The organism is Hyphomonas sp., from assembly GCF_013823385.1.
In the GTDB taxonomy this organism is placed as follows: Bacteria; Pseudomonadota; Alphaproteobacteria; order Caulobacterales; family Hyphomonadaceae; genus Hyphomonas.
Window position 1 is genome coordinate 1 of the sequence record NZ_PNMA01000003.1, and the last position, 55,099, is coordinate 55,099.

The following is a 55,099-nucleotide window of genomic DNA, read 5'->3' on the forward strand; positions in this document are numbered from 1 at the left end:
CCGGGAGCAGGGCGCTTGATGCGGCAAAGAAACCGCCGGCAGCCGCCGTGCGGAGGAGATTGCGTCGTGTGAGCATGATGCGATTCCTAATGTTAGAATCGCCTGCCGCGGGCACTGGAGGCGCCACGCGTGGCAGGCGGCTCGGTCAGTGCTGACTGTGGTCCATCTTGCCGTGGTCCATGCCCTTCATGCCGGTGTGATCCATTCCCGGCATAGTACCATGATCCATGCTACCCGTGTCGCAGGATTTGCCGCTCGCTGCCGCGAGCGCCATCGCCGTCCCATGCATCTTGCCCATGCAGGCGTCGTGCAGGCCTTTCGGTGCGTCGAGCGAACACATCGCTTCAATCCTGTAAGACTTTGACTTTGTGTCCTCAGTCAGGAGGAAATGGACGCGCTCACCAGCTGCGAAAGCGGACAGGTCAACACCTTTGGCGGCCTTGAAGTCCATCGTCATGGCGTCCCAGTTCAGGGCGGCGATGGGCGTGTGATCGATCGTTGCTTTGGATGCCTTGACGTCGAGCCCGGCGACCGTGCCTTCGCCCATCGGCAAGCCGCAATGGTCTGAGTGCTGCATCGCGGCACTGGAAGTGTCGCCTTCAAGCGCAAAGGCTGGCGAGGCCGCAAGCACAGCGGCAGCCGCAAAAATGGAGTGGGAGAGTTTCATTTGGAAGTGTCCTTGAATTGATTGATTATTGAGCGGGTGCGGGTCGCACACGCTGAACGGATGAAACAGGCTGCGCGGCCGCGAGGCACGGGCAGTGTCATCGCAGGATCAATTCTGCAGGCGGACTTTCAGTTGTAGCGGCGTCAGGGGGGGCGGGGTGCTCCAGCCAAAATGCGCATAACGCCAGTCCAGAAGAACGGGCAGGGCGCGGATCGCGGCCTTCTGGATAATGAACGGCGGAAGTTCATCGGCACTTTGGGCCGCTTGCACTATCTGAGGAGAGGCAGACACCAGGGCGGCATGATCGCATGTGCAGCATTCCTCTTGAGGGGCCCCCGGATCATGGCTTGCCTGGTTGGACGGGGCGGGTTCATGCTCGTGGCAGTGGGCCTCGGCGCCGGTGTCACGCGCGATGGCTGGAGTGGCTGAAGAGAAAACGGTCGCGTGCGCACACAGCTGTCCGGCGCTGAAAACAAACAGTGTGAGAACCACTAAGAACTTGCGGGCAGTATTAAACATGCTCGAGTTGACCTTGGCGCAATCACTGTTAAATATACCCCAGAGAGGTATAAGTCAAATGCACCATGCTCCGTCTAAATCAGTTGTAACCCGCCTGAGGAGAATTGAGGGTCAGGTGCGCGGCGTGTCTGGAATGGTTGAAGAGGGCCGGTACTGCATCGACATCCTGACACAAATCCAGGCTATCAAGGCTGCACTTGCCAAGGTGGAAGACGAGCTTCTGAAAAACCATGCAGCCCACTGCGTTGAAGAGGCTATCCTGGACGGCGATGCGGAAAGCCAGAGGCAGAAATTTTCTGAACTCGTTGACCTTTTCGGAAAGTACCGGACATGAGCGGGACAGGGGGCTCCTGTCGATCAGCGCTGCAGAACGCAGCTCGACCACGCAGAATCAGATGACCCGCTTGAGCGCGCGATAATCTCCGCTGGTCTGCCAGATCAACGTAACGCTTAGATCGCTGTGGTTGCGCCATAAACAGCCATACGAGCCATTAAATGCGGCGGTCTGTTCGCCGCAGTCTGACGCCTCCGGCCGGCCACCCCATCGTCTTGCTGGTTTGAGTTCACGTGTCCCTAGTCTACGCGCCAATTGTAACGTGGACAGTGAGGCATTCTCCGAGGTCAATCAAATGCAGCAAAATGCATTCTTTGTCCGGTTGGAGGCTTTTGGCGGTGTTAGCAACCAGAAAGCTTCAAAACCGGGATACAAACCGGATACAAAATGAGATACATCTTGCAGTATGAAATCTGGTAAGTGATTGTATTTATTGGAGAAGTAGCATTGTTTTGACGCGCGTCACTCGCGCCATTTCTCACGAAATGACCTCCCTGTATTGATTTGATTTCAAACGGACTTTCGGGGTCCGTTTTCGCCTCGCTGCATCGGGCGGAAGTCCGCAAACCAGATTGGGCCCTGCGGCCGAGGTCCTGAACACGCCGAAGCCAATCCGTGGCCCCCCGCAAAAAAGGCTGACCCCCGGTTCACACAATCACATCGTCCACCGGGCGCCGCATCGACATGGGCATGGGCGCGGTTCTACCGAAACGGATCACGAGATTGGGGCGTCGTCCCGGCATGCCCAGCCAGTCTGCGAAAGCCGGGCGCAACTCAGCCACTTCGATCGGCATGTTCATATGCGCATGACGGATGCCCAGAACGGTTGCCTGAAGGGCAAAGCGCTCGAAACTCCTGCCAACCTGTATCCAGCCTTCGGGCCCGTCCGTTTCGGCGGCGAAGACCACAACCCCCGCCGATGACCGCATCTGCCGCGTATATTTCTTGTTTTCGGCCTCCTTGGTGAAGACCCGGTCGAACAGGAAACGGCCGGCCCATGTCGGCAATGCCGGGTTTCCGGAGCATTTTGCGAAAAGCCCATCCCCCGTTTCAATCGCGCTGCCGGCATTGAAGCGGATCCAGCTCTTCAGTTCCCGGACGAAAGCCGGGTCATCCATCTGGGCGCTGTTGCCCTGGACTATGAATTCCAGAACCGCCTCCAGCTTGGGGCGTTCGGTAAGAAAGATCGCCTGTACACCGGGCATCGATGCCGCGCGCCGGAGCTGCGTCAGGTCTTCTGCCCCAACGTCCTCGCCATCATAGTCCGAACGGGTGGACTGGCGGGCCGGGATTGCATTGCAAAGTTCCTGGTCACGCGCCGGGGCGTGGCCGAGTGAAACCTGGATGCGCGTTTCCGTCTCTTCTGTCTCGACCCTGATGTCTGCAGGCCGGCCGCTGGCATTGGCCGCGATCAGGAGGTTCTCTGCTGCGCAGCCAAGCGTGACGAAGATATGATGATCGTCCGGGTCAACGGCCGGTGTTCTGCGCGAAAAGTCCGGCAGAATGTCTATGGCATCTGCGCCAAGGCGAAACTTCCAGGGCTGGGTATTGTGGGAATTGGGCGCGAGGGTCGCAAACCGGACGAAGTCAAGAAGGCCCGGTTCAGAGGGAAGCGGGGCCCTTATCGCACTGGCTGCGCGTTCATAGCTGTTCATGCTGCTGCCTCCACATCCGCTGAGCGCGGCAATTGATGTGGCCGCGCCCCCTGCAATGAGAAATTCTCGTCTGGACCACATTTCAGCCTACTCCTCGCGCCCGCTTCCAAACAGGATCTGTGCCAGGCGGGCTTCCATATCGGGAAGTACGGGCTGGTCACTGTTGATGATGCCGATGTCGGTATTGATCTGGAATGCCACCGCCGTGTCATAGGCAGGATAATATTGGAGGCTCGACACGTAGCCCGGTATCCAGCCGTGATGGCCGTAAACCGGCCCGAAATCGCTCTCTGTACGGATAGAGATACCGAGACCGTAGGAGGATGCCGTATCGCTTTCCGGAACAGGAACGCCTTTGAGCGCCTCCCTGTAGGCCGCCTCTGACAGGATGCGCCCGGAGAGGAAGGCGCGTCCCCAGACTGCCAGATCCCTGGCATTGGCGTAGAGGCCGCCGCCCGTCCATTCGATCGCGGGATTCCAGAGCATGACCCCGGCGTCATCTGTTGTGTAGGACGGCAGTCCAAGCCCGGAACCGGTCTCCACATAACCCCGTGCGAGGCCCGGCAGCGATGTGGAGTTTGACGGCCCTGTCGAGGAAAGTCCCAGCGGAGCGATGAAACGTTCGCGTATCACATCTTCATAAGGCCGCCCGGTGGCGCGCTCGATGACAAGACCGAGCAGCAGGTAGCCGGTGTCTGTATACGCCCATCCCTCGCCAGGCGGAAAAAGGGGCTGCAAATCCAGAACAAGGCCAATCAGCGCCTCGGCTGTGGCGCCATCCACCCTGTCCGGCAATAGCTCGGCGAAGGCATCGAGGTGGACATGGTCCGGCAAGCCGGAGCGGTGCTGCAAGAGATGGCGGAGGGTGATGTCATTGGCGCTCGGCAGGCGATCGAACCAGTCGCGGTCACCGAGCCATTTGGAAATGGGGTCATCCAGGCTGAGCTGGCCCTCATCACTCAGTTGCAGGAGGGTGGCGGCCACGAAGGTTTTTCCGATACTGGCGGCGAGCATCGTGGTGCCCGTGGACATGCGGCGGTTGTTTTCCCGGTCGGCAAAGCCCAGCGCGATCGTCAGTACGCCGTCTGGTCCAGCGACTGCGACGGTCATGCCGGGTAGGTCATAGCCGGCAATGATCGCTGTGGTTTCGGTCGTCAGAGTGGCTTCCACATCTCTTGGGCGAGGACCGGTCACGCAGGCGGTGGCCAATCCGGCCAGACACATGATGGCTACTCGCAGGCGTGGATACGGTCTCTGCGGCGCCATCAGCGGGAAGCCTCGGCGGCCCGGCTTGCGGGAAGAATTTCTTTCACGGCCTGCTCACGAGAAAACAGTGAGCGGCGGTTGAGCCAGACGATGAGAACGCCGGCCAGCACATAAACATACATGTCGTGCGGCTGAGCATCCGGCCAGAGAGGGTTGTTCATCTGGAAGTGAAACAGCATGGCGAGCAGGAGGCTGCCGCGCGTATCATTGAACAATGCCGTGAGAATGAGACTGCACGCGAGGGATCCCAGGAAGAAGGGTAAAAAGCCCCACGCGGCCTGCGGCGTACCGCTCAGCATGAAGGCGGGCAGATGCCAGACCGCCCAGATAACCCCGAGGATGAGGCCGGCCCAGAACGGTGCAAGGTGGCGCTGAAGGATCGGCAGCGCAAAGCCGCGCCAACCGATCTCCTCCATGGGCCCGAGGATCAACATGAAACCGATTGCCGGGAGAAGTGCCGGCAGCGGTTCCGTGAACATCGGCGCAGACAGCGCGTTGCCCTTGATCAGGGCGCCGGCAAAGGAGATGGCCGGAAAGCCAAGGAGCAGGAATGCATACCACCAGGGCGAAGCGCGCCACAGAAACAGCCGTGACAGAAAACGTCCAAGCCCCGAGAAGCCTGATGTAATCGCGACCAGCAACAAGGCCGCAATTGCCGGCGCATAAACGGCAAGGATGAAGAGGGGATGATGCCCGCTCAGCGCGCCAAACCGGGCAACGACCCAATCCTCCGCGAAGATGAAGACTGCAAACAGCCCCCAGGCGAGCCCGAAGACGATCATCAGAAACGGCGCCAGATACACTGAGCCTATCTCGAACGGTGATGGTCTGCCTGTCTGGCGTTTCATGGCCTGTTCCCACCGATGTCTGACGGGGGGCATAGTCCACCCTATGAGCATGAATGTCTTTAGGGGGAGTCCCTGATATTTCCCAGCCCCGGAGAGGGCTCTGATGAGAACGGTACATCGCCTGGTGGGAAGCCTGAGTTATTTTCCGGGCAGTCTGACACGAACACGGAATGCAGGCACAGATAAACCATCACGACACGAACAATAATTTCGACCGAAAGTTCAGTGCTGGAGGTTTTATAGTATGGCGGTGATATGGCGCGCCGGTTGCGACTGCCTCTGCAGGATACCCACATTGCGGGATCGTAAGAAACATTGAAGGTAGAATATGCTAATATGCATCGCGTAACAGGTCAGTAGTTGCGGCCGGCAACAGAAGAAGTCCGGTAATGGCAAAATTCCGTTTACCTCATGAATACGTAATGCGGCTCAATGCAGAGCTGCGGTCTCGCCACGCGACCTGGATTGAGGGGGAGCGGCCGGAAAAGATATCCAAGGCCTTTGTCGCCGCTGCTTCCATGGCGGACCTCTTTGAGATGAGGGTTGCGGAGCTGGCGCTCTCACAGGGCGGAGAGAAAGTCAGAACGCTCGCGCAGACGCTTCTGCAGGAGCGTCGCCAGCAGGCTCAGCGTCTGCGGTCCACCTTGAAAATAGCGGCGCTGGGGGATGCTGAACACCTCGTCCCCTACCAGCTTGACGCCCGCCGGGAACATCTGGTCGATCGCCTGAGCGATACGGGCGATGAAGAAGATTTCGGCGCTTTGTTTATCCGCCAGCAGCGGGCTTCGCATGAAGAGGCGGTCGGTATCTTTTGTTTTTATGCGGTATATGGCGAGAACGAGGCGCTGAGAGCCTTCGCTCGCATTACATTGCCTTTTCTGGAGCGGCGGCTTGATCAGGTGGCGCAGTTGACCTGATGCAAGCTGCGTTTCTCTGAGGGAGAGGTGTGTACTGATGAAATCAGGATGGAAGATTGTCTCATGTCCCGGAATGCAACATCTGCATTTTGCATTCTTCGGGGGGCCGCGCAGGGGTTGACCTGCCGGGCAGATGAGCGCCTCATGCAAGCATGTTAGTCAGCTTTTTATCCGGCTCGCCGGCGCTTGCTGTCAGCGCTATCAACAGATCTCTTGCCGAGGCCGTAAAACTCCGGCGCGGTGCCGGTGTGTCTCCGGAAACTCCCATAGGGATTGATGACGATGCTCTCGTTATCTGCAGGGGAGAAGGGGGAACCGGGATGGAGTTCATGCGCTGGGGTTTTCCGCCGCGTAGCCTGACTAACCGGAATGGCTGGAACCCGCCTATCTCCCAGGTGCACGATCTGGAAGACCGGTGGTGGCAAGAGTTGAACCGGCCCTATCTGATGCAGGCGCGTCATCGCTGTCTGGTTCCGGTTTCGGCATTCGCGATCACGCAAGGCAGGCGCCGGAAGTGGCTCCAGCCGGAACGTGGTCTGGGATTTCTGGCCGGCTTCTGGCGTCCCTGGGAAGGCGACACGCGGCTTGTATCCTCTCCTGGCGAGACGGAGCGGCGCCGCATGCATAGCCGGTTGAGCCTGTTCGCCATTCTCGCCGTGCAGCCCGTGAAGGGAGGGCGTCTGCGCTCGGATGCTTTGCCCGCTGTTCTCACCGATCCTGTCGACATAGCCGAATGGATGGAGGGCGGCGAAGAGAGCCTGTTAAACATTCCGGATACTGAGAGAAACGTCGTTACAGGAGGTGACCTGGCCTAGGCCGGCTGCTGGCGCGATGATCTCAGGCTTCCATCGCCATATCCGTGGAAAATGCCAGGACCGGGATATGAGGGTTTATCCGGCTCGGTCACGTACCTGCTCAGCGCCCATTGCGGCGGCACAATGGGCGCAGCAATAGATGTTGCCGTTTTCTTCGACTCCATGACCGATGATCCGGCAGTCGCAGTGGGGGCACACGGGCGCGAGCTTCTGGATTGCACATTCGAAACTGTCGAAAACATACGCTTGACCCGCCAGCCTTACCTCGAATCTTTTGTCATACTGATTTCCGCATTGATCGCAGGGTTTCATGGGTTCACTCCTGTCTGCCTAAGGATTAATCGAGATATCATCCCGCAGTGGGAATTCCTTCCGCCATTCTGGATTGCTGGCGCAAAATCTTCAGTGCGCCCTCGGCCATGCCTTTGAACTTGGGATCGCCTGCAAGAGGCGCCACGAGTAGCATCGTGGGATCATGCGCCACTTTTAGGGCATGATAAAACCGTGAGCGGGTGAGGGTGGAGTAGAAGATGTAAAGCCCACTGCCGAGCGCGACGCACCGTTCTGTGCTCGCGGTTAGCGCCGGATCAGGGTCCAGGAAGACAAGATATTGCTGCGTACGGTGATCAGGCATTGTGACCGCTCACGATCCAGCCCGTGACAAGTGCCAGAGCCAGCAGAAATGCCAGCACAACGATCTTGGCCGATCTTTCTCCGAGGCTTTCCCGGATCCAGCTTCGTTGGTTGCGGGGTGTTCTGATGAGTTCTGCGTCGATCTCCCTTTCCGTCAGCGCAGGTGTTGTGCCGGCGGCTTCATCATCTGTTCCAAGCGGTGCTGCGGCCGGATCAGGATAATTGACCTTATCTCCAGTATTGCCTGAGTCGATGGCATGCCTCAGCCGCGCCGCTGCCGATGTGGGGCTCGGAGGGGACAACTTCTCTGGCATGGGGACGCTCCTGTTCATTGTGCCGACCTACGCCTGCGCCCCGCCAGGGTTGCATTACACATAAGCAATAGAGGTTGTTGCGAGGGCCATGGAGGGAACTCTCTGTCCGTCCGCGCGTCGATGGAAGACCCTTGCGCGGGAAGGTCCCGTTTCTCGCCCGGCAGGAGGAAGAAGCACGCATGATATCCCGGAAAAAGCGACGACTCTGGCCGATGTCCTGGCCAGCTCTGCTGGCACTGTCCGGCGCCGGACTGATCGGCTTGTCGGCTCTTGTGCCCGAGGCAGGAGCGCAGGCGGCCAGCGTTCATGGCTGGGCCGAATATGCCGGACGTGTGCTGATTGTGTGCGCAGCCGGATGGATGATCGCGCTGCTGACAGACTGGCGCCTCGCCGCTGCAATTGAGCGCGCCGATATCAGCGTGCCGGATAACCTCGCCGCCCGCAAGCTCCGGACACGGATGCTGGTGATCCGGCGGGTCGCAGGCGTTCTGCTTGGGGTCATCACGCTATCTGTTGCCCTGATGTCCATTCCAGTAGCCAGGGAAGTGGGCTTGTCCCTATTTGCCTCTGCCGGGGTAGCGGGAATTGTCGTCGGGATCGCGGCTCAGCCGGTTCTCGCCAATCTGATCGCCGGTCTTCAGATCGCCATTACCCAGCCTATCCGCATTGATGATGCTGTGGTTGTGGAGGGCGAGTGGGGCTGGATCGAGGAAATTGGATTGTTCCATGTCATCATCCGGCTCTGGGACGAACGCCGCCTGGTCACCCCTCTGGCCTATTTCAATCAGAACCCCTTTCAGAACTGGACCAAGCAAAACGCTTCCATCATCGGGTCGATCTTCTGGTCTCTCGATTACAGAGCCCCTCTGGAAGAGATGCGGGTGTATCTCAAACGATGTTGTGAAGACCATCCGCTCTGGGACGGCAGGGTTTGTGTGCTGCAGGTTACCGAAGCGCGGCAGGACCGGATCGAGCTGAGGGCTCTGGCGAGCGCCCGTTCGTCTCCCGAGGCTTGGGATCTGCGCTGTGACCTGCGGGAAAAGATGATTGTATGGCTGCGCGCCCAAGCCCCGTATGCGCTGCCGGTTCAGCGGCTGGAGGGTCATTTTTCCCGGGAACGGGGTGACGGCGCCCAACGGGGCGATCGAGACGAGTTGCGCAGGATGCCCGATACCATGGACACCGGCGATGACTGGAAACCATCCGGCGCTCCAGGCGTTGGGAGGGAAAGGAGAACTCCTGATGAAAAAGACATCCCTTGACCGGATGGCGATGCCCCGCACGTCTCTCAGTTTTGCGCTCCAGTCGCTTGCTTCGGCCGGGCGGCGTTGGCGGCAGATGATCCCTGGAGCTGAGCCGGTGGCGCCGCCTGGAGAAGAGGTCAGCCATTATAGTGGCTGCCGGGAGGATGTCGTTCTCGGTGGCGCCCCGGAGACTCCGGTCGGAAAGATCCCGGATGAAAGCCCTTCGGCAAATCGAGACGCGCCGGGAACGGATCAGAAAAGGAGGCGCTAGGGCGGCCACCAGATCGGCGTGGCCTGAAGGCATGGGCAGCATGGAACCGGGAAGAGGCTGAGGCATTGTGAGGGGCGTATAAAGGGAGTTTGAAGAGCGATCATGATCCTGCGATATTCACGGTCGGTTTCCCGATGAAGGAATTTCTCGGTTATGCCGCGATGCTGACAGGAACAGCTGCCGCAATCATGGTCTCTGCAAATATCGGGCGGCGGGTCACGGGTTATGGCTTCGTGATCTTCACGGCTTCTTCCCTTACCTGGATTGCCTATGCTCTTCAGGATGGCGAAACGCCATTGATGCTGCAGAATGCCGTTCTGACGGCCATCAACCTCGCTGGCATTTATCGGTGGCTGATTGCCAGGAAGGAGCCGTCTCAGTAACCGCCCGGCGGATCGCTTGCCGGAAAGGATTCGTCTGCCGCCTCATCGATGTGATCCCATTCGGTTGGCGGGTCTTTCATGGCTTCCGGGCCGGCATCCCGCACGGGAGGCTGGGCCTCCTCTGTTGTCCTCCTGCCGTGGTTTTGGTTCCAAAAGCCGGCCAAAGCAGCCTGTAAGCGTATGAACATGGCTCTGTTCTCCAATGTGGGGTCAATAATCCGTGTGCCCCGGAAGAATATACCGGCTAACGACGAATGCTATGATCAGGCCAAAACCTACCAGGAATGCCAGCAGTGTAAGCATGGGAGGTGGGCGTACCGGCTTGCGCTCGGTGTCCAGCTCGGCCGGGCGTACCTGGCGTTCCGGAGGAGAGGAGGGCGTACGGGGATCTTCCGGGGGAGGTATATGGGACATGTCATGCTCCTGCGCTGCGTGGGCCGAACGGCTGCGCCGCTTATTTGTTGCGTTAAATATTTGTAGGAAGGGTGCGTGGGATGATAATAATGAGTGTAATCCGTAGGCAGATTAAAATTTCCATTCTCACCAACTGTTCATTAGCGCCGAGGGAACCAGATGCGAACTCCATCGTTCGTTCCGGTGATTGCCTCTCCACAGGAACGGCCTTTATGATGGGGCGGATACTGAAATGGGATATGACCTGCGAATATCGTGCGTGGCCGGATCAGGATGATGCTCTGGCGGCAACAATCCGGCGCCACTTCCAGTCAAGGCACAGGGAAGACAGAACCGATGACTATCTCCTGCCGGTGAGCCGATGTTCTCTCAGCTTTCTCCCCAAGATCCGAGCCGGAAAGAAGTTCGAGATAAAGCAGAAGATCCGGACGGAGGGCGCGATTGAAATCTGGCGGCGCATCCTCAGCGAAAGTTTCCCGCTTCACCCTAATGCTCAGCGTGTCCTTGAGGCCGTTTATCCGGGTGCCCGGTTTTCCGGCGGCGCGCTGGATACGCCTGGGCGGTTGGTTGGTGCGCTTATGCCCAATGCCTTTATCTGCAGGGTCCGCAAAACACGGCTGACATTCCGGAAGGGTGCCTGCAAGGCGGAGATTACGCAAATTGAAGCGCTGGGAAAGGAAACACTGACGGTTGCCCTTGAGTGCAGCAAGCTTGCGCCCTTGGCGGATTATCTCCAGAAGCAAGGCAGTTCACTGCTTCCCAATATTGATTATGGGACCTGGCTTCGGGCGCAGCTCAAGCGCCATCATTCCTTGTGCACTATGCAGTAGCCGCTGGGAAGTTCCTGCATGACGAAAACTTCACGTCACCCCGCGCAACCCTCGCGGTCTGCACGCATTGGCTCCCTGATAGGTTTCAACACTGAAGGAGACCCCCATGACACTGCAGCATGAGAAGATGAAGGAAGGAAAGCTCCCCGGAAACGAGCATTCGCTTGATCCTAAGCCGGACTGGGAACCCCGCTATCGCGGATCAGACCGGTTGCACAACAAAGTGGCTTTGATAACCGGCGCCGACAGCGGAATTGGCCGGGCTGTGGCTGTGCTGTTCGCACGGGAGGGCGCCGATATTGCCATAGCCTATCTCTGCGAAACAGAAGACGCGGAGAAGACAAAACAGCTGGTGGAGGCGGAAGGGCGCCGCTGCCGGCTTTTTGAAGGAGATCTGGGCGACCCGGAGTTCTGTAGGGCCATCGTGTCGGATGTAGTCGCGGATTTCGGCCGGCTTGATATTCTTGTCAACAATTCCGGGGAGCAACATCCGGATACGGATATAACCGATATTTCGGATCACCAGCTGCACCGGACATTTCAGACAAACATCTTTTCCATGTTCTATCTCACGCGGGCCGCCAGGCCGCATCTGGGCGAGGGGGCGAGTATCATAAATTGCACCTCTGTTACCGGGTATGCGGGCAGCAGCGATCTCCTGGACTATTCTTCCACCAAGGGCGCCATCACCGCCTTTACTCGTTCTTTGTCAGAAAACCTGGTGGGCGACGGTATTCGGGTCAATGCGGTCGCGCCTGGCCCGATCTGGACACCGCTCAATCCCTGCGGAGGGGCGTTGCCTGAAAAGCTTAAAGACTTTGGAGAGAGCACGCCCATGGGCCGGCCCGGCCAGCCCAATGAGGTGGCGCCCTGTTTCCTGTTCCTCGCTTGCAGCGATTCAAGCTATATGAGCGGGCAGCTTCTTCACCCCAACGGCGGCATTATCGTCGCGTCCTAGCAGGTGGCGCGGAGCAGGGGGGCTCCAAACCCTCTCCAAACCCTGCGGGTTTACTCACTGTTTGCTTTGAAAAGTGGCGAACGGCCCATCCGCTGGCCCGGTCGCCGCCTGGCCGAGGGAAGCCAGACCGCTGATCCGGATAGCCGCTGCTGATTCCAGCGCGCGAAGATAGCTGTCGGCCCACCAGTCGCCATTGCTGCGCCGGAGAATATCATACATCTGCTCATGCCGTCTCCGGCGTTCCTGAACGGGCATCTTGGCCGCCCTCCGGATGCCGTCTGCCACCGAGGCAGGATCATGAGGATTGATCAATACGGCGCCGCTCTCAAGTTGTTCTGCCGCGCCCGCAAACTTTGAGAGGACGAGCACGCCGGGATCATCGGGAGCCTGGGCGGCGACAAATTCCTTGGCAACCAGGTTCATGCCGTCATTGAGCGGAGTAATGAGGGCGATATCTGCGCGCCGGAGCAGGCCGGCGATTGCCGAGCGCGGCACTGCCCGGTGTATATACTGAACCGGCACGTAGCCAATGTCGGAAAATTCGCCGTTTACCTCTCCTGAAAGTTGTTCAAGCTCCCGGCGCACATCCATATAGGCGCCAACATCTTCCCGTGTCGGCGGGGCGATCTGGACGAATGCTATCCGGTCCTCATCTGCCCGATGGTCCCGAAGATACGCCTGGAATCCCCGAAGGCGGTTGGGGATGCCCTTGGTATAGTCAAGACGGTCAACGCCGATCATCAGGCGGTGCTGAGAAAGCGCGGGCGTTTGCGTACGGATGGCCTCCTCGGCCATGTCACGAAATCCCTCTGCATCAATGCCGATAGGAAAGCTTCCAACACGGATCATCTCATCACGCCATCTGATGCATCGCCCGGAAATAAGCTGCGCTGCGCCGGCGCTGCGAAATGTATCCAGGAACCGGGCGACGTCACGCGAGGTTTGCAGGCCGACCAGATCATAAGCCGCAAACCACCTGAGAAAGGAATCGCTATGAGAAAGGGCCTGAACGCTACCCGCATCCGGAAAGGGGGTATGAAGGAAAAACCCGATGGGGTTGGTCACGCCGAGTTCGCGTAGAGCGGCAGCGAGAGGTATCAGATGATAATCGTGAATCCACAGAATGTCAGTCGTCCGCAAATGCGGTTGTGCGAGTCTGGCCAGCCTTCTGTTGACGGCTTCATAAGCTGCCCGTTGACCGGAGCTGACATCAAGAAGGTCGACCCGTCCATGAAGCATCGGCCAGAGGACGGAGTTGGCGTAACCGAGATAATAATCCTCATGTTCGGCCCGGCTGAGGGGCATCGTCAGCCTGTCAAAGGATTCGCCGGGCCTCGGAATAAGCGTATCGGGAGGCTCGTCATCTCCAGCCTCGGTGCCGATCCACAGACCGCCGCGGCTGTCCATGGTGGATTTGAGGGCAACGACAAGGCCCCCGCTCGGAGGACCATCTGCCGGAACGCGGTTTGAAAATATCACAAGTCTGGACATAAGCTTCTCCAACGGACCAGCCTGTCAGATCCGCTCTTTTTTACGGATGAGGATTAGGGGAGTTGCACCCGCCTATGTTAATTTTTGGAAATTAGATCTTTATACGGAAAAAAGATCCGTGATTATCTCACAATGTATTGGGCGTCGTATCGGGCGTCGCAGCAGATGTGTGGACCTTCTGACCTACATTTCCGCTTTTCTCGGGAACTTCTGAGTGCGTGATGCGCTTACTTTCTTTTTGTGAAAGCGCATATGCGAACCCGGCTTTATGATCTGTGCGCTCATTCGCCCCGCCCGCCGCAGCGCCGGCGCCTGCCGGATGTATGTGTGCTCAGGAACTGACAGGAACTGATGGTCTTTCCCCGCTTATCGGCCGACATGGCGCTTTTTCTGGATTTTGATGGTACGTTGTCGCCCATCCGCGCAGATCCCGGCAGCGTCTACCTGCCGCCAGAAGGCGCCGGGATTCTCCTGACGCTTGCCGCCCGGCTGCGGGGGGGCCTCGTCATTCTCAGTGGCAGGGACGTGCGCGATCTCGCGCTTCGTGTTCCTCAGGGGCTCTGGCGCGTGGGCGGACATGGCGCGCAGATATGCGCGCCGGGGGCTGCCCCATCAAATGCTCTGAAGGCTGCGCCCGCAGAACTGGTGCAACGGATTCAGCAGATTGCGGATCCTTTCCCGGGCGTCGTTGTGGAGAGCAAGGGCGAAGTGCTCGCCCTGCATTTTCGCAGCGCGCCCGATGCCGGCCCTCAACTTGAGGCAGAGATATCGGCAGTCATTGCCGGTTTCAGCGAATACTCCCTGCAAACCGGAAAGATGGTCATCGAAGCGCGCCCGGACCATGCCGACAAAGGCAAGTGTGTCACGGCTTTCCTTCAGCGCGGAGAGTTCGCCGGGCGAGCCCCCCTCATGATCGGTGACGACACCACCGACGAAGCGGCGATGCGCGCCTGCCTGCAGGCGGGGGGTACGGCGATCAAGGTAGGCCCAGGCGCCTCGGTGGCGCCCTTCCGGCTCGACGGTCCGGACGATGTGTGGAATTGGCTTCGGGAGGGACTGACGTGAACAATCTCGAACTTGGAATTATCGGCAACGGCACGATCGCCGCCCTGATCAACGCAGCTGGCGAAATCGGCTGGTTTTGTCTTCCACGGCTGGATGGAGAGCCTGTCTTCAACAGCCTTCTGGGTGGGCGCGGCCGGTTTTCAGTCGATCTGGCGGGCATTAAATCATGCCGGCAGACTTATCAGCGAAACACCGCAATTCTGGAAACAATACTTGAGGCAGAAGATGGCTCGGCCATCCGGATTACCGATTTTGCGCCCAGGTTCACTGATCGGAGCCGCATGTTCCGGCCAGCCTCGATCGTGCGCCGCATAGAGCCGTTGCGCGGCCAGCCCCGCATCAGTGTGAGGATCAATGCCGAGACCGGCCGTGGCAAAACCCCTATGCCGGTGCGCCGCGGTGTTTCCCATATCTCGTTTCTGGATGACGCGGCCGGCTTCCGGATTACGACCGATGCACCGCTTGCCTATATCGCTCAGCAAACGGAGTTTGTACTCGACCGCGCAGTAAGCTTTGTGCTCGGTCCAGACGAACCAGTGTCTGAGGCGCCTGAAAACATGGCGCTCGACTGGCTCGCCCGAACCAGGGAACAGTGGCAGGACTGGTCACGCCGTCTTGCGACTCCGCCCAAATGGCAGGCAGCCGTAATCCGAGCGGCCATAACCCTGAAGCTCTGCGTATATGAAGAAACCGGGGGCATCGTCGCCGCACTGACGACAAGCATCCCGGAACATGCCGGATCATCCAGAAACTGGGACTACCGGTATTGCTGGTTAAGGGATGCTTATTTCACCGTCACCGCGCTCAACCGCCTATCGGCGATGGGTACGCTGGAGCGGTATCTCGCCTATATCCGCAACATCGTTGCGCGCACGCGAGGCGGTCATATCCAGCCTGTATATGGCATCGCGCTTGAAGAGGCGTTGACGGAGGAAATCCCCGGCTATCTTCCCGGCTATCGCGGTATGGGGCCTGTGCGGTTTGGAAACCAGGCAGCAGAACATGTTCAACACGACGTCTACGGACATGTGGTTCTTGGCGCGGCGCAAGCCTTCCTGGACGAGAGGCTGCTGACGAAGGCGGGGCTGATCGAATTCGAACATTTTGAAGCTGTGGGGCAGCGGGCGTATGAAGTCTATAACACGCCGGACGCCGGTATCTGGGAGTATCGTGGACGTGAAGCGGTGCACACCTCCTCCGCAATTATGTGCTGGGCGGCCTGTGACAGGCTGGCACGCATTGCCCATGCGCTCGGCCTGACCAAGCGGAGTACGCACTGGAAGGGCCGCGCTGCAGAGATACATGCCGCCGTGGTGCAGCAGGCCTGGAACGAGAAACGCCAGGCATTCACCGGCGCATTCGGGGGAGAGGCGCTGGATGCTTCGGTCCTGCTCATGGCCGAGATCGGATTTCTGCATCCGATGGACCCGAAGTTTCGCGCCACGGTCGCGCGGATCGATGAGGAGCTCCGCGTCGGAACACATGTCTTCCGATACAGGGTCGCCGACGATTTCGGCCTTCCGCAGACGGCTTTCACAGCCTGCACCTTCTGGCATATCGATGCGCTTGCCAGAAGCGGTGAGCTTGAGAAGGCGCGCGAAATATTTGAGGCGGTGCTGGCCCACCGCACACAGCTCGGTCTCCTGTCAGAGGATGTAGATCCTTCAACCGGCGAATTGTGGGGAAATTTCCCGCAGACTTATTCCATGGTCGGGATCATCAATGCGGCCGCGCGGCTCAGCCCGGAATGGGACGAGGTGATCTGATCAACCTCACCAGGCCCGCTGCCGCTCCCTGCTGCGCAGATCATTCCGCCATGACGTGCGATGAGCGAAGGCACCGCGGCCGTCAACGCTCAGGCCTCGGTGTTAGGCACGTCAAGGCAGTTCCGGAGCATTGCGCTGCGATGGATCCCGGCTGAAGGCCGGCGCGGCAATAGGGGTGCCCTCGCTGGTCCGATGAGCATGGGCCGCCGCCGCCCACCATTCCAGCTGCGCCAGCGCTCGGCCAAAGTATCCGTGCCAGGCGTCTGCATCGATCTGCTCAAGGAAGTCACCGTCTGCGGTCAACACTTCCTGCGCCTTGGGAAGGTGGATCATTGCCGAGACCGGCAGGCAGCCGAGTTCCGAGAGGAATGCCCGCATACCTATGGCGGCGCGGGCGCCGCCCCATTGACCCGCTGAGTAAGTCACGATCGCGCTCGGCTTGTATGAAAAGAGCGAACTTCCGAAATGGTTCAGCAGATGGGCCAGCGCCGGGCTCATGGAGTGATTGTATTCCGGGCTGACCATCACATAGCCGTCAGCATCCGCGATCTTCCCGGCCAGCTCTGCAAGGGCGGCTGGCGCGGCGTTCGCGGCATAGGCAAAGTGAGGTTTGAAGACTGCCGGCAGTTCGATTGCCAGGGGGTCAATCAGGTCGACAGAATGCCCCATGGCGGCGAGCTGGCTCTGGCATTGCCGGGCAACGCGCAGGCCCAGTCTCGCGGGCCGCGGCGGCGTGCTGTCGCGGGCTGATCCGAGGAAGACAAGGAACTTGCTGATGGTGATCACCTTCCATCGTGAGGGCGCTTTGTGACGAATGGCGCGTACCGCACCCATGTTATGGTTCTGTATAGCCCCGCCTGATGATCTCGGCCATCGCATCCCGTTTGAAATCGGCGCGGAAGCTACCTTCGCCCCCACTGGCCAGATTGTCTCAAATCCAGGGCGAAGGCCTCTGCAACTCCTCCGCCTCTTTCCTCTACTGAGGCAGCGCGAGGCTTGGGTTTGTGAGGGCCTCAAAGTCGTTCAGATGTCCGCTGAGCTGCCCGTCATTGCTGACAACATGAACATGGATCTTCCGCCCTTGCGGCATGAAATACCTGTCGGGATCGGCCGGATCGAATATCCCGATGAGCGTTACGTCTGCCTGTTCAATGCGGCCAGCGGCGCCCGCAGGCCGTCCGACAACGCTCCATTCGCCGCCCATGAGCGTGCCCGAGAGCTTGAAGGGGATGGCCTCGCCCGGACAGCCATGGGAAGGCGCAGCTTGGGCGAGCAAGGCTTCCAGCGCGGCCATGCCGTTTACCGGCGTTTCAAGCGCGCGTGTTTTCCACGCCTCTGGTGAGGCGGTCACAAGGAACATGGCGCCGGCGCCTTCGCCGGGAGTTGTCACATTCACGGCCGACTTCGGGCCGGTAGCCCGGGCAATCTGCCAGACGCCGTCGAGCAGGGTCAGTTCCGCCTGATAATCCGATCCCGGACCGTATCCGATCGTGGTCTCTGAGACAGGAACTTTGGAAAGAGAAACGGCAACGCGGCCTGGATCGGCCTGCAAGTCAGCGCGGGATCCAAAAGCATGAATGGCAGATGCGCAGACAGCCTCAGCCATCACTTCTGAAGGCGGCGCTGGCGTAGCGCACGCCGCGAACACGGTGAAACCCAGAAGAGGGAGAACCCTGACGCCGGGCCTTGGCTGAATTTCTGGTCCACGCGAGTGGGTGCGCGGGAAATATTTGTGCTGCCCGGTCCAAACTCTAGTATTTCCGGGAGGTGTCGAGACAAGAGCCGTCATGTTATGTCCTTGCGTTCCTTTGGTCGAAGCGGTGATCCGTGATCTGTCGGTCCGGTTGTATGGAATAAGACCGATCCAGATGATTTCGGTGCCAGGAGCAGCCCTGGTTAGAGGGAGGACTGGTTGACGCGCCTGGACAATTCGGCCGGGCTTTCCTTGCGCTCGGAGTAGCGATCAACGAGATAGTCCGCCCGGTCGCGCGTAAGCAAGGTGAACTTTACCAGTTCTTCCATCACATCCACGATACGGTCATAGTAGGGCGAAGGCTTCATCCGGCCCGCTTCATCGAACTCCAGAAACGCTTTGGCCACGGAGGACTGGTTCGGGATGGTGATCAGCCGCATCCAGCGCCCGAGAATACGCAGCTGGTTGACCGCATTGAAACTCTGGGAACCGCCGCACACCTGCATCACGGCAAGGGTCTTGCCCTGCGTCGGGCGGACACCGCCGAGCGCAAGGGGAATCCAGTCAATCTGGGTCTTCATGATGCCGGTCATCGCGCCATGCCGCTCGGGCGAGCACCAGACCATGCCTTCCGACCAGATGACGAGGTCCCTCAGCTCACGGACTTTCGGATGATCATCCGGCGCGCCATCCGCGAGCGGCAGGCCTTCGGGGTCGAAATGCTTGGTTTCACACCCGAACCGGCGGAGAATGCGCGCGGCTTCTTCATTGGCAAGGCGGGAAAACGACCGCTCACGCAATGATCCGTGCAGCAGCAGGATGCGCGGCGGGTGCGTTTTGATCTCTGGCGCAAGGAGGGCTTCGCGGTCCACTGGGTGGAAGCTTGACTCGTCGAGCGCGGGCAAAGTGTCGCCGGAATCAGCCAACGCGCTCTCCCTTTTCATTTATGATCATCTCGCCATCTTCCTTGTAGAGCGGTCCCGGTGGCATCTTTTCCAGGAGGTCCAGAACCAGTTCGCTCGGACGGCAGAGGCGCACGCCCTTCGGGCTGCACACGATGGGCCGGTTCACCAGCACAGGATGCTCCAGCATGGCGGCCAGGATCGCCTCATCGCTGACACCAGGCTCAAGCAGGCCAAGTTCCTTTGCGGGCGATTTCGTCTCACGCAGCGCGCCGCGCGGCGTAAGGCCTGCAGCGGCGAAGAGGCCGAGGAGTTGTGGCCGCGTCCAGCCTTCCTTGAGGTATTCGATAACCACCGGCACCTCGCCGCTCGCCTCGATAATCGCGAGCACATTACGCGACGTGCCACAGTCAGGATTGTGATGAATGACGATCATGGGGGCTCCGGCTCACTGGATGTCTGATTTGCGCCGGATCGTTCCCTGAAGGTCGAGCGCGGCAGCGGCGGTGTTGGAGATTGTTCCGTATTTCCGCACATTCTTGTGCAGCAGTTCGAGGCGCGCGTCCGGCTCGTCCGTGTCGATCACGAGATCATAGGTTACCGACAGAATTTTCGGAGGTGCGTCCTGCCGGACGCCATGCAAGCGCACTTCCGCCCCCTCCAGCTGAAAGCTGAGCAGGGGAGTGACGCGTTCGATACCCTTCAGCATGCAGGCTGCGATGGATGCCAGGAACAGTTCTGCCGGATTGAATGCGTCGAGGCGGCCCGCGAGGTCGGTGTCGAGGACAAGCACAGCCTCCTTGGCGCGCGCCTCGCTGCCATGAGCGTCCACGCGCCGGGCGGACACGGAATATTCCAGCATGACGTGCCTCTAATTCAGATGCTCGGCTTCAAATTCGGCGAGCTTGGAGTGAATAATGTCCCTTGCCCGCGCGAACCGCTTGCGCATGTCCTCAGGCGTCAGCGATGGGTCGTCACTGGCCGGATCATCAATCGGCCAGTGCAGGCGCTGGGTAGCGCCGGGAAGCCAGGGGCAGATTTCTTCAGCGCATAATGTAATGACGAAATCGAAATCGGCCGCGTTCATCCCATCTACGGATTTCGAGGTGTGGCCGGTGATGTCGATGCCCAGCTCAGCCATTGCCTCGATGGCGTAAGGGTTCGGACGGGTGGGGGCCGACCCGGCGCTCGCAACTTCGGCACGCTGACCGAAACGCCGGCGCGCAAGGCCCTCGGCCATCTGGCTGCGGGCGGAATTTGCCACACACAGAAAGAGAATTTTCATCGGCGTCTCCATCAGTCTTCGGCCGGGAATGCGGCGCGCGTCCGGTTTGCCAGTGCCACCAGGGTCAGCATCACCGGCACCTCCACCAGCACGCCGACCACCGTTGCCAGCGCCGCCCCGGAATTAAGGCCAAACAGGCTGATCGCCACGGCCACAGCCAGTTCAAAAAAGTTCGATGTGCCGATCAGCGCGCAGGGCGCGGCTACCTTATGCGGCACCTTCCACGCCCAGGCCGCGGCATAGGCAATGGCGAAGATGCCATAGGACTGGATCAGGATCGGTACGGCAATCAGCGCGATCACCAGCGGAGAGGCAATGATCGTCTCGCTCTGGAACCCGAATAGCAGCACAACGGTTGCCAATAGTCCGATGACGGAGAGCGGCTTGATCTGCTGGGTAAAGCCTTCCACTGCGCCCGTGCCGCCGCGCTTCATCAGCCAGTTGCGCATCAGCACCCCGGCAATCAGCGGGATCACCACATAGAGCAGCACCGACAGGATCAGTGTTTCCCAGGGCACGAAGATGTCTGTCACGCCCAGCAGCAGCGCCACGATCGGGGCAAAGGCAAACACCATCACCGCATCATTCACGCTCACCTGCACCAGGGTATAGTTCGGGTCGCCCTTCGTCATTTGCGACCAGACGAACACCATTGCCGTACACGGCGCCGCGCCCAAAAGGATAAGCCCTGCAATATAGCCTTCGGCATCCTCGGGTGGGATCAGCCCGGCAAACACGTGCCGGAAGAACACAACCCCCAAGAGCGCCATGCTGAACGGCTTGATCAGCCAGTTGACCACCAGCGTGATGATCAGGCCCTTGGGCCGGTCGCCGACGCGCCGCATGGCGGAGAAATCCACCCCGATCATCATCGGCCAGACCATCGCCCAGATCAGCACGGCGACGGCAAAGTTCACATTTGCATATTCCAGCGCGGCGAGTGCCTGAAAGGCGCCCGGGATGAGCAGGCCAAGGCCAATGCCCGCAAGAATGCAGAGACCTACCCAGACAGAGATAGCGTTCGAAAAGGCCCATGAAACTGTTACCGTAGATGTTGGGGGGAACTAAGATCGTCATTAGACAGACGAGCAGCTGATGATCTGCGCCTCAGCAGCAGGAAGCCTTGTTGACGGCATCAAGAACCGGTTCGCAGATTTCGGGGCGCCCGCTGCAGCAGTCCTGCATGAGGTAGAGAATGAGGTCTGTCATGGCGCTCGTATCAGCCGAATAGATGATGGACCGTCCCTCGCGGCGATGCTGCACCAGGCCTGCATGGCTGAGGATGGTGAGCTGCGCCGACAGGGTGTTGGGCGGAATGTTCAGCTGCCGCGCAATGTCGCCGGCGGCGAGCCCATCTGGCGCTGCCTTCACAAGCAGACGGAAAACGGACAGGCGCCCCGCATGCGCGAGCGAGGACAGCTTTTCGATAGCGTGTTCTGATTCCATATTTCACGAATACAGGAAATATAAATCGGCGCAACAGCTGAGTCACTCATTCTTCGGTGTGAAGTCACCGAGGAGATCAGCCCGCGTGGCGCGGAGAAAATCTTTTGATCCTGAAGCCAGCCGCTCCAGGAACGGATCATGCTTCTGTTCATCCGCGATAATTTCCGGTGGCTTGCGGCCGGTTTTCTGCGCACCCTGTTTTCGTCCTTCGGGCGGGCATTCTTCCTCGGCCTTTCCGGCGACGAGACCCGAGAACAAAAGGGAATGGAAATTGAGCGCGCTGTTTGAAGAACTGGACTACTGCCCGACTGAGATTGGCGCTATTTCCCTGCGCCGGCGGTGGGAGCCAAGGCTCGGCAAAGACATCTACGAGATCAAGCTCGGGGACGAGCATCTCATGTCCGACGTGTTCACGGTTTCCGAGATCGCTCTGGCCGATCTGGCGCTCAGCGCGGTGTCAGGAACTGGTCTGCGTGTTCTGGTCGGCGGTCTGGGAATGGGCTACACGGCGCTCGCGGCGCTGAAAGACCCCCGTGTCTCGAGCGTTGCCGTTGTCGAGCTTCTGGAGCCTGTAATCGACTGGCACCGGCGCGGCCTGCTCCCCGTGGGAGACGCGCTGCATAGAGATCAGCGGGTACGGTTCGTGCAGGGCGATTTCTTCCAGCTTGCCTCCTCGCGCGATGGCTTTGAACCAGATCAGTCGGCCCGTGGATATGATGCGATCCTGCTGGATATCGATCATTCCCCAGAGATGCTGCTCGATAATCGCAGCCGGGGCTTTTACCAGCCAGAAGGGCTCGCGGCCCTGTTGCCGCATCTGCGGCCAGGCGGCGTTTTTGGGCTATGGTCCAATGAGGCCAAAAGCGGTCAGTTTACAGATCGTCTTAGAAGCGTGTTTCCAGAAGCCTGGGCCGCGCCGGTGATCTTCCGGAATCCATATGATTACTCAGAGATCGAACAGACGGTGTATATCGGCCGCGTGCCGGTCCGGGATGACGGGCGCAAAGTTTGACTTCCCGCCCGTCAGGAAGGGTCGCAGCTCTCTTACCAGCCTAGCGGAACAGCAGCAGCGGGATGGGGCAGGACCGGATCAACGAGGTTGTGGTCGAGCCGATGATCAGGCTGCGGATGCGGGAATGTCCGTAAGCGCCCATGATCAGGAGGTCGGCGCCATCATGCCCGGCTTCCTCGGCGATGATCTTTTCGGCATGGCCCGGCCGCGCTTTCGCGGCGGCGTCATAGCCTGCTTCCTTGAGGCGCGCGGCGGCCGCAATGCCCGCCTTGGCGAGGTCTGACCCGGCCTCGGCAACGCTGAACACCGTAATCCGGGGCCGGTCCGCCATCGGGGACTGGATGAGGCTGTCCAGCGCCTTGCGGGCGCTGACCCCATCATCAAACGCAAATACGGCGTGCTGAATGGGCTTGAACGCGCGGCTGGCGATCAGGACGGGCCGGTGAACGGCGCGCACGACCCGCTCCAGGTTTGAGCCCAGATGCAGCTTTTCAAAGTCGGCGCCTTCGCCGCGCTTTCCCATCACGATCAGATCGCCCGCCCGCTTGACCAGCGAGTCGGCAATCTCGCCGGTGCGCAGGGCGAGGCTGACATCCTGTATACCCTGGCTTTCCAGCCGCTCATGGGCCGCATCCAGAATGGCGCGCCCCCGTTCCTTGGCCAGCTGCGCCGTGCGCGCGTCATGCTGGGCCAGTTCGTCCAGCAGGGTCGAGCGGGCGCCGAGGCCGATGGAGCCGGAGAGATCAGGAGGGAAGGAACTGGACCGGGCCGAGCTGAGAACATGTAGAAGCTCGATATCGCCGCCATACTGGCGAGCCGCCCAGGCGGCGTGATCGCAGACGCTGTGGGTGTAAACAGAGCCGTCGATGAGTGCGAGAATATGGGTCATGTCTGTTCCTCCCTAGTGCGACATCAGCTTGTCGAGCGCGCCGGGTTTGTCATGCAGGGCAAGCTTGTCGACGATGGTTTCGCTGGCTTCGTTGAGGCCGATGATTTCCACCTTAGCCCCTTCGCGCCGGAATTTCAGCACGATCATGTCGAGTGCAGCGACGCTGGAAACGTCCCAGATGTGCGCCTGGCTGACATCAATGATCACCTCATCAAGCGCTTCCTTCAGATCGAAGGAGGCATTGAAGGCTTCCACTGAGGCGAAGAACACCTGGCCTTCCACGATGTAGCGGCGTGTGCGGCCATCGGCTGAAAGTTCGGAAGTGACGCGGAATATCTGCGAGATCTTGCCGGCGAAAAACACGCCGGACAGCAGCACCCCGATCAGCACGCCGATAGCGAGATTGTGGCTGACGATAACCCCGGCAACGGTAGCGATCATCACGATGGAAGAACTGCGCGGATGAACGCGCAGGTTTTTAAGCGACGACCAGCTGAACGTGCCGATCGACACCATGATCATGATGGCCACGAGGGCGGCCATCGGGATCCGGCTCACCCAGTCTCCCACGAGGAGGATCATCAGCATCAGGAAGAGACCCGCCGAAAGCGTGGAAAGCCGTCCCCGGCCGCCGGATTTGATGTTGATGATTGACTGGCCGATCATGGCGCAGCCTGCCATCCCGCCGAAGAAACCGGTAACGGTGTTGGCAACGCCCTGACCCACGCATTCGCGGTTCCGGTCGCTGGGGGTGTCGGTGAGGTCGTCTACGATGGTCGCCGTCATCAGGGATTCGAGCAGGCCGACGACCGCGACAGCGAGCGCATAGGGGAAAATGATCTGCAGGGTTTCAAAGGTCAGCGGAATGTCCGGGATCAGGAACATCGGCAGCGTGGCGGGCAGCTCTCCCATATCCCCGACGGTGCGGATATCGAGCCCGAAACCGATAGCGATGGCAGAGATGGCAATGATGCAGATCAGCGGCGAAGGGATTGCCCGCGTCACGAAGGGGAAGAGGTAGATGATGGCGAGACCCAGCGCGACCAGAGGGTAGGTCAGCATCGGCACCCCGATGAGCTCGGGGATCTGGGCCATGAAGATCAGGATGGCGAGCGCGTTGACGAAACCCGTAATCACCGAACGGGAGACGAAGCGCATCAGCTGGCCGAGCTTCAGGAAACCCGCGCCGATCTGGAGGAGGCCCGCCAGCACTGTGGTGGCGAGGAGGTATTCGAGGCCATAGTCGCGCACCAGCGTGACCATCAGCACGGCGGTGGCGGCGGTGGCTGCCGAGATCATGCCGGGGCGCCCGCCCACGATGGCGGTGATCACGGCAATGGAGAAGGATGCGTAGAGGCCGACCCTGGGGTCAACGCCCGCAATGATCGAAAAGGCGATGGCTTCCGGAATGAGGGCGAGGGCCACAACAAGCCCGGCGAGCAGGTCGCCACGAATATTGAACAGCCATGTCTCTTTGAAAGACTGGAAACTGAGAAATGACATTTGGATCACATCCGGAACTGAGCGGCGGGCTCCTACTACAGGGTCCGGGCCCCTGCAGGCGACTCCAAGCCGGCGCTGAAAGAATGGGCGCCGATGCGGGCAAATGCCGTTCGTGCTGCGGCGCAACAGAGGCGCCGTAACGTGGTTTTCCAAAGCTGGCAACCCTCAAGGGCTGCTCGGGCGGGGCGGGCGTTATCCCTGTTCTGCAGCAATTTCGCCCTAACCCGGAACCTAAGCCCGTCTGAGCCGTTAGGAACGAAACACAAGATGCAGGCACTTCCAATCGGGGTGACCTGATGCGCGCGTCTTGACCAGTGCCAGGCGGAAAGAGGGGAATGTGTGATGAGCGTGGTTCAATCGATCAGGCCGCAGGCAGACGCCCACACCGCATCCAATAGAAAGCCGGACGCTTTGCAGCGGTCTCGACAGGGTCATTGGAATGGCTGAGTTCATGCCATATTGCGGCCCGCCGCCTGGGGCGGACACTCTGCTGGCCAACTGGAATCTTGATCCGCTCCCGGTATTCCTCGTGCTGCTGGTATTGACGGGCGGGCTCTATGCTCCGGGCGCAGTTGGCGTGCCCGCACGCCGCCCGGCCTATGCCACAGTCGCTGCGCTCGGCCTGGCGGCTGCGTTCATCTCGCCCCTGTGCGCGCTGACGGTCGCGCTTTTCTCGGCGCGCAGCCTGCATCATCTGCTGCTCCTCTGTCTCGTGGCCCCGGCGCTTGCGCTCGCCTTCCGCCAGATCCGCCTCCCCAATGGCGCCGGCGCCGCTGCCTTCGCAGCCATGTCTCTGGTTCTCTGGAGCTGGCACGTCCCTGCCATCTATTCGGCAGCCTGGAACAGCCACTTCGTCTACTGGGTCATGCAGTTCCTGCTGCTTGCCAGTGGCTTTGCGTTCTGGGTGTCAATCTTCAGGCTGGAAGGCGGCGCCGGCCACATCCGGGCCGCGCTCCTGCTCGCTGCCCTGGCCGGTCAGATGGGCCTGATCGGCGCGATCCTCACCTTCTCCGGAAATATTCTTTATCCTGAGCATATATTCCTGACGGATGCATTCGGGCTCACTGCGCTCGGGGATCAGCAGCTTGCCGGGCTCGTGATGTGGGTGCCGGGCATGCTCCCCCTTGCGATCATCGCCGCAATGAGACTGCGCCGGGGCTGGCGGGAGGTCTCGGCCGCATGATCGCCCTGTTGAAAGCCGGGCACATCGCCTCGCTGTCGGTCTGGTGCGCCGGTCTTCTGGCCTTGCCCATCATCCTGCAGGTCTATGGCCGCCGCCGTGAAATCAGCACCCAGGCCGGCTTCACCGAGTTCCGTCTCCTGCTGCACGCCGGCTATACGCGCGTCGCCACGCCTGCTGCGGTTCTTGCCATCGCTTTCGGAACGGCTCTGATCGTGCTGCTCGAGCTGCGCGATGCCTGGCTGATGGCAAAGCTCGCTGTCGTCGCGCTCATGGTCCTGCTGCATGTCTGGCTCGGCCACCTCATCCTCAAAACCGCCGAGGGCAGGGGCAGCTATCAGATGCCGTCGCCGGTCCTCGCGCTGCCAATCGGCCTCGTCCTCATCACGGTCGTTCTGCTGCTGGTTCTGGCCAAACCTGATCTGACACCCCTGCTTCATCAGTTGCCGGAGTTTCTGCAACAGCCTCAGGGCCGCGAATTGCCCCCTGATCTTGTCCCGATATGATAGTCAAAGACGAGCTTGCCGCCATGCCACCCCGTCACCGTTGTCATTCCCGCAGCCAGAATGGATACCAGCAGCCCGCCGGGCAGCACCGCGCTTTCGGGCGCGCCGATGCGGATGATCCAGTTGGCGCTGAGAATGGCCAGCAGCATAACCGCCAGAATGAAATGGCTCCAGCTTGCCGTGCGGTTGCGGATGCCGCGCACCAACAGCAACTCGGCCGTGCCGGTTATGCCCGCCGCCACGCCCATGAAGAACGCACCAAAGGCCGCATACCCCGCCGCGCGGGCCCAGAATTCGTCGCCCGTCCACAGGAAAAGAAGGTCAGCGCCCAGAACACTCATCGTCAGGGCAATCGGAAAGGCCACCAGCATGGCGTGCAACGGGTGGCCGGAAACGGCGATGCGCGATTCTGTCTCGTGCAGTCCGCGATGCTCCTCAATCGGATCGCTGAGTTTTTGTTGAAGTTCGTCCATTGCGCGCCCCTGTCTTGTAGGATGATGTCGATACTCAAGCGCATGGCGGCCGTATCGGTTCCCTTATTTGCGGCGCAGGCCTGCGCAGCGCCCCTGTCTACCCTTGATCCAGCCGGCCCATCGGCCGAGGCGATTGCCTGGCTCTGGTGGGTGTTCCTCGCCGGCGCAGGCGGGCTGACCCTATTCGTCATGGCTCTGCTCGCGCTCTCCTTCGGCGCCCCCCGCGCCGTCTCGGAGCGGCGCTGGACCTGGGGCCTCGGCGTCTGGTTTTCCCTCGCGATACTCAGCGCCATGCTGGTCGCCGGCGTCGCCGTCGGAGAGCGTCTTCTGCCGAGGGACACAGCCCTGGAAGTTCGCGCCCACGCCCAGCAATGGAGCTGGACCTTCACCCATCCCGGCCCGGACGGCACCGTGATCGAGACCGGCCGCGATCTTCACATCCCTGCGGGACAGCCTGTCGACGTGCGGATAACCTCCGCAGACGTCATTCATTCCTTCTGGGTTCCGCGTCTGGCCGGAAAGATGGATGCCATTCCAGGCCGGGAGAATGTCCTGCGCCTCCAGGCGGCCAGCCCCGGCATCTATGAAGGCCGGTGCGCGGAGTTCTGCGGCATCGGCTACGCCACACATCGCTTCCGCGTTATCGCCCACGATCCGGCAGACTGGCCAGCCAGCGTGCCGGCGCAGGCGGAGGAGGCGCCTGAATGACCGAAAATTCCATGCCCCCCGCAGACCACCTGGCAAATCCCCCGCAACCGGCGCTCCGCCTTCACCGCGAGCTCACCCGCGTCTGGAGTAACGCACCGGGCATCCGCGGCGTGTTCACCGCTGTGAACCATTCCACCATCGGCCTGCGCTTCATGTGTACGGCGCTCATCTTCTTCGGCATCGGCGGCCTCCTCGCCATGCTCATCCGTACACAGCTGGCCACCCGCAAGGGCGCCTTCCTCGATACCGAAATCTACAACCAGATATTCACGATGCATGGCAGCATCATGATGTTCCTGTTTGCCATCCCGATGCTGGAAGGGCTGGCGATGTATCTCCTGCCCAAGATGCTGGGAACGCGGGATATGGCCTTTCCGCGCCTGTCGGCCTTCGGCTACTGGTGCTACCTGTTCGGCGGGTTGATCCTCATCGGCGCGCTGCTGATGGGCGTCGCCCCGCGGGACGGATGGTTCATGTACACCCCGCTCTCGGGCAGCACCTATTCGCCCGGCATCAATGCTGATGTCTGGCTGCTGGGCGTTACCTTCGTCGAGATTTCCGCGCTCGCGGCCGCCGTTGAAATCACGGTGACCATCCTGCGCATGCGGGCGCCCGGCATGAAGCTCACCCAGATGCCGCTGTTTGCCTGGTACATACTCGGCGCGGCCGTCATGATGCTGGCGGGCTTCCCGCCGCTGATCCTCGGCTCGGTCCTCTTGGAGATCGAGCGCGCCTTCGGCTGGCCTTTCTTCGATCCTGAGCGCGGCGGCGATCCCTTGCTCTGGCAGCACCTTTTCTGGCTGTTCGGGCATCCCGAAGTCTACATCATCTTCCTGCCCGCCGCCGGGATCCTGTCTACGGTCATCCCCGTCCTCAGCCGTACACGGATCCTCGGATATGGCGCCATCGTCGCCTCCATCCTGGGCCTCGTATTCCTCAGCTTCGGCCTCTGGGTGCACCATATGTTTGCCGTCGGCATTCCGCATATGGCGCTGGCCTTCTTTTCTGCCGCGTCTCTGCTGGTCGCCGTGCCGACAGCCGTTCAGGTCTTCGCCTGGATCGGCACAATGTGGAAAGGCAGGCCCCAGCTGAAGCTGCCGATGCTTTATATCCTCGGCTTCTTCTTCACCTTCGTCATGGGCGGCCTGACCGGGGTGATGCTCGCCATCGTGCCTTTCAACTGGCAGGCTCATGACACGGCCTTTGTCACCGCGCATCTCCACTATGTTCTGATCGGCGGATTTGTGTTCCCGATGATGGCCGGCCTTGCCTACTGGCTGCCGATGATTTCTGGCCGCCGGCGTATCAAGGGCCTCGGTGAACTGGCTTTCTGGACCATTCTGGTCGGATTTCACGGCACCTTCTTCATCATGCACCTCACGGGGCTCGTCGGTATGCCGCGCCGGATTGATGTCTATCCGGATCATCCGGAATGGGAGATGCTGAACCTCGTCTCCTCGGTGTTCAGCTTCGTCATGACCTTCGGATTTGCGCTGTTCGCGCTGGATTGCATCCTTCAGGCATGGCTCGGAAAACACGCGCGCAGGGATCCCTGGAAAGCGCCAACGCTTGACTGGGCAATGGCCTTGCCACCGCCTGCCTATAATTTTGCCTCCCTCCCGCGCCCCGATATGACCGGCAGCGAATATGCAGGGGGCGCCGAAGTGGCCCTCACTCTGGCGCGCGGGGAAGGCGTTCTGCCGGGCGCCCCGCGCGGGCATCGGGAAGTTCTGGTCACGGGCATAGGGCACGCAAGCCCGCAGCATGTCGCCATCCTGCCCGCGAATACGGCGCTGCCCATCCAGTTCGCGGCCTCCATCGGCGTCTTTGTGCTGATGATGTTGTTCGGCCTCTACTATGTGGCGCTGGCCGCCTTGCTTCCGGTCCTCTGGTTTGCCTGGCGCTGGGCACGCGCCCTTGTGCCCGCTGGAAGCGTCCCGCCAGTGGAAATCGCGCCCGGCCTCCAGCTGCCAACCCATTACGATAGTGCCGCTACGCTCACCGGCAGCGGCCTGGCATGTTTTCTGTTCGCCAACGGAACATTTTTCGCTTCGCTGATATTCGGCCTCGCCTTCATCACGCTCGTGTCGCCCGGTCCGGCGCCGCCGCCTCTGGAAGGGCAGGCTGCTGTATCTGCCATGCTGATCGCCGGCGGGCTGCTGGCGGCGGCTCTGGCATCTCTTGTGCCCGGCCGCGCGCTGAAAGAGGTCTCGGAGGCCGGAAGTCCGCTGCGCCTGATCGCCTTTGGGCTCGCCGCAAATCTCGCCGCCCTGGCGGCGCTCGCCGGTCTCGCCATCTGGCAACTCGGCGATCCCCGGGTTCACGCGCAGACTGCAGTTCGCGCGGCCCTGCTGGGCTATGTGGCGCTCCAGCTGTTCATCACCGCCATCTTTGCCGCGTTTGCCCTGGATCAGGCCCGGCGGGGGGAACTCGCCGCCGGCCATCTCGGCGCGCTCCGCCACTGGAACCTCTGGCAAGGCTACACGCTCGCCATCGGCGCTATCTCGGCAGCGGTCATCTGGGCGCAGGTGCTCAGCCAATGAAGGGCAGGGGGCTTCTCTGGCTTGGCCTCGTCGCGCTCGGCCCCGCCATCTGGGCGGCGGCCTTCACCCTGGTATACGCCCTCCACGGCGCAGGGTGCGCCGCAGGGTGGGCGGGAATTGACGCTGGCCCCGTCAGCCTTCACCGCCTCCTGATGCTGCTCGGCTGGCTGGCCGGTATCACGGCGGGCGGCTGGCTTCTGCTGCGCCTGCCTGCCGGCAAGGATCGGGAGACATGGCTCCCCCGCGCCGGCGCGCTGATCGGCCTCTTCGCGACGCTGTTCACCCTGGTGCCCGTCCTGTTCGCCAGCAGCTGCTGATGTTTTTGGGGCAGGGCGTCCCTTGGAGGCAATCTGCGTCCGTCTGAGGTCCTGTTTTGGCAGGGAATTGTCCCGTGCTGTCCGGAAGTGTCCGAAATTGTCCGGATTTGTCCATCGCCTGACCGCGCCTGGCGCCAAAAGAAATCCCGCCAGCGGGGGCTGGCGGGATAGGTATCCGTCCGCAGAGGTCTGCCTTCAATTCCGAAGGCAGACCCATTTGCGGCTGGTTATTCTGAGAGAACCCGCAGCCTCACGCCGATCGTGCGCGGCGTTGGGCCAGAACCGGAAAGAGGACCATTGGTGCCCAGGAATGTCGGGCCACGCTCGTCACCCAGGTTGTTTCCAATTACCGCAAATTCATACCGTTCAAACCGCAGACCCAGGGTCATGTTGACGACGTCATAGGGATTTGCGGTCAACCCGTTTGCCTGCAGGCGATCGCCCGAATGGCTGAACCCGATATTGCCAAAGCCGGTAATGTCGTTGCCCAGATCGCGGTTGTAGTTGATGTCGAACCGGTAGTTCTGGTCCAGCGTGTTCACGAGGCGCGAGCCAGGCCGGAACATCGGCAGGGCCGCCTGAACGACCGGATCGACGGTATCGTATTTGCTGTCATTGAAGTTACCCACAGCCCCAAGGCTCAGGCCCTCAATCGGCGTATCCCAACGGATTTCAAGGTCCACACCCTTCGTGGTGGCGTCGCCGAAATTGGTGAAGCCGTTCACATCGGCAATCGCGCCGGGGGTGTTGGTCTGGAGGTTGGTGTACTCCAGCTGATACAGGTTCAGACCAAAATTGAGACCGAGCTCACGGCTGCGCCATTTGAGGCCGAATTCGTAGTTCTTGGACGATTCAGGGTCCAGAGCCACATCCGTTGGAATGCCTGCATCCACAAGGGATTGAACCTGCACGCGCGACTGCACGATACCGGGACGGAAGCCGGTTGCCGCCGATACAAACATCGTCAGATCGTCGGTGGGAAGATAGGAAATATTGACCCGCCAGGTGGTCACTTCCTCTTCGGTCGGGATCGATGAGGTCGCGTCTTCAAATGTGCGCGTGTCGTAATATTGGCGCAGGCCCACCAGAGGCACAACCTTGCCCCCGAACAGCTCATAGCTGACTTCACCGAATACGGCGAAGTTCTCAGTCAGCGTATTGTTGTCTGCATTGATCACGATCACTGGCAGGGTCAGCGTGTTGAACTGAGGGCCCTCACCATCCTGATAGGCTGCGCCAATGAGCCAGTGCAGGGGGCCGTCCCCGTTGGAGTTTGCCCGCACTTCCTGCGAGAACAGTTTCGGGCCGAACTGGCTGGAGAACGATCCGGCCGGAGAAAGCGGGATGTTGATCCCGAAATCGCCTTCCAGATGGCTGGTCGCGCTGGTGATGGAGAACTTGTCGAAATCCACCGTGCCTGTCAGGCTCATCAGGGTGAAGTCCCCGTTGCTGAAGCCTTTCTGCCCGGCGGTGTTCTGGAAGTAGGGCGGGTTCACGGATGCCGTGAAGCCGGTGAAGTCCTGCCTCGGCTGGAAGTTCCAGTACTGCGCGCGAAGGGTCACGTTGTCCGCAGGCTTGTACATGGCCACGATGCGATAATCGTCATTCTTCGCGCCGTTCACATCCTCTTCGTCCGGAGTGCCATCATAGGGGCCATAATAGGCGTCAGCCCAGCCCGGATTGCGCGAATGACCGCCGCTGACGCGGATGGCGAGCTTGTCCTTGATGATCGGCACGGAAAGCGCGCCGGCCAGACCGTAATTGTAGTCTTCTGCGCCTCTCGTCCGCGAGGTTTCTGCTTCGGCAGAATACTCAACCTTTTCGAGGTTGGGGTCGCGCGTGTGGAAAATGAAAACACCGCCGGAAGAGCCCTGACCATACAGCGTGCCCTGCGGGCCGCGCAGAACCTCCACGCGCTCCATGTCCAGGAAACGCACCGGAGGGGCGATGCCGAAATTCGGCACCACAAAAGGAACATCATCGAGATAGTACCCGATCGGCGAATCACCGTTGCTGCTCACGGCGCCGCGGAGATTGTAGATACGGGAACTGACCGACTGGCGGAACCCTTCAAAGGCGCCAGGGACGGTCGATACAAGATCGTCGACCGTGGTGATGTTACGCACCTTCATCTCTTCCCCGGAGAACGCCTGAATGGCGAGGGGGACGGACTGGAGTTCCTGCGCCCCGGTTTTGGACGCCGTGACGGTGACTGTACCGAGCGCGTATTCTTTGTCTGTTGATGGGGACTCTTCCGATTGGGCGTTGGCAGTGCCGGCAGCCACGGAAAGAGCGAGAATCAGCGAGATCGCTGAAGCGTTGCGGAAACGATGCATTACTTCCTCCCAGAAGTCATTTTTTCAGAACTATACAAACGTTTGCATAGCGCGCTCGTCAAGCTATTCCAAGATGGCACAGCAAATAAACTGACCTGAGTGTGGCATTTGTATCTGTTGCCCCGTGACAGGGCTGTCTCTCATGTTTTCCGGCGCCCGCAGACCGCCGGTGCTAAGCCTCATCTGCGAATATTATGGCGCAGTGCAGCAATAGATATGCTGCCGGGCGCAGGATCAGGGAACGGATCATCCCTCGCGAGAGCGCAAAACGGACTCAGGCACGGTCTCCGGCTTGCCTTGTGACGGCAACGCCCTTACGCGTTTTGCAAACGGTTGTAATAATTCCGATCTGGGAGGCTCATTTGACCACAATATCTTCAAGCGTTTCTGCGCTGCGCGGGGCAGCCGTCGCAATAGCTTTCGCTGCGGGATGCGCGCCAATGCCGGCGGCCCTGGCGCAGGGGGCGGGATTGAAAGCCGGTGCTTCGAAGGTCGATATCACGCCCTCTGGCGACAAGCTGCCCAGGATATTCACAGGCATTCTGGATCCGATTCACGTGCGGGCGATCGTGCTGGAAAGCGGCGCGCAGCGAGCCGCGATGGTAACCGTGGATGCCGGGGCCATTCCGAACGAAATCTGGCAGCGGCTTACCACCAAGGCCGAAGCGGAATTGGGCATTCCGGCAGACCAGGTCATTCTGACGGCAACTCATACGCACAGCGTGCCTTTCGGCTGGAGCGTCGGCTATGAGGAGCAGTTGTATCAGGCTGTGGAAGAAGCAGTGGCCGCGCTTCAACCTGCCAAAATGGCTTTTGGCACGGGCGTCTCCTACATCAATGTAAACAGAAACATCATCGATCCCCAAACAGGTCGCTGGTGGGAGGGGCCGAACTATCGGGGGCCCTCTGACAAGACTGTCGCTGTGCTGAGCTTTCAGACGCTCGAAGGCGCGCCCATCGGGATTTACTATAATTACGCCGTACACCCGGTAATCACCGGAAACCTTGATCTCATCAGCGGCGACATTCCCGGTGCAGCATCCGGCTATATTGAGGAGTCCCTTGGGGAAGAGGCTGTTGCGGTCTTTTCCTATGGCGCCGCAGGTGACCAGAACCCGATCTTTTTCCAGCAGACTTATGATCTCCGGGAAATCCGGATCGCCGATTTCGCCGCGCGTGGAGAGGATATCAGCAATGCGATGCCGCCCGGTGGGCAAGGGATGGACAGGTCAAATCCAAAAGTTGCGATGCTGATGGAGCAGCAGAAGCAGATGAACGCCACAATGGGACAGATGCTCGGCGAAGAAGTGCTCCATGTTCTGCGTTCCGGGCTGGCGCGGCCGGTCACGCAAGCTGCGATTTCCGGGGCTCAGATGACGGTCAGCTGCCCTGGACGCAATCGGCTCGACAAGGGGCGTGCCGGCTATCCGGGCGTCTATGAGGACGCTGATCCTGTGCCCATGAAGCTCAGCCTTCTGAGAATCGGCGATACCGTGATCGGAGGGATCGACGCTGAAATCTTCACAATGATTGCTCAGAGGTTCAAAGCAGAGTCGCCCATCAGGAACTCAATCGTTGCGACTTTGACGAATGGCATGGCCCGCTCAGGGTACATTCCCAATGATGCGGCGTTTGCTCAAAATACGTTTGAGGTTGTTTCCTCCCGGCTGAAGCCGGGCTGTGCGGAAACGGCGATCGTCAATGGCTTTCTTGATCTGATCGAGGACACTGGCGCCTCATCCGACTGAACTGCGTTGTGCTTTTCAGGATGCCGTATGGGGCCAGGATCTGATCCTGTCCGGCATTTCTGGGAGCTTTGCTGGCGTCTTGCTTCAGATCCCAAGTGCGGAATGAGCCAGCGCAACTGCGCCAAGAGGTCCGGCTTGGCTGCCAAGCCCTGCTGGCCGGATGATGGTGGCAAAATCCTCCGCTTGCGGAATAGGCAGATACCCCGCGAGGAGTTCCTGCGTGCGCTTCTGCACCATGGGAAGCAGGAAAGGCCGAGACGTACTGACACCGCCACCAAACAATACCCGCTCTGCTGATGTTGTAAGCAGCAGCGTGGAAACCAGTTCAGCGATATCATTGGCAATGAGACTCCAGAGCGGATCTGCGTCGCCCACTTCGGCCATTGGCCGGCCAAAGCGCGCTGCCAGAGCCGGGCCAGAAATCAGCCCCTCAATGCAATCCCCATGGAAGGGGCAGACACCCGAGAATGTGTCGTTTGCAGACCGGCGCGTGCGGATATGTCCGATTTCCGGATGCATGTAGCCATGCACCGGCTGCCCATTGATAACCAGACCTCCACCCACACCCGTGCCAATTGTGATGTAGCAGATGCTGGAGCAGCCTTGTCCCGCGCCCCAGCGATATTCGGCGAGCGCTGCGCCATTTACGTCGGTGTCGATAGCCCAGGGGCATTCAAAAGAATTGACAAGTTGTGCGGCGACATTGGCATTGGTCCAGTATGGTTTGGGCGTTTTCAGTATACTGCCGAAATTGTCCGATTGTTTCCGGAGTTGGACGGGGCCAAAGGATGCAATTCCGATCGCCGAGAAGGGCTTCTCGGCATACCAGGTGTTCAGTTGGTCACGCAGACGCGGCAGCGTTTCTTCCGGTGTGGTGGTAGGAACCGATACCTGATCCCGCACGGTGTTCCCGTCCGCCACAATCGCAATGGATTTTGTGCCACCAAGTTCCACGGCGGCAACACGTGTTTCTGCGACCATTCTGTGTCATCCCTTGCGAAGGAGAGGGTAAGGTGAGCGCTCGTTATGTAAGGCGCGGTGCGATGTCTGGGTTGGGGCCGTCAAGTCTATGCATTAAACTTCGCGGAGCTCTGTCAAACTCGCATACGCGACTATTTCCCCAGGTGCTCGTCAAAGAAATCGATCATCACCCTGTAAGCGTCCTGAGATTCGGGAACATCCGGGTTGCTGTAAAACCCGTGAAACATGCCCTCCCATACATGCAGGTCTGCCTTTACGCCAAGCTTTACCAGCCTGCTGTGGGTGTAGACTGCTGAGCTGAGCTCAAATCCCCGGGTGCCGGTGATGATCTGTGTCGGGGGGAATGCTGCCAGAACGTCATCGTGGTGAGCGGGGGCGACAAGCGGGTCGTACGGATCAACCTCCGAAAGGTAGGGCATCATGGAACGCTTCGGGGCGCCGGAGGTGTCAGGCGCCGGCCTAGGCGCCATGAAGCGTGCTTCGCCAATGGCGGTGGCGGTGTAATTTGCGTCGCCGCCGAAGCCGTTCACCGGCGCGGCGGATCCGGCGCAATAGATGCCCGCTGCGCCGGGCATCGGCAAGCCGTGCTTCTGGAACCAGGCCAGAGACATGCCGGTCAGCATTCCGCCCGCCGAGCAGCCGAAGATGCCGATATTTTCTGCCGGATAGGTCTTCAGGAGTTCTGCGTAGACGGCGGCGACATCTTCGCTGGCAGCGGGAAACTTATATTCAGGCGCCTGACGATAGTTGACCGCAACGACCCGGTATCCTCCCAGCGCGGAGATGGGCATCGACTCCACTTCGGCGCAGGCGGGCCAGCAGGTTATGAATCCGCCGCCGTGCAGGTTTATCAGCACACGGTTCTGATTTTTCGGTTTGATGCCTTCTGAAGGGGTATAGTCATAAACCGGAACACCGCCGATTTCGGTTTCCACTTTCTGAACGGCAAAGAGCTCTCGTTGCCGATCGATGTAACTCTTCAGGAATGCCGGGCCCCCGATGCCTTCGACTTCCTTCAGCAGTTCGGGATTTTTCATCGTCAGCAGGTGGTCAACGAGATATGCCTTGCCTTCCGGGCTGAGATATTCGGACACCGGAACCGACATTGCAGGGACATGCACGACGCCGTCAGGATCGACGCTTACCTGAACGGTGGCTTCGGGGGGCTGCGGGAGAGATTGATGCGCGCATGCTGCGAGCAGGCTGGCGCAGGAAGCTATAAGGGGGAGTAGCAGGCGGCGCACGGGCATGTTGCGTTCCGGGAACAGGACTTTCATTTGATCCTCCGATGTCATCCCTGAGCGGATGGAAAATTGTTTCAGATTATATCTCTTGGGCCTGACCAAATGCCCGGCGCAAGGCATTCACCTTCGCGTTGGTAAAGCGTTTGGCGATCATGGTATCCGCAGCAATTCTGTCAAAGCCATGGAAGGCGCCGGGCACGACCACCAGTTCAACCGGCACGCCAGCCTCAATCAGCCTGCGCCCATATTCGATGTTTTCACTGACAAAGAGATCAATTCCGCCGACGCCAATGAAGGCTGGCGGAAGCCCCGTCAGATTCTCAATGCGCGCGGGGACGCCCGTGACAGGTACGCCGCTGCCGCCGGGTGGTTGTCCCAGAAAAGCCTCCCAACCGAAACGGTTGGATGCGGCATCCCAGCCGAAGGCGCCGATAAACGGGGGCGGCATCCGCGTGCTGCCCGTGCGATCATCCAGCATGGGGTAGACGAGCGTCTGGAAGGCCACGGGCACTTCTCCCCGGTCACGTGCAGTGATTGCCAACAGGGCCGAATGACCCCCGCCGGCGCTTTCGCCGAGAAGGGCGATGCGCGCGGGATCGGCGCCAAGGGGCTCAGCATTCTGGTAGAGCCACAGCAGCCCGGCATAGTTGTCTTCAATTGAACCCTGATAGCGTGTTTCCGGCGCCAGCCTGTATTCGACGCTCACAATGACGCAATCGAGGTCGCGCGCCAGCGCTTGCAGATGGCCGACCTCCCATTCGGCCTTTCCCAGTATGTACCCGCCACCATGCGAGTGCAGTATGGCAGGGCGGGAGGCCCCAGGCTTTGCGTTGATAACGAAGAGTTTCACATCGGGTGCATCGCCAGGCAGGCGCGCAAATTCCTCCAAGACGGCAATGTCAGGCAGGCGGGGAGGCGCAAATGCCGCTCCAAAATTGCGAGCGGACTTAAGGCTTTCGGCCGAATAGCTGGGAGGTGGTCCATTCTCCAGCATGCGCGCAGCGATTGCGCGCAATTCCGGGTCCACATGGCTGAGCGGATCCCGCGCCAGTGGCGGGGTGGGACCGGCAGGCTGCGGCTCGATGGCCGCACACGAAGGCGCCCCCATAGTTAGGACGCCCGCCATGCCGAGGCCGGCAATGCCGAATTGTCTTCTCGTGAGGTGCGCCGCCATGTTTCCTCCTTGCCAGCCGTTTATCGGCATTTGATATTTTGTCTCTGTCTTGCTGCCCATCCGGGTGATTGCCTCGTCAAGATGGATCGAGGCTCCCATTCGAGGGCTTCTGAAAAACTACAATCAGAATCCAGTTTGTGCAAACGTTTGTATTTGGAGCGCAAGACGGCATCAATCAGTGATTTCGGCAAAACCGAGGGTGCTCCTGACAGTATCTGCCCTTGGCCAGTGGGGGGATCGCGTCTAAATTCAGGCGTGAACTGAGCGGGATGTCCGATGCTGAAGGCGGGAGTTTGGGTTTAACGCTACTGGCATAAGCCCTTGTGCATCCTTTCGGGTGTAAGGTGGGCTGACGCCATCGCTGATGGCAGGTTCATTGCATGTCTTGGTTTTTCAGGGATCCGAAATGAATAAAAAGATCACCATGATAGAGCTGGCGAAGATTGCGCGCGTCGATATTTCGACCGTTTCGCGCGCTTTGAGCGACAGCCCCGTGGTCAAGGAAAGTACTCGCAAGAGAATCCAGCGGATTGCCAGCGAGGTCGGATATGCTGTGAACGCGCCTGCAAGCAGCCTGCGGCGAAAGTCGGCCCGCGCTCTGGGAATGGTTATCCCGTTGAACCCGGAAACGGATCAGACGATGTCCGACCCGTTCTTTCTGGAGATGGTCGGCGGTGTCTCACAAGCTGCTGCGGAGCTTGATTACGACCTGGTGGTGAGCGTTCCGCGCGAAGCGAGCCATGCTGCTGAGCAGCGTCTTCTCAACACGGGCCGGGCAGATGGGATTATCGTTATCGGCCAGGCGGCGAGGGCTGCTCATCTGAACGAGCTTGCCGCGCGAAACGCGAACATCGTTGTCTGGGGTGCCCGAATGAAGGGGGCCAAATATACTACAGTCGGCAGCGATAACGCCAAAGGCGGGTATATCGCAGCGACCCATCTTTTCAGCCGTGGCGCACGGAACATCCTTTTCCTCGGCGATCCGGGGCTGCCTGAAGTGAAGCTCCGGTATGAGGGATTCAAGAAGGCGCACAAGGAGGCGGGGGTTACTCATGACCCGTCTTATCTGCTGCGCATGAACTTCGGCGGACGCACGACATATGATCAGGTTCTGGAGTTCTTGCGTGCCGGAAACCGGATAGACGGCATCTTTGCCAGCTCGGACATTCTCGCAAATTCCGCCATGCACGCACTGGTCGCCGAGGGGCTCAGCATTCCGGAAGATGTGAAGGTGGTGGGCTATGACAATATCGGGCAATCATCCATGATGACACCGCCCCTTACGACTGTTTCTCAGAGCATTGCCGAAGGCGGGCGTTTGTTGGTGGAGCTTCTTTTGGCAAAGCTGGAAGGCGGAACCGCCAACTCCTGCTTCACCAAAACGGAATTGATCATACGCCATTCCACCTGATTTCACTGATCAGTGTGAAGTTTGTTGTGTTGCTTCCCTGGCCGCTGGGCGGGCAGCGCCGATCTTGAGGGAGACGGGAGGCGCAAAGGTCAGTTGGCTGCCCGGAGATGCATATTCAGTATAGGGTGCAAGCAGAGTCACGCTGTCGCTGGAGCATGCGCTTTGCAGGAAACTCGCGCCAAAGAGATGCTCTGTTCCCGGGATTATCGAGTCATCACGTTCAAACGCGCTGACCCAGGGCCCTCTCATCGAGCTGGACTTGTAGAGGCGTAAAACCTTTGTCACGTCTTCTGCAGGCTGGCTCTCATTGATCCGATCACATGCAGAAATCAGCATGAACCAGGTCGAACTCTTCTGATCGTAGTGAAGCTTGGGCACTTCGGCCTGTGTGAAAGCTTCTGTATCGGGCAGGAGAATTGGAGGGTGAAGCCCCTCAATCTGAAAGCTGCCGCCTTTCTGTCTCACCGTTGCGTGAGCCACAGCGCCCTGCGCCGGCGCCGCTTTTGCAGACCAGAACACCTCCAGGGTCTCAGCGTCACCAGCGACAATGAACGGATCACGCCAGGCAAGGATCGGCCCGCCCTCTTCGCCGTCCTTGTGGCCCAGCATATCCTTCGCAGGCAGATAATATCCTGCTGACCGGATACGATCGTAGTCGCGCACAGGGCAGGACAGGGCTGTTTCTGGCAGGGTGTCGAGCCGGATTCCGCTGCGGGAGTGACCAAGGCAGATCGTTTGCAGGAATGGCTTGTCTGTGCCCGCTTCCCGCAATCCGGTGAAACCGCACACCCAATCGTCCTCCGAGCGCGCGAGCATTCCGCCGCTCCAGACATTGCGTGCGAAGGCGCCATCTCCGATGGTATGGGGGGATAGATAGGCGCCATGGTCTTGCCAGATGCGGCCTGCATCCCTGGAAGAGAAATGCCGTATATGGAAGGCATAGTCGTTGCGTTCTTCGGCAAGCACTGGGTTGCCTGCGGCGTCCTTGCGGCTCAGGGCGAGGCAATAGAGATGAGTGGTGCCTCCGGTTTCCGCTGTCCATGAGTCCCACAGCCAGAGGTCTGGATGCGAAATGCCATTTTCAAAGAGAAGGGAGGACGGCGGTGGAACCGGAACCGGCTTTTGAAGAGTCATTGTGATACTCAGTAGTCGCTGGAATCAGCATTGGCCAATGCGCCGCCAGCTGGATCGGCGATCAGATTGTAAAGTGCCAAGGCAAAGAGAAGCCCCGCGAAGACGGTGGCCAGGTGGAAGCCAACTGCCATGTCGCCATTTCCGGCGACATCACTCACATATCCCATGAGCAGGGGGGCAAAGGCTGCAGAGACGGCGGTGAAGAAAAGGATGAGGCCGGCGGCCGCTCCGTGCTTGGCTTTGGGCAGGCAGCTGATACCTTTCGAGTTGAAGGTGGGGTAGATCATTGACATGAAAAGCCCGGACAGGGGCAGCAAGAAAACAGCGACGTCTCTTCCAAACAGTGTACTGAGCAGGAAGCAGACGAAGATAGCCCCGGTGAAGGCAGCCATGACAATCTTCCAGTCAAAAACCTGAAGAATCCAGAGCGCCAGGAAACGGCCCACAGCCCGCAAGATAAAGAAGATCATCACGGCATACGCCGCCACCGCCATCGCGAGGGGTGTGCCCGTGTAGCCCGAGAACAATGTTGGTGCCCAGACAAAGATTGCGACTTCGCATGCAACATACAGTGCGATAGCCAGAGAGAACCCCATGGCATGCCGGTTGCCCATCAATCGAACCGCGCTCAGCATGTCCGCTTTGGAGGCTTCCAACTTGCGCGCAGGCACCGGAAAACGGGTTCTCAAGGATGCGAGGATCATAACCCCGCACATGGCGGCTGCCAGTAGGTAGAGCCAACGCCAGGACAGCCCGGCCGAATCAAGCGTGACAACGATCAGTGGGCCAACAATAGCGCCAATGGCGAAAAAACCTTCGCACGCATTCATGCGGCGGGTGTGGTCGCTTGTGGAGGCGGATATGTCACCGATGAGTGCGAGGATGGCGGTTTTGAAAACCCCGATCGCCAGGCCTCCTGCAAACAGAAGTGCCAGATAGAAAGAAAATGTGCTGGAGCCGAAAAACACGGCAGAGGAAATCCCATAAACGGCAAGTCCCAGCACAATTGCATTCTTTCTCCCGAGGGAGTCTGCGAGGAACCCTAGCAGAATGCCACTGAGCGCGATGCCCACCATCGTCGCCCAGTGGAACAGGCTCGCCTCGGTGTTCGACAGGCTTAGCTCAATCTTGGCTATGCTGATGATCTCGCCGACTGCATCGGTTGTCATCGCGAACATGAAAAACATGGCGTATGTCAAACCAGTGACCAATCCATAGCGGCTTGCAGGCCGATCGATGGCTGCTGCGGAGCTGTTGGGTGCAGTCATTCTTGGATCCTCGCCTTCACTTGATGGTAGATGCGGTACAAACGATTGCAAATATTTTCCGGACTTGGCCGTCCATATTCTGCAGCCGTCGTGTTCAAAATTACGTGTTTTTGTGTCCGGCGTGTGGAGGGGGGGCGCAGCCCAGCCCTAGCGAAAGAGATCAAGGTCTATGGCGTCTGCCATGGCTTTGTAGCCAGTATCGGAGGGATGAATGCGGTCTCCGGCGTCGTAGGCTTTCAAAAGATAGGCCGGGTTCTCTGGATCTCGCACGGCAGCGTCGAAATCGATCACGGCATCAAAGGCCCCGCTATTGCGGATCCATTCATTGATCTCATTGCGGATCACATCCTTTTCCTCTGTCGCGTAACCGGGAAAGGGCGATCCAAGATCTGGCGTCAGGGTCGCTCCAATTACCCGGATTCCCTTGGCGTGGGCTCGCTGGATGATCTGCGTATAGGCCGCGATAATGTCTTGAGCGCCTACGGCAGGGAAGGGCTCGCTCATTCCCGGCAGGGTAAGGCCGCTCAGCCCGAGATCATTGATGCCCTCAAGAAGGATCAGGTCGGTGACGCCTGGCATCGCCAGAGCATCGCGGTCCAGCCTGGCAAGGGCGCTCTGGCCGACGCTGTCTTGCAGCAGGCGGTTGCCGCCGATGCCGTGATTGACAATGGCGACGTGGTTCATGCCCTCGGCTCGCAGTCGCTCAGCCAGATAGTCCGGCCAGCCGCGCATCAGCGGATCCCGGCTGCCGGTTCCATCGGTGATGGAGTCGCCGAAAGCGACAATCACGCGGCTTACCTCAGGATTGTCCACATGGATGGCCGTCACCAGCGGCCGGGCCACCAGACTTTTGCTGCCTGTCAGTTCTGCAGCGGCTGTCTGGTCGCCGCCGGGCGCGACCGCCACGATCAGCTGCGGGTCTGCCTGGGGAACCTGAACCGGTTCACGAAGGTACAAACTGACGGCAACAATGCCGCCATCCGGAATGGAAAGCGCTACCGGATCGCTCCAGAGAGGCGCGCCAGCGGCGAGGGAAAGGCCATCGGCCGCACCAGAGAATGTCAGTTTCTGGGGGCTCTCAATGTCGATCTTGCCTTCCTTTACAAGGGCAATGGTCGCGGCGCCGACGGACACTTGGGGAACGCTTGCCCCCCCATCGAGGACGATGCGGACCCGCTCACCCCCGGCGCTCACCCGCATCTGGTAACGAACCGTTCCCTCAAGAACCACCGGAACCATTCCCGGAGGGGCAGAGCCGGCCGCGAGAGGAAGGGAGGGGCTGCTGGCCCAGCTAGCCACCCAGTTTTGACCCGCCGGTGTGTCGTCACTGGGGGCTGGCGTTATCGGTGCCGTCTGGCATGCGGCCAGCAAAAGCGCCGCGCCCGCCAAAAGACCTTTGAACCAATAAGCAGCACTGCCGGGGCGTACGATAAGGGCGGACATTTGCTTCTCCAATATGAGACGTGAACGGATGGTCAGGCCTGCTACCAACGGGGCGGCGGGGTTACTTCTGCGCTTTGGCAATTGCCTGCCGGGCGGCTTCCTGCATGCGGGCATATCCCTCGCGATGCGGGTGAACTCCGTCATGGGTCAGGTTTTCAGACATTTTTGCGCCATCGTCCGTCAGCAGGCTGTGGTAATCCACAAAAACCGCATCTTGTTGCGCGGCGTACTCTTTAATCCATTGATTCAGAACTGAAATTCTTTCGGGAGGATTGAGTTCGGGGCGCCAACCGAAGGATCCTGCGGGCGGTATGCTCGCTAGGATCACACCAATTCCGTGGCTTTGCGCCAGGGTGACCATTGCCTCGATATTGCCCTTGAAGGCTTCGTCGCTCACATATCCGGTGTTTTCCGCCAGGTCATTGGTGCCGGCCATGATGTGGACAACTTCCGGATTCAGCCGGACGACATCCTGCCAGAACCGGACCAGCATCTGGGATGAAGTCTGACCGCTGATACCGCGGTTGATTACGCCTGGCTCGAACAGTTCCGGATCGCCAATGCTCCAGAATTCGGTAATCGAGTCTCCGAGAAAAACGACCTTTGGTTTAGGTCCGGCCATGACAGTCAGATTATCATTTTTGTACTGACAGAGATTCCCCCAGTCATTCTTCCGGCGGTCCATATCAAGAGATTGCACCTCCTTCATTTCCGGTTCGCCGAGATAATGAAGGTGGCTGAAGTCGCTTACGGGATCGAGCATGTCGAGGATGAGATCATCCAGGAATGTGCGGGCCTCCGGGCTCAGCTGCACACATACCTGCGGGTCTTGAGGTGGGGGTGGCGCGCTCTCGCATACCCCTGCCAGCCCCGTAAGTGCGGCAAGCGAGGCAAGGAGGGCAAGACCCCGTCCAACGACCGCTGATGGTCGCTGGCCTACATCCGGGTTGAGTATTGCCGAGGGGGGCTTGTCTGCATCAACCAATTCTATTCCTCCCGGATGTGCTGCTTTGCGCAGCTTATCTGCTTAGGGCGTTCAGAACATGAGCACGCCGGACAAAGGCGACCAAAATTGCCTGAACGCAACTTTACGCAAACGTTTGTATTCTGCGCGGAAAGAAGATTCAATCCCTTCATGCGTCAACCGGTATATCGTAGGGGCAAGCTTCTGGGGAAGTATCCTGAGGTTTAACACCCGATTGCGGCGGTGCTCTCAGGGAACCAAAGACCAACGGCCCAGGAATTCGTATCTCGAATGTCCGACATGGCTGTGCACAAGCGCGATTTCCGTAACCGGTATCGCAATGGGCTCGATGGGCTGCGGCGGGATAATCGTCTTGTCCCATACGAGCGTAATATGTGGACTTATCCTTTGACCCGCGCGTGGCGGCTCTCCCGAAAGGACAGAAAAAGTTTCACCCATGTGTTTGGCAAGGCGAGTGATATGGGGTGACGGGCGCTGCGCACATACGACGAAAGGTTTCTTGGCTCTTCTGTTCTGATAACTCATGACCATGTCGAGCTTGAGTTCGAATTGCTCGAAACGGAAGGCCCCGCCTATGATCTTTGACAAGTGGGTCACCCGGGGTGGAAGGCGCCTTCCTCTGAAAACAGGGTGCAGGGATATGTGCAAGCGGTCAGGCGGGATGGGCGCGCTGCGGAGTTTATAACGGTCCCGGAAATGGGCGCATTTCTCGGCCAGGAACGGAATTGCGCAGGGAGGGGCCATGAGGGCGAAGAAGAGGTTGTGTTCCTGCGCCTCTTCATCTGGTTGGGGGTAAGGGTCAGAGGAGCGTGGCATCAGTGAAAATCCCGGCTGCGCGGGATCACGCGAACATCGCGTGGATGAACGCCTGCTGTTCTTTTGGGCGGCCCTTTGCGCTCAGCGATCGGGCGGGCCACTTCATCGGGCCGTGCGAGCACGCCTTTCAAGGGATCGCGCAGCGTATCTTCCGAGAGCAGGTTCAGTTCGCCTGTGCAATCGATCAACTGCTCGGCGACAATATGAGTTACATTGTCGGCTGTCTGAACCCGGCCCTTCACGTGGATAATCCGTGAGCGCATGACCACTGCGCGAAACCGTTCCATCACGCGTGGCCAGACAACAAGATTGGCAATCCCGGTTTCATCCTCCAGAGTGACAAACACAACACCGCTGGCAGTTCCTGGCCGCTGACGCACCAGAACGATGCCGGATGTTTGAACCCGGCGGCCGCTGGGAAGAGCGGTCACGGCCTTTGTGCTGAGGATACCCCGTCGCTCATGCAGGGGACGCAGGAAATGCATCGGATGGTTTTTCAGAGACAGCCGGGTGGTTTGGTAATCTTGGATGACATGCTCTGAAGGTGGCATCTGAGGTAGCTCCACGGATGCCTCGGTGCCCTGTTCGGCAAGATGCGCCGCGGTGAAGAGAGGAAGGATATGTTGGGAAGGCTCGCCTCGCACTTTCCATAAGGCAGCGCGGCGGGAGAGCCCCATTGAGCCAAAAGCATCTGCCGCCGCCAGCCGCTCTGCAACTGATCTCGGCAGGCAGGCGCGCCGCATCAGTTCCTCAGGTGTTGCATAGCCCGCTCCCCGGCACATCATCAGATGCTCCATGTCAGCCTGGCTGAGCCCGTCTACCTGACGGAAACCAAGGCGTACGGCAAAAATGCCTTCGCAATCTTGGAGGGGTTCGAGCGTGTTGTCCCAGTCGGAGTAATTCACATCCACGGGGCGTATCTCAACCCCATGTTCCTGAGCGTCCCGGACGATCTGCGCCGGCGCATAGAATCCCATTGGCTGACTATTGAGCAGGGCAGCACAGAAAACGTCCGGGTGATGACATTTGATCCAGGAGGAGACATAGACAAGCAGCGCAAAGGAGGCAGCATGGCTTTCGGGAAAACCATATTCCCCAAATCCCTTGATCTGCTCGAAGCATGATTTTGCGAAGACGGGATCATACCCTCGCTCAATGAGTTTGGAGACCAGTTTTTCCTCATACTGATGTATGGTTCCAACATTCCGGAAGGTTGCCATCGCCCGCCTTAATCCATTGGCTTCATCGGGCGTGAACCTGGCCGCATCAATGGCGATCTGCATTGCCTGTTCCTGGAACAGGGGGACGCCAAGTGTTCGGCTGAGAATGGATTGAAGCTCATCTGCCGGCCCCTGGTCCGGGGCGGGGCTCGGATAGGTGATGGTCTCAATCCCCTTGCGGCGGCGCAGGTAGGGATGGACCATATTGCCCTGTATGGGCCCTGGCCGCACGATGGCGACCTCGATTACCAGGTCATAATATGTGCGCGGTTTCAGCCGCGGGAGCATCGCCATCTGGGCGCGGCTTTCCACCTGGAACACGCCTATGCTGTCTCCCTTGCAGAGCATGTCATAGGTGGCCTCATCGCCCTGTTCGATACTGGCGAGCGAGTGCGTGATGCCCTTGTGTGCTTCCAGAAGATCGAACGCCTTGCGGATACAGGTGAGCATGCCCAGGGCGAGCACATCCACCTTCATGATGCCGAGCGCATCAATGTCGTCCTTGTTCCATTCGATGAATGTGCGGTCTTTCATTGCCGCATTGCCGATCGGTACGGTTTCGATCAGGGGCCCGCGTGTCAGGACAAACCCGCCCACATGCTGGGAGAGGTGCCGGGGAAAACCGAGCAGTTGGCGCGCCAGCTGAACAGCGCGCCGGATCAGGGGATTCCCCGGATCCAGCCCGGCTTCGGCAATGCGCTTGTCGGGCAACGTATCACTCCAGCTGCCCCAAACGCCATTTGCAAGGGCAGACGAAATATCATCGCTAAGCCCGAGCGCCCTGCAAACTTCCCGGATGGCTGACCGGGACCGGTAGGAGATAACGGTGGCCGTCAAGGCCGCGCGATGTCGGCCATATCGTTCGTAGACATACTGAATAACTTCCTCTCTCCTTTCGTGCTCGAAGTCCACATCAATGTCTGGCGGTTCCTTTCTCTCAGGCGAAAGAAAGCGTTCGAAGAGAAGTTTGGTCATTGTCGGATCGACGCTGGTAATACCCAGACAGTAACAGACTGCAGAATTGGCCGCCGAGCCGCGTCCCTGGCAAAGGATTCCCTGATCACGTGCCCAACGGACGATATCGTTTACTGTCAGAAAATATGGCGCATAGGAAAGCTGCGCGATGATCTTCAACTCGCTGCGAATCTGGTCGGCGACCTTTTCAGGCACGCCCTCAGGATAGCGCATCTTGGCGCCCTCCCAGGCGAGGCGTTCAAGATGGGCCTGCGGTGTGGAGCCGGGAGACACCGGCTCATCAGGATATTCGTAGGAAAGCTCGTCCAGACTGAAGCGGCAGCGTTCAAGAACCTCCACCGAGCGAGCAACCGCCTGCTCAAATCCTTTGAACAGGCGCGCCATCTCTCCGGCGCTCTTGAGATGCCGCTCCCCATTCGCTTCGAGAAGAAAGCCCGCCGTTTCAATCGTGTGGTGTTCGCGAATGCAGGTCAGAACATCCTGCAAGGGGCGTCTTTCCGGCACATGATAAAGCACATCATTTGTCGCGATCAGTGGCGCGCCAGCCCGGTTTGCTATTTCCGCCAGGCGGGAGAGACGCTCGTGATTGCGGCCTGCATAGGCGTGGCGAGCGGCCAGATATGTTCGTCCTGGTGCCTCTCTGGCAATTGTCTCCAGTGTGATCAGAAAATCTGTAGAGGGAATATCTGGGGGTGTGACAATCAGGATCATTCCCTCGCTGGCCTTCAGGATGTCCGTAACCGTAATTTGGCAATCGCCTTTAGGCGCCCGGAATTTACCTTCCGACAGCAGGCGAGAAAGCCGGCCATAAGCCGCTCTGTCCATTGGATAGGCAAGAATTTCCGGGCCATCTTCCGGCACAAGGCGCGCGCCCACCACCAGCCGCAAGCCCGCTTCCTTTGCCGCTACATGGGCTCGCACAACCCCGGCCAGGGTATTCCTGTCGGCCACGCCAATTGCAGCAAGCTTCAGCTCTGCTGCGCGCGCGATCAATTCATGCGCGTGGCTGGCGCCCCGCAGAAAGGAGAAATTCGTTGTCACGGCCAGTTCGGCATAATCGCTCATGCAAATAATCCCTGAACGAACCAGTCTGGCGTTTCACCGCGCCCATCCCCATAAAGCCCATCCCGGTAGACCCAGTATCTCCGGCCGTCTTCATCCTCCACGCGGTAATAGTCCCGGGTTCGCGGCAGGGGGGCGGTTGTACCTGCCTGGGGCGGCAGATGGGTCCACCATTCCGGCGCAATGCGTTCGGGCCCATCGGCGCGGACAACCCGCCGAACCTTGCGGCGCCAGACAAAGCGAAGAGGCGGCCCATCGGGCACCTCCGCAATCACCTCAACTCTTTCGGGCTGTGTAAGAAGGCGTGTTGGGCGCAGGCCCGGCAGATTTTCAGGCGGGGCGGCGCCGTCCATATCCTGTCCCGCAAACGGCACGGTACTTTCCGCCATGAGAACAGGATGCCGCGCCTCTGGCAGCGTGATCGTGACGGCGCCCTCGCCAAGGCGGGCGTTGATCCGGTCGGCGAGTGCCGAGAGCGCTTCCTCGTCGAGGTCGTTTCCGGAGAGATCCCCTGAGAGCGGGCGGCTACCTGCCGTCATGGGGCCGGTCCGGGAGGCTTCCAGAAGCAGAAGGTCAATTCCAAATCCGGGATCAATCTGGGCAGTCTTCTCACCAAAAAGGCGCAATACATGTTCTGCGGAGCGCACGGGGCGGGCAGCATTGACGCGTATGGCGCTCATGTCTCCATCGGAGCGGAATGCCTGAAACAGGAAACTCTGCGCGCCGAGGCCATCAGCAGACAAGTACCCGCAAAGTTCTTCGGTGAGCTTTATCAGGCCGGCATCTATCCCCGCAGCATCTGTCAATGGTTCGGGGCAGGCTAGCCTTGCAAAATGATCCGGTGGCGGACGAAATGGCGCAAACGGCTCTGATCGCAGGCCGAGCGCCTGATCCAGGCGGAGCGTGACGGCATCTGCGGCCTGCCGGGAATTGAACCGGCGCTTGAGCGCCTTGCGGTCGATATCATAGAGTTGGCCGATGCGCGTCAGACCAAACCGGCGCAGCAGGGTAATTGCCGCCTCAGAAATGCGAAGGGCGCGTATGGGGAGGGGAGCAAGCCCCGCGCGTTCCGCGCCGCTGGAAAGAAGCGCTGGCTGGCCTTCCTCGGCTGCGGCGTGCGCCAGGGCCCAGGCTCCGCCGACGGTTCCGGCGATCCCGAGCCGGTGGCCATATCCCGCCCGCGCGAGCCGGACGGAAAGCTCTCTGGCCATTTTTGCCTCACCCCCGAAGAGGTGGTCGCAGCCCGTGATCTCGAGGATCAGCCCATCCTCCCCTTCAATCGCGACCAGCGGAGAGAAGCGGACCATCCAGGCGGCCAGTGCGGAGAGAGCTTTTCTGTCGCTCTCCCGGTCAATCTCTTCGGCGGCAATATCTGGCAGAGTGGCGCGGGCATCGGTAAAACGCAGGCCAGGGTGAATGCCGGTTGCAAGGGCCGCCTGATTGGCGGCTGCCACAACAAGTCCGTGGGGAGATTTCTCATGCAGGATGAATGGCCGCAGCCTAGCCGGTTCTCCGGTTTGGGAAACCGGGATGGGGCGGCGCCTCACCCGGCGCAGGCGATCCAGTGACCATTCCGGGAACCATATTGAGAGATAGCGTTTCATCATTCCATTCCAGATCAAATGCCTGTCCCACCAGGGCCGGCGCGGCGCGGCAGCGTTCGAGATGGACACGCCAGCGCGCATGGCCCGGCGCGCGAGGATCATAACGGTTAGGCGCTGAGGGCTGAGGGCCTACACGCCAGCGCGTGGTGGCAGCGGTCGCGCCTTCGCAGATGTGCGGCAGAAGCAGGGTAACCGGTACACCGTGGCGTTCGGAGGCAAGGGTCAGGCGCCGGGTTGCGGTGAAGTCTGCGCTGTCCACTTCCGCGATCACATGGCTGACAACCCCGGACACGACAGCCTCCTCGACGGCCCAGAGGGCATCGGTGGCGTGCCGGGTCACAAGGCTTAACCGGCGGGCTTTTCCGCCAGTGGCTTCCCGCAGCGCCGCCTCGGGAACTCTCCCCATGTCGCGTGCAGTGCTGGCCTGGGTCACCCATAGCAGGATAGTCCTCCGCGGGGGGCGGGGAGCTGCGGCCAGCAGAAAACCGGTTGCGGCTGCCCGGTCTCCATAAGCCGCCTCGGCGATTTCATGCAGCCCGTGCTTGTCCAGCCCATAGGGAAAGCTGGCCTCCCGTGCGGGCGGGGCAGTCAGCGGGCCAACCAGGCCTTTGGACATGAGCGTGGCGAGATCCATATGTTCTTATTTTGTTCTTTTGCGGGGGAGTCAATATCCCTGACGCCAAATGCAGGGGGCGGCGTTTCAAAAATATGGCTGGCGCGAAGGGGCTGGGGCAGGGCGTTCTATGGGCGATCTTCGGCTGGTTGAGCAGATGCCAGATATTTCCGGATCAGTAGAGCCGCCCGCGCGGAAGCGGTGTCAGCTCCTGAATTGATGGCGGCGGCAAAACCGCTTGTCTGAAGCGCCACAAATCTGGGATGTTGAGACGCCGCAGACCGGATCAATGCAGGGGCTTCCTCAGCCGAACTGGCAACCTCGCCGAAGGTCCAGTGGCGATAAAACGGGCTGTCTTTCCAGTCCGCGTCATGCGCATTCAGAAAAACGCAGGGCTTTGGTGTTTGCAGGAACTCATAAACCTGGCTGCTCACATCCCCCACATAAATGTCGGCTGTCCGAGTGTAGTCCATGTTGATGGAGTGAAGGCTGCCGCCATCAAACCTCAGATTTGATGCCTGAGATAATCGGGAAAGTTTGTCGAACAGATGTCTGCCTTTGCCGCGTAGCCTCAGATGGGGAGCGACGATGAAATTGAACTCCGGCATCGTCGCAAACGCCTCCACCAGAGACGGCCCAAATCTCAGCCATGAGCCGAGATGGGCATCAAAGTGTGGATTGTACAGCGCCACCGGCCGGTCATTTTCAAAGAAGCGCGGAGGCGCCGCCGGTAGCACGTCAAACTTGCAATAGCCTATGACATGGCATGTATCGGCTGTCGCCAAGCCATAGCGCAGAAAGGCATCACGGTCCTTCTGACCCGCAACAAAAACCAGATCAAAGAGCCGTATACGGTCTTCATACCCTTTTTCCCGATCGCCGGCACCGTGAAGGATATGGATAAGCTTTGGAGACTGCTTGCCGAGCAGTTTCTTCAGGGCCGTTGATGTGCGTTCCGGCGTCAGAACGGCATCGTATCCGGAAATACGCCGGAGGCTTAGCAGAAGGTTGGGAAGGCGTGGCGGGCACCGATAGAGTGGCTGCCCCTGATAGAACAATGGCGTTCGCAAGACGTTGCGTGAAAGCTCTGGTGCGTGTGCCCTGATGAGATCTTCATGCCAATCTGTTGGTACAAGGATATCTGGGATCACGCCGCTGCGAGCAAGTTCTCTGGCAACTCCGAGAACATGTAACAGCTGGTGCGCCTCTCCAATCGCCAGCACGAGGATGCGAGGCGATGGGACGGATTTTCCGGGAGAGGGAAAGCCGGACATGCGAGCTTTAAAAACCGCTATTCTTCAAACCTTCGAAATCCGCCACCGTATCCACCTCAGCCCAGCGATGGCCCTTGATCAGCACGGTCTCGACGCCGCCTTCGGTGCTTGCGATGGCGTTGATGGCTTTCAGGAACCAGGCCTGAACGCCGTCCTGAGTGCGCATCATCTGCTCCAGCTTGCTGCGGAAAATCTCCGGTCCTTTTCCCTGGAAGCGCAGGATACCGATGGACTCTGCATCTGTTTCATTCGGCAGCAGGGTCTTGCCTATGGCGGTCAGGGATGAGCCGGAAAGTGATACCTTCATATCGTCGGGATCGTAGCTCGTCTTCTGATCAATTGTCACCAGGATTGGCGCGGATGGCGCGGCAATCACTTTCTCGATCAGGTCCAGCTTGAACAATGTGTCCCCGTTGATCAGCAGGAAGTCGTCATCCATCCGTTCCCGAACCATCCAGCAACTCGCAAGATTGTCGGCAACTTGAAAAAACGGGTTGAAGAACGGGGTTGCCTTCAACGGGCCGCTGCGGCCTGCAAGCTCGGCTTCCACCAGATTGGGAAGGAACCCGGTTACAACCGTTACGACCCGGATTCCAGCCGCCTCGAGTGTGTCCAGCTGATGTCCCAGCAGAGTGGTGCCCTGCACCGGCAAAAGACATTTCGGACGGGATTCGGTGAGAGGCAGAAGGCGGGATCCGCGGCCGGCACTCAGAAGGATGGCTTTCATTTGGAAGCGTTCACTTTGTCAGAGAGGAAACCGATTTCAGGCAAGTTCAAGTCAGCGATTGTCAGATTCCTTTCGCGGGCGGCCTTCCGTAATCCCGAAGAGGGATTGACGGCAATTCCGTGATCGGAATTCAGAAGCATATCAAGATCGGAGACGTGATCGCTGTAGGCGAAAGATGATCGTTCAATTCCATGGGCCTCAATGCGCCGGAGCTTTTCAGCCCCATAGCAATTGGCGCCCAGGAGCCGCGGGGCAGGGTTATCTTCCTCAGAAGACCAATCCAGCCGCGTCGCGATGACTTCATGAAATCCCAGCGCGCGGGCCAGTTTATCGGCAACAAGATCGACAGAGGCCGTTGCGATAATCAGCCGGTCGCCCCGCGCTGCATGCCAGCGGATCGCTTCAACGGCGCCCGGCCGCAGGCCGGATGTGACCTCCCGTTCGATGAAGGCCTCCGCCGCAGCTTCCAATTCTTTCCTTGAGAGATGGGACAGCGATCTGAGGCTCACGACCTTCACTGAGTCCCGGCTCGCTAAACCAAGTTTGTAGTTCGCGCCCTGCACAAGGATACGGACAAGGTGAAACAGGAATGCTGGCCGTTTCCGGTTCACGAAAATCAGGAAGCGGGTCCAGGTCGGAGCCCGTGTGATCGTCTTGTCGAGATCGAAGATGGCGATCGCTGGCATGAGTTTCAGATCTCCAGCCAAGATGCGGGTTTTGATTTCCGGGCCATCGCCTGCACCAACCGTCCCCCGTGGAAAAGCAGGCAGACAAGCGTCCAGGCCGCAATTGCGACAAAACCCCATCCCGGCTGGCCGAAAATGACCGCCGCCATGAAGATCAGCATGTTGGGATTCCGGCGCGCGGTGATCTCCCGCATGAAGCTGTCGATGGGTTGCCAGACATGGATGTGGAATCCAAACCGCCGGATGAACTCGCCTTCTTCAAGCCGGTTCAGAACATATCCCGCAAGGATCATTGCCAGAGAGCCGGTCAGCAATGTTTGCGAAGGTCCGCCGGCCGCGCCCTGCAAGCCAACAAACATCGCCCAATACCAGAAGGGGGGGTGGATCAGGTCGATCCCGTGGTCATAGATATTACCCCAATTGGAATAGGTCATCGTGGTGCGCGCGAGTTTGCCGTCCACCGTGTCCAGGAATGTCATGACCCAGGCCGCAGCAAGCCCTGCGGCCCACGCCCCGTTCCAGAACAGCCAGAAGACAATTACGACGAAAACTAGGCTCGCCGTGGTCACGGTATTGGGCGAAATGCGCAAAAATGCACAAAGGCGGGTGACGTGAAATGCTGGAACAGGCCACGCATATTTGGTCACCAGATCGGTTACGCCCTTGTAGGATCCCTTGAACAGCACGCGTTCAATATTGATCGTCTTCTCGCGGCGCATCGACAGGACGTAAGGCACCTCACGCTTGCGCAGGCTCTTGTTATAGGCGTCCGCAAAGTCATGCATGTCGCCGGGCGTGAGACCGGCTGCCTTCAACGTCCCGCGGTCCGTGATCTGGTGCTCAAACAGCGCCATAACAGAGGTGGGATTCACACCTGCGGGCAAATGTACCGCAATCAGCCGCTCGCCCATCCCGTCCTCCGATGGTGCCAGCAGCGCAGCCCCCGGCTGGGCCAGAAGGTTGCGCTGCAGCGATGGGGACAACACCCATTCAAGACCAGCCAGCAACTGGCCTTCTGCCTGATCCACGCCTGAAGCTCCCGCCTTGGTCCAGGCACGGCGTTGCCATTCCCGAAGATCAAGTCCCCAGAGCTTTTTGGATAATTCCCCAAGCAGGCGAACCGAGACGGCGTTTGATGTCATAAGGCGAATAACTCTAAAGTGTGCAGCTGAAGGTGGGCTCAAGGATGAAGCCGGCAGAAGGAGAAAGAGCGTCATGCATCGCAATGCAACCTTTGAAACATTTGGCGGCAGCCGCACTCTGATTTGCGATTACACTCACTGGAGTGTTCAGGTGCGGCCAAAGCAGGTCACTCTTGGCGCCCTCATTATCCTGTCCCACAGCGAGGCCACGGCATTCTCCGCGCTGCCCACCGAGGCCTTTGCCGAACTCGCCACTGTTGTCAAAGATGTTGAGGCCATGTGCGCTGACACGTTTGGCAACACGAAGATCAATTATCTGATGTTGATGATGGTGGATCCCCATGTCCATTTTCATGTTCTTCCGCGTTACGCTGGCCCGGTGATGTTTGAAGGAACCGCCTACACTGAT

Annotated in this window: 56 protein-coding genes (1 of these 56 cut by a window edge); 20 read left to right on the forward strand and 36 right to left on the reverse strand. The window is 59.7% G+C overall.

Annotation, left to right across the window (positions count from 1 at the left end; translation table 11 throughout):
* Positions 1-145: 145 nt before the first annotated feature.
* Positions 146-667, reverse strand: a complete 522-nt coding sequence (locus tag C0456_RS02885; protein ID WP_291048070.1) for a copper-binding protein — start codon at positions 665-667, stop codon at positions 146-148.
* A 108-nt stretch (positions 668-775) separates the two neighbouring features.
* Complete coding sequence (locus C0456_RS02890) at positions 776-1,186, reverse strand: hypothetical protein (protein ID WP_291048072.1); 411 nt, start codon at positions 1,184-1,186, stop codon at positions 776-778.
* 58 nt (positions 1,187-1,244) lie between these two features.
* On the opposite strand from C0456_RS02890, the gene C0456_RS02895 reads away from it, so the two are divergent.
* Entirely contained in the window at positions 1,245-1,520 is a 276-nt protein-coding gene (locus tag C0456_RS02895) for a metal-sensitive transcriptional regulator (RefSeq protein WP_367179200.1), read from the forward strand.
* A 647-nt stretch (positions 1,521-2,167) separates the two neighbouring features.
* Here the strand turns inward: C0456_RS02895 and C0456_RS02900 are convergent.
* The 3 genes from C0456_RS02900 to C0456_RS02910 form a co-directional block, all read right to left on the reverse strand.
* Positions 2,168-3,175 carry a nitroreductase family protein gene (locus tag C0456_RS02900; protein ID WP_291048077.1) on the reverse strand — a complete coding sequence of 336 codons (1,008 nt, stop codon included), beginning with the start codon at positions 3,173-3,175 and terminating at the stop codon, positions 2,168-2,170.
* 87 nt (positions 3,176-3,262) lie between these two features.
* Complete coding sequence (locus tag C0456_RS02905; RefSeq protein WP_291048079.1) at positions 3,263-4,345, reverse strand: serine hydrolase; 1,083 nt, start codon at positions 4,343-4,345, stop codon at positions 3,263-3,265.
* 95 nt (positions 4,346-4,440) lie between these two features.
* Positions 4,441-5,289, reverse strand: a complete 849-nt coding sequence (locus tag C0456_RS02910) for a type II CAAX endopeptidase family protein (protein ID WP_291048081.1) — start codon at positions 5,287-5,289, stop codon at positions 4,441-4,443.
* A gap of 389 nt (positions 5,290-5,678) precedes the next feature.
* Between C0456_RS02910 and C0456_RS02915 the strand changes: the two genes are divergently transcribed.
* Positions 5,679-6,206, forward strand: coding sequence for a DUF4142 domain-containing protein (locus tag C0456_RS02915; protein WP_291048083.1), 528 nt, complete (start codon positions 5,679-5,681; stop codon positions 6,204-6,206).
* A gap of 152 nt (positions 6,207-6,358) precedes the next feature.
* Entirely contained in the window at positions 6,359-7,021 is a 663-nt protein-coding gene (locus tag C0456_RS02920; protein ID WP_291048085.1) for a hypothetical protein, read from the forward strand.
* 75 nt (positions 7,022-7,096) lie between these two features.
* Here C0456_RS02920 and C0456_RS20865 read toward each other — a convergent pair whose 3' ends face one another.
* Genes C0456_RS20865 through C0456_RS02930 form a run of 3 tightly spaced genes read right to left on the reverse strand, consistent with a single transcriptional unit; the run spans position 7,097 to position 7,968 of the window.
* Complete coding sequence (locus tag C0456_RS20865; protein WP_367179194.1) at positions 7,097-7,333, reverse strand: hypothetical protein; 237 nt, start codon at positions 7,331-7,333, stop codon at positions 7,097-7,099.
* 37 nt (positions 7,334-7,370) lie between these two features.
* A complete protein-coding gene (locus tag C0456_RS02925) occupies positions 7,371-7,655 on the reverse strand; it encodes a hypothetical protein (RefSeq protein WP_291048088.1) in 285 nt (94 codons plus the stop codon).
* On the reverse strand, positions 7,648-7,968 hold the full coding sequence (locus C0456_RS02930) for a hypothetical protein (protein WP_291048090.1): 321 nt from the start codon (positions 7,966-7,968) through the stop codon (positions 7,648-7,650). Before C0456_RS02930 ends, C0456_RS02925 begins: the two co-directional genes overlap by 8 nt.
* A gap of 212 nt (positions 7,969-8,180) precedes the next feature.
* Here C0456_RS02930 and C0456_RS02935 point away from each other — a divergent pair, with 212 nt between their 5' ends.
* From C0456_RS02935 to C0456_RS02945, 3 genes are all read left to right on the forward strand, one after another.
* Complete coding sequence (locus C0456_RS02935) at positions 8,181-9,230, forward strand: mechanosensitive ion channel domain-containing protein (protein WP_291048093.1); 1,050 nt, start codon at positions 8,181-8,183, stop codon at positions 9,228-9,230.
* Positions 9,211-9,483: a hypothetical protein gene (locus C0456_RS02940; protein ID WP_291048095.1), complete on the forward strand. Its 273-nt coding sequence runs from the start codon at positions 9,211-9,213 to the stop codon at positions 9,481-9,483. Before C0456_RS02935 ends, C0456_RS02940 begins: the two co-directional genes overlap by 20 nt.
* Positions 9,484-9,617: 134 nt before the next feature.
* Positions 9,618-9,866 (forward strand): hypothetical protein, encoded by a 249-nt coding sequence (locus C0456_RS02945; protein ID WP_291048096.1) that lies wholly within the window; start codon positions 9,618-9,620, stop codon positions 9,864-9,866.
* Here C0456_RS02945 and C0456_RS20870 read toward each other — a convergent pair.
* The gene (locus tag C0456_RS20870; protein ID WP_367179195.1) at positions 9,860-10,054 is read right to left on the reverse strand and encodes a hypothetical protein; all 195 of its coding nucleotides are present in this window, start codon (positions 10,052-10,054) and stop codon (positions 9,860-9,862) included. The two genes, C0456_RS02945 and C0456_RS20870, sit on opposite strands and share 7 nt — an antisense overlap.
* Positions 10,055-10,369: 315 nt before the next feature.
* Here C0456_RS20870 and C0456_RS02950 point away from each other — a divergent pair, with 315 nt between their 5' ends.
* Together C0456_RS02950 and C0456_RS02955 are read left to right on the forward strand one after the other, a co-directional pair.
* A complete protein-coding gene (locus C0456_RS02950; protein ID WP_291048099.1) occupies positions 10,370-11,110 on the forward strand; it encodes a hypothetical protein in 741 nt (246 codons plus the stop codon).
* A 106-nt stretch (positions 11,111-11,216) separates the two neighbouring features.
* Positions 11,217-12,068, forward strand: coding sequence for an SDR family oxidoreductase (locus C0456_RS02955; protein ID WP_367179196.1), 852 nt, complete (start codon positions 11,217-11,219; stop codon positions 12,066-12,068).
* Positions 12,069-12,122: 54 nt separating this feature from the next.
* On the opposite strand, the gene C0456_RS02960 is transcribed toward C0456_RS02955, so the two are convergent.
* Positions 12,123-13,559, reverse strand: a complete 1,437-nt coding sequence (locus C0456_RS02960) for a trehalose-6-phosphate synthase (RefSeq protein WP_291048102.1) — start codon at positions 13,557-13,559, stop codon at positions 12,123-12,125.
* A gap of 378 nt (positions 13,560-13,937) precedes the next feature.
* Here C0456_RS02960 and otsB point away from each other — a divergent pair, with 378 nt between their 5' ends.
* Together otsB and C0456_RS02970 are read left to right on the forward strand one after the other, a co-directional pair.
* A complete protein-coding gene (gene otsB / locus C0456_RS02965) occupies positions 13,938-14,624 on the forward strand; it encodes a trehalose-phosphatase (RefSeq protein WP_291048104.1) in 687 nt (228 codons plus the stop codon).
* On the forward strand, positions 14,621-16,390 hold the full coding sequence (locus tag C0456_RS02970; RefSeq protein ID WP_291048106.1) for a glycoside hydrolase family 15 protein: 1,770 nt from the start codon (positions 14,621-14,623) through the stop codon (positions 16,388-16,390). Before otsB ends, C0456_RS02970 begins: the two co-directional genes overlap by 4 nt.
* A 111-nt stretch (positions 16,391-16,501) precedes the next feature.
* On the opposite strand, the gene C0456_RS02975 is transcribed toward C0456_RS02970, so the two are convergent.
* The 8 genes from C0456_RS02975 to C0456_RS03010 form a co-directional block, all read right to left on the reverse strand.
* Entirely contained in the window at positions 16,502-17,167 is a 666-nt protein-coding gene (locus tag C0456_RS02975; RefSeq protein ID WP_367179201.1) for an NADPH-dependent FMN reductase, read from the reverse strand.
* A 199-nt stretch (positions 17,168-17,366) separates the two neighbouring features.
* Positions 17,367-17,942 (reverse strand): hypothetical protein, encoded by a 576-nt coding sequence (locus tag C0456_RS02980; RefSeq protein ID WP_291048110.1) that lies wholly within the window; start codon positions 17,940-17,942, stop codon positions 17,367-17,369.
* A 344-nt stretch (positions 17,943-18,286) separates the two neighbouring features.
* A complete protein-coding gene (arsH, locus tag C0456_RS02985; protein WP_291048112.1) occupies positions 18,287-19,009 on the reverse strand; it encodes an arsenical resistance protein ArsH in 723 nt (240 codons plus the stop codon).
* Positions 19,002-19,421, reverse strand: coding sequence for an arsenate reductase (glutaredoxin) (gene arsC / locus C0456_RS02990; RefSeq protein WP_291048115.1), 420 nt, complete (start codon positions 19,419-19,421; stop codon positions 19,002-19,004). Before arsC ends, arsH begins: the two co-directional genes overlap by 8 nt.
* Before the next feature lie 12 nt (positions 19,422-19,433).
* The gene (locus tag C0456_RS02995) at positions 19,434-19,847 is read right to left on the reverse strand and encodes an OsmC family protein (RefSeq protein ID WP_291048118.1); all 414 of its coding nucleotides are present in this window, start codon (positions 19,845-19,847) and stop codon (positions 19,434-19,436) included.
* A gap of 9 nt (positions 19,848-19,856) precedes the next feature.
* Positions 19,857-20,270, reverse strand: coding sequence for an arsenate reductase ArsC (locus C0456_RS03000; RefSeq protein ID WP_291048122.1), 414 nt, complete (start codon positions 20,268-20,270; stop codon positions 19,857-19,859).
* 11 nt (positions 20,271-20,281) lie between these two features.
* Positions 20,282-21,286, reverse strand: a complete 1,005-nt coding sequence (gene arsB, locus C0456_RS03005) for an ACR3 family arsenite efflux transporter (protein WP_291048486.1) — start codon at positions 21,284-21,286, stop codon at positions 20,282-20,284.
* A 91-nt stretch (positions 21,287-21,377) separates the two neighbouring features.
* Positions 21,378-21,716 carry a helix-turn-helix transcriptional regulator gene (locus tag C0456_RS03010; protein ID WP_291048125.1) on the reverse strand — a complete coding sequence of 113 codons (339 nt, stop codon included), beginning with the start codon at positions 21,714-21,716 and terminating at the stop codon, positions 21,378-21,380.
* Between the two features lie 138 nt (positions 21,717-21,854).
* Here C0456_RS03010 and C0456_RS03015 point away from each other — a divergent pair, with 138 nt between their 5' ends.
* Positions 21,855-22,004 carry a hypothetical protein gene (locus tag C0456_RS03015; protein WP_291048127.1) on the forward strand — a complete coding sequence of 50 codons (150 nt, stop codon included), beginning with the start codon at positions 21,855-21,857 and terminating at the stop codon, positions 22,002-22,004.
* Complete coding sequence (locus tag C0456_RS03020; protein WP_291048129.1) at positions 21,988-22,728, forward strand: spermidine synthase; 741 nt, start codon at positions 21,988-21,990, stop codon at positions 22,726-22,728. Before C0456_RS03015 ends, C0456_RS03020 begins: the two co-directional genes overlap by 17 nt.
* A gap of 40 nt (positions 22,729-22,768) precedes the next feature.
* Here C0456_RS03020 and C0456_RS03025 read toward each other — a convergent pair whose 3' ends face one another.
* Entirely contained in the window at positions 22,769-23,617 is an 849-nt protein-coding gene (locus C0456_RS03025; RefSeq protein ID WP_291048130.1) for a universal stress protein, read from the reverse strand.
* A 12-nt stretch (positions 23,618-23,629) separates the two neighbouring features.
* The gene (locus C0456_RS03030) at positions 23,630-25,120 is read right to left on the reverse strand and encodes a SulP family inorganic anion transporter (protein WP_291048132.1); all 1,491 of its coding nucleotides are present in this window, start codon (positions 25,118-25,120) and stop codon (positions 23,630-23,632) included.
* A gap of 439 nt (positions 25,121-25,559) precedes the next feature.
* Here C0456_RS03030 and C0456_RS03035 point away from each other — a divergent pair, with 439 nt between their 5' ends.
* On the forward strand, positions 25,560-26,303 hold the full coding sequence (locus C0456_RS03035; protein ID WP_291048134.1) for a cytochrome c oxidase assembly protein: 744 nt from the start codon (positions 25,560-25,562) through the stop codon (positions 26,301-26,303).
* The gene (locus C0456_RS03040; RefSeq protein WP_291048137.1) at positions 26,300-26,806 is read left to right on the forward strand and encodes a CopD family protein; all 507 of its coding nucleotides are present in this window, start codon (positions 26,300-26,302) and stop codon (positions 26,804-26,806) included. The genes C0456_RS03035 and C0456_RS03040 overlap by 4 nt, the downstream gene beginning before the upstream one ends.
* Here the strand turns inward: C0456_RS03040 and C0456_RS03045 are convergent.
* Positions 26,767-27,279, reverse strand: a complete 513-nt coding sequence (locus C0456_RS03045) for a DUF2231 domain-containing protein (RefSeq protein WP_291048139.1) — start codon at positions 27,277-27,279, stop codon at positions 26,767-26,769. The two genes, C0456_RS03040 and C0456_RS03045, sit on opposite strands and share 40 nt — an antisense overlap.
* Positions 27,280-27,303: 24 nt before the next feature.
* Between C0456_RS03045 and C0456_RS03050 the strand changes: the two genes are divergently transcribed.
* From C0456_RS03050 to C0456_RS03060, 3 genes are read left to right on the forward strand one after another with little or no spacing between them, the layout of a single operon-like run.
* Entirely contained in the window at positions 27,304-27,987 is a 684-nt protein-coding gene (locus C0456_RS03050; RefSeq protein ID WP_291048142.1) for a hypothetical protein, read from the forward strand.
* Positions 27,984-30,530, forward strand: a complete 2,547-nt coding sequence (gene ctaD / locus C0456_RS03055) for a cytochrome c oxidase subunit I (protein WP_291048144.1) — start codon at positions 27,984-27,986, stop codon at positions 30,528-30,530. The genes C0456_RS03050 and ctaD overlap by 4 nt, the downstream gene beginning before the upstream one ends.
* Positions 30,527-30,847, forward strand: coding sequence for a hypothetical protein (locus C0456_RS03060; RefSeq protein WP_291048147.1), 321 nt, complete (start codon positions 30,527-30,529; stop codon positions 30,845-30,847). Before ctaD ends, C0456_RS03060 begins: the two co-directional genes overlap by 4 nt.
* 227 nt (positions 30,848-31,074) lie before the next feature.
* Here the strand turns inward: C0456_RS03060 and C0456_RS03065 are convergent, their stop codons facing one another.
* A complete protein-coding gene (locus C0456_RS03065; RefSeq protein ID WP_291048148.1) occupies positions 31,075-33,183 on the reverse strand; it encodes a TonB-dependent receptor in 2,109 nt (702 codons plus the stop codon).
* A 440-nt stretch (positions 33,184-33,623) separates the two neighbouring features.
* On the opposite strand from C0456_RS03065, the gene C0456_RS03070 reads away from it, so the two are divergent.
* A complete protein-coding gene (locus C0456_RS03070) occupies positions 33,624-34,931 on the forward strand; it encodes a neutral/alkaline non-lysosomal ceramidase N-terminal domain-containing protein (RefSeq protein WP_291048150.1) in 1,308 nt (435 codons plus the stop codon).
* A gap of 84 nt (positions 34,932-35,015) precedes the next feature.
* Here C0456_RS03070 and C0456_RS03075 read toward each other — a convergent pair whose 3' ends face one another.
* The 3 genes from C0456_RS03075 to C0456_RS03085 form a co-directional block, all read right to left on the reverse strand.
* Positions 35,016-35,912 (reverse strand): ROK family protein, encoded by an 897-nt coding sequence (locus tag C0456_RS03075; protein WP_291048152.1) that lies wholly within the window; start codon positions 35,910-35,912, stop codon positions 35,016-35,018.
* Positions 35,913-36,043: 131 nt separating this feature from the next.
* A complete protein-coding gene (locus C0456_RS03080) occupies positions 36,044-37,189 on the reverse strand; it encodes an alpha/beta hydrolase fold domain-containing protein (protein ID WP_291048155.1) in 1,146 nt (381 codons plus the stop codon).
* 46 nt (positions 37,190-37,235) lie between these two features.
* A complete protein-coding gene (locus C0456_RS03085; RefSeq protein ID WP_291048158.1) occupies positions 37,236-38,330 on the reverse strand; it encodes an alpha/beta hydrolase in 1,095 nt (364 codons plus the stop codon).
* A 406-nt stretch (positions 38,331-38,736) separates the two neighbouring features.
* Here C0456_RS03085 and C0456_RS03090 point away from each other — a divergent pair, with 406 nt between their 5' ends.
* Complete coding sequence (locus tag C0456_RS03090) at positions 38,737-39,741, forward strand: substrate-binding domain-containing protein (protein ID WP_291048160.1); 1,005 nt, start codon at positions 38,737-38,739, stop codon at positions 39,739-39,741.
* A gap of 9 nt (positions 39,742-39,750) precedes the next feature.
* Here the strand turns inward: C0456_RS03090 and C0456_RS03095 are convergent, their stop codons facing one another.
* From C0456_RS03095 to C0456_RS03145, 11 genes are all read right to left on the reverse strand, one after another.
* A complete protein-coding gene (locus tag C0456_RS03095; protein WP_291048162.1) occupies positions 39,751-40,875 on the reverse strand; it encodes a hypothetical protein in 1,125 nt (374 codons plus the stop codon).
* Between the two features lie 8 nt (positions 40,876-40,883).
* The gene (locus tag C0456_RS03100; RefSeq protein ID WP_291048164.1) at positions 40,884-42,143 is read right to left on the reverse strand and encodes a sugar MFS transporter; all 1,260 of its coding nucleotides are present in this window, start codon (positions 42,141-42,143) and stop codon (positions 40,884-40,886) included.
* A 147-nt stretch (positions 42,144-42,290) separates the two neighbouring features.
* Positions 42,291-43,373, reverse strand: coding sequence for an SGNH/GDSL hydrolase family protein (locus tag C0456_RS03105; protein ID WP_291048166.1), 1,083 nt, complete (start codon positions 43,371-43,373; stop codon positions 42,291-42,293).
* 274 nt (positions 43,374-43,647) lie between these two features.
* The gene (locus C0456_RS03110) at positions 43,648-44,571 is read right to left on the reverse strand and encodes an SGNH/GDSL hydrolase family protein (RefSeq protein ID WP_291048168.1); all 924 of its coding nucleotides are present in this window, start codon (positions 44,569-44,571) and stop codon (positions 43,648-43,650) included.
* Positions 44,572-45,386: 815 nt separating this feature from the next.
* Positions 45,387-48,647: an error-prone DNA polymerase gene (locus C0456_RS03115; protein ID WP_291048169.1), complete on the reverse strand. Its 3,261-nt coding sequence runs from the start codon at positions 48,645-48,647 to the stop codon at positions 45,387-45,389.
* Positions 48,644-50,251, reverse strand: coding sequence for a DNA polymerase Y family protein (locus C0456_RS03120; RefSeq protein WP_367179197.1), 1,608 nt, complete (start codon positions 50,249-50,251; stop codon positions 48,644-48,646). The genes C0456_RS03115 and C0456_RS03120 overlap by 4 nt, the downstream gene beginning before the upstream one ends.
* Positions 50,145-50,882 (reverse strand): hypothetical protein, encoded by a 738-nt coding sequence (locus tag C0456_RS03125; RefSeq protein WP_291048175.1) that lies wholly within the window; start codon positions 50,880-50,882, stop codon positions 50,145-50,147. The genes C0456_RS03120 and C0456_RS03125 overlap by 107 nt, the downstream gene beginning before the upstream one ends.
* 107 nt (positions 50,883-50,989) lie before the next feature.
* Positions 50,990-52,135, reverse strand: a complete 1,146-nt coding sequence (locus C0456_RS03130; protein ID WP_291048178.1) for a glycosyltransferase — start codon at positions 52,133-52,135, stop codon at positions 50,990-50,992.
* A gap of 7 nt (positions 52,136-52,142) precedes the next feature.
* Positions 52,143-52,862 carry a phosphocholine cytidylyltransferase family protein gene (locus C0456_RS03135; RefSeq protein ID WP_291048180.1) on the reverse strand — a complete coding sequence of 240 codons (720 nt, stop codon included), beginning with the start codon at positions 52,860-52,862 and terminating at the stop codon, positions 52,143-52,145.
* Positions 52,859-53,548, reverse strand: coding sequence for an HAD family phosphatase (locus C0456_RS03140; RefSeq protein WP_291048183.1), 690 nt, complete (start codon positions 53,546-53,548; stop codon positions 52,859-52,861). The genes C0456_RS03135 and C0456_RS03140 overlap by 4 nt, the downstream gene beginning before the upstream one ends.
* 5 nt (positions 53,549-53,553) lie before the next feature.
* Positions 53,554-54,765 (reverse strand): CDP-alcohol phosphatidyltransferase family protein, encoded by a 1,212-nt coding sequence (locus tag C0456_RS03145; RefSeq protein WP_291048185.1) that lies wholly within the window; start codon positions 54,763-54,765, stop codon positions 53,554-53,556.
* On the opposite strand from C0456_RS03145, the gene C0456_RS03150 reads away from it, so the two are divergent.
* Positions 54,764-55,099 carry the 5' portion of an HIT family protein gene (locus C0456_RS03150; protein WP_291048187.1) on the forward strand. The gene runs 105 nt beyond the window's last position, so only the first 336 of its 441 coding nucleotides appear in the window; its start codon is at positions 54,764-54,766; its stop codon lies beyond the right edge, outside the window. The genes C0456_RS03145 and C0456_RS03150 overlap by 2 nt on opposite strands.

What these genes read in the sequence shown, in the direction of transcription:
- C0456_RS02885 (WP_291048070.1), bottom strand. Translation starts at nt 667, where the DNA reads ATGAAACTCTCCCACTCCATTTTTGCGGCTGCCGCTGTGCTTGCGGCC.
- C0456_RS02890 (WP_291048072.1), bottom strand. Translation starts at nt 1,186, where the DNA reads ATGTTTAATACTGCCCGCAAGTTCTTAGTGGTTCTCACACTGTTTGTT.
- C0456_RS02895 (WP_367179200.1), top strand. Translation starts at nt 1,245, where the DNA reads ATGCACCATGCTCCGTCTAAATCAGTTGTAACCCGCCTGAGGAGAATT.
- C0456_RS02900 (WP_291048077.1), bottom strand. Translation starts at nt 3,175, where the DNA reads ATGAACAGCTATGAACGCGCAGCCAGTGCGATAAGGGCCCCGCTTCCC.
- C0456_RS02910 (WP_291048081.1), bottom strand. Translation starts at nt 5,289, where the DNA reads ATGAAACGCCAGACAGGCAGACCATCACCGTTCGAGATAGGCTCAGTG.
- C0456_RS02915 (WP_291048083.1), top strand. Translation starts at nt 5,679, where the DNA reads ATGGCAAAATTCCGTTTACCTCATGAATACGTAATGCGGCTCAATGCA.
- C0456_RS02920 (WP_291048085.1), top strand. Translation starts at nt 6,359, where the DNA reads ATGTTAGTCAGCTTTTTATCCGGCTCGCCGGCGCTTGCTGTCAGCGCT.
- C0456_RS20865 (WP_367179194.1), bottom strand. Translation starts at nt 7,333, where the DNA reads ATGAAACCCTGCGATCAATGCGGAAATCAGTATGACAAAAGATTCGAG.
- C0456_RS02925 (WP_291048088.1), bottom strand. Translation starts at nt 7,655, where the DNA reads ATGCCTGATCACCGTACGCAGCAATATCTTGTCTTCCTGGACCCTGAT.
- C0456_RS02930 (WP_291048090.1), bottom strand. Translation starts at nt 7,968, where the DNA reads ATGCCAGAGAAGTTGTCCCCTCCGAGCCCCACATCGGCAGCGGCGCGG.
- C0456_RS02935 (WP_291048093.1), top strand. Translation starts at nt 8,181, where the DNA reads ATGTCCTGGCCAGCTCTGCTGGCACTGTCCGGCGCCGGACTGATCGGC.
- C0456_RS02940 (WP_291048095.1), top strand. Translation starts at nt 9,211, where the DNA reads ATGAAAAAGACATCCCTTGACCGGATGGCGATGCCCCGCACGTCTCTC.
- C0456_RS02945 (WP_291048096.1), top strand. Translation starts at nt 9,618, where the DNA reads ATGAAGGAATTTCTCGGTTATGCCGCGATGCTGACAGGAACAGCTGCC.
- C0456_RS20870 (WP_367179195.1), bottom strand. Translation starts at nt 10,054, where the DNA reads ATGTTCATACGCTTACAGGCTGCTTTGGCCGGCTTTTGGAACCAAAAC.
- C0456_RS02950 (WP_291048099.1), top strand. Translation starts at nt 10,370, where the DNA reads ATGAGTGTAATCCGTAGGCAGATTAAAATTTCCATTCTCACCAACTGT.
- C0456_RS02955 (WP_367179196.1), top strand. Translation starts at nt 11,217, where the DNA reads ATGACACTGCAGCATGAGAAGATGAAGGAAGGAAAGCTCCCCGGAAAC.
- C0456_RS02960 (WP_291048102.1), bottom strand. Translation starts at nt 13,559, where the DNA reads ATGTCCAGACTTGTGATATTTTCAAACCGCGTTCCGGCAGATGGTCCT.
- otsB (WP_291048104.1), top strand. Translation starts at nt 13,938, where the DNA reads ATGGCGCTTTTTCTGGATTTTGATGGTACGTTGTCGCCCATCCGCGCA.
- arsC (WP_291048115.1), bottom strand. Translation starts at nt 19,421, where the DNA reads ATGATCGTCATTCATCACAATCCTGACTGTGGCACGTCGCGTAATGTG.
- C0456_RS02995 (WP_291048118.1), bottom strand. Translation starts at nt 19,847, where the DNA reads ATGCTGGAATATTCCGTGTCCGCCCGGCGCGTGGACGCTCATGGCAGC.
- C0456_RS03000 (WP_291048122.1), bottom strand. Translation starts at nt 20,270, where the DNA reads ATGAAAATTCTCTTTCTGTGTGTGGCAAATTCCGCCCGCAGCCAGATG.
- C0456_RS03010 (WP_291048125.1), bottom strand. Translation starts at nt 21,716, where the DNA reads ATGGAATCAGAACACGCTATCGAAAAGCTGTCCTCGCTCGCGCATGCG.
- C0456_RS03015 (WP_291048127.1), top strand. Translation starts at nt 21,855, where the DNA reads ATGCTTCTGTTCATCCGCGATAATTTCCGGTGGCTTGCGGCCGGTTTT.
- C0456_RS03025 (WP_291048130.1), bottom strand. Translation starts at nt 23,617, where the DNA reads ATGACCCATATTCTCGCACTCATCGACGGCTCTGTTTACACCCACAGC.
- C0456_RS03030 (WP_291048132.1), bottom strand. Translation starts at nt 25,120, where the DNA reads ATGTCATTTCTCAGTTTCCAGTCTTTCAAAGAGACATGGCTGTTCAAT.
- C0456_RS03035 (WP_291048134.1), top strand. Translation starts at nt 25,560, where the DNA reads ATGGCTGAGTTCATGCCATATTGCGGCCCGCCGCCTGGGGCGGACACT.
- C0456_RS03040 (WP_291048137.1), top strand. Translation starts at nt 26,300, where the DNA reads ATGATCGCCCTGTTGAAAGCCGGGCACATCGCCTCGCTGTCGGTCTGG.
- C0456_RS03045 (WP_291048139.1), bottom strand. Translation starts at nt 27,279, where the DNA reads ATGGACGAACTTCAACAAAAACTCAGCGATCCGATTGAGGAGCATCGC.
- C0456_RS03050 (WP_291048142.1), top strand. Translation starts at nt 27,304, where the DNA reads ATGTCGATACTCAAGCGCATGGCGGCCGTATCGGTTCCCTTATTTGCG.
- ctaD (WP_291048144.1), top strand. Translation starts at nt 27,984, where the DNA reads ATGACCGAAAATTCCATGCCCCCCGCAGACCACCTGGCAAATCCCCCG.
- C0456_RS03060 (WP_291048147.1), top strand. Translation starts at nt 30,527, where the DNA reads ATGAAGGGCAGGGGGCTTCTCTGGCTTGGCCTCGTCGCGCTCGGCCCC.
- C0456_RS03065 (WP_291048148.1), bottom strand. Translation starts at nt 33,183, where the DNA reads ATGCATCGTTTCCGCAACGCTTCAGCGATCTCGCTGATTCTCGCTCTT.
- C0456_RS03070 (WP_291048150.1), top strand. Translation starts at nt 33,624, where the DNA reads ATGCCGGCGGCCCTGGCGCAGGGGGCGGGATTGAAAGCCGGTGCTTCG.
- C0456_RS03075 (WP_291048152.1), bottom strand. Translation starts at nt 35,912, where the DNA reads ATGGTCGCAGAAACACGTGTTGCCGCCGTGGAACTTGGTGGCACAAAA.
- C0456_RS03080 (WP_291048155.1), bottom strand. Translation starts at nt 37,189, where the DNA reads ATGAAAGTCCTGTTCCCGGAACGCAACATGCCCGTGCGCCGCCTGCTA.
- C0456_RS03085 (WP_291048158.1), bottom strand. Translation starts at nt 38,330, where the DNA reads ATGGCGGCGCACCTCACGAGAAGACAATTCGGCATTGCCGGCCTCGGC.
- C0456_RS03090 (WP_291048160.1), top strand. Translation starts at nt 38,737, where the DNA reads ATGAATAAAAAGATCACCATGATAGAGCTGGCGAAGATTGCGCGCGTC.
- C0456_RS03095 (WP_291048162.1), bottom strand. Translation starts at nt 40,875, where the DNA reads ATGACTCTTCAAAAGCCGGTTCCGGTTCCACCGCCGTCCTCCCTTCTC.
- C0456_RS03100 (WP_291048164.1), bottom strand. Translation starts at nt 42,143, where the DNA reads ATGACTGCACCCAACAGCTCCGCAGCAGCCATCGATCGGCCTGCAAGC.
- C0456_RS03115 (WP_291048169.1), bottom strand. Translation starts at nt 48,647, where the DNA reads ATGAGCGATTATGCCGAACTGGCCGTGACAACGAATTTCTCCTTTCTG.
- C0456_RS03120 (WP_367179197.1), bottom strand. Translation starts at nt 50,251, where the DNA reads ATGATGAAACGCTATCTCTCAATATGGTTCCCGGAATGGTCACTGGAT.
- C0456_RS03125 (WP_291048175.1), bottom strand. Translation starts at nt 50,882, where the DNA reads ATGGATCTCGCCACGCTCATGTCCAAAGGCCTGGTTGGCCCGCTGACT.
- C0456_RS03130 (WP_291048178.1), bottom strand. Translation starts at nt 52,135, where the DNA reads ATGTCCGGCTTTCCCTCTCCCGGAAAATCCGTCCCATCGCCTCGCATC.
- C0456_RS03135 (WP_291048180.1), bottom strand. Translation starts at nt 52,862, where the DNA reads ATGAAAGCCATCCTTCTGAGTGCCGGCCGCGGATCCCGCCTTCTGCCT.
- C0456_RS03140 (WP_291048183.1), bottom strand. Translation starts at nt 53,548, where the DNA reads ATGCCAGCGATCGCCATCTTCGATCTCGACAAGACGATCACACGGGCT.
- C0456_RS03145 (WP_291048185.1), bottom strand. Translation starts at nt 54,765, where the DNA reads ATGACGCTCTTTCTCCTTCTGCCGGCTTCATCCTTGAGCCCACCTTCA.